The organism is Acetobacterium sp. (assembly GCF_039830195.1).
Taxonomy (GTDB): Bacteria; Bacillota; Clostridia; order Eubacteriales; family Eubacteriaceae; genus Acetobacterium.
Genome location: NZ_JBDODG010000045.1, coordinates 1 through 57,671, shown reverse-complemented (window position 1 = coordinate 57,671; position 57,671 = coordinate 1). Strand labels below are relative to the sequence as shown.

At 45.7% G+C, this 57,671-nt stretch carries 43 protein-coding genes; 10 read left to right on the top strand and 33 right to left on the bottom strand.

The features are described 5' to 3' along the window. The first annotated feature begins 156 nt into the window (after positions 1–156). From ABGU93_RS14505 to ABGU93_RS14485, 5 genes are all read left to right on the top strand, one after another. On the top strand, positions 157–948 hold the full coding sequence (locus ABGU93_RS14505; protein ID WP_347414134.1) for an ABC transporter substrate-binding protein: 792 nt from the start codon (positions 157–159) through the stop codon (positions 946–948). A gap of 187 nt (positions 949–1,135) precedes the next feature. Further along, a complete protein-coding gene (locus tag ABGU93_RS14500; RefSeq protein ID WP_035355263.1) occupies positions 1,136–1,816 on the top strand; it encodes an amino acid ABC transporter permease in 681 nt (226 codons plus the stop codon). 9 nt (positions 1,817–1,825) lie between these two features. Next, complete coding sequence (locus ABGU93_RS14495) at positions 1,826–2,545, top strand: amino acid ABC transporter ATP-binding protein (RefSeq protein ID WP_347414143.1); 720 nt, start codon at positions 1,826–1,828, stop codon at positions 2,543–2,545. Positions 2,546–2,668: 123 nt separating this feature from the next. Further along, positions 2,669–3,022 (top strand): P-II family nitrogen regulator, encoded by a 354-nt coding sequence (locus tag ABGU93_RS14490; protein WP_347414133.1) that lies wholly within the window; start codon positions 2,669–2,671, stop codon positions 3,020–3,022. Beyond that, entirely contained in the window at positions 3,012–4,226 is a 1,215-nt protein-coding gene (locus ABGU93_RS14485; RefSeq protein ID WP_347414132.1) for a cation:proton antiporter, read from the top strand. The genes ABGU93_RS14490 and ABGU93_RS14485 overlap by 11 nt, the downstream gene beginning before the upstream one ends. A gap of 93 nt (positions 4,227–4,319) precedes the next feature. On the opposite strand, the gene ABGU93_RS14480 is transcribed toward ABGU93_RS14485, so the two are convergent. From ABGU93_RS14480 to ABGU93_RS14465, 4 genes are read right to left on the bottom strand one after another with little or no spacing between them, the layout of a single operon-like run. Further along, positions 4,320–5,264, bottom strand: coding sequence for an ABC transporter ATP-binding protein (locus tag ABGU93_RS14480; RefSeq protein WP_347414131.1), 945 nt, complete (start codon positions 5,262–5,264; stop codon positions 4,320–4,322). A 4-nt stretch (positions 5,265–5,268) separates the two neighbouring features. Next, the gene (locus ABGU93_RS14475; protein WP_347414130.1) at positions 5,269–6,153 is read right to left on the bottom strand and encodes a glycine betaine ABC transporter substrate-binding protein; all 885 of its coding nucleotides are present in this window, start codon (positions 6,151–6,153) and stop codon (positions 5,269–5,271) included. Continuing rightward, on the bottom strand, positions 6,150–6,812 hold the full coding sequence (locus ABGU93_RS14470) for an ABC transporter permease (protein WP_347414129.1): 663 nt from the start codon (positions 6,810–6,812) through the stop codon (positions 6,150–6,152). Before ABGU93_RS14470 ends, ABGU93_RS14475 begins: the two co-directional genes overlap by 4 nt. Positions 6,813–6,871: 59 nt before the next feature. After that, positions 6,872–8,737, bottom strand: coding sequence for a glutamate synthase-related protein (locus tag ABGU93_RS14465; protein ID WP_347414128.1), 1,866 nt, complete (start codon positions 8,735–8,737; stop codon positions 6,872–6,874). Positions 8,738–8,957: 220 nt separating this feature from the next. Between ABGU93_RS14465 and ABGU93_RS14460 the strand changes: the two genes are divergently transcribed. Both ABGU93_RS14460 and ABGU93_RS14455 read left to right on the top strand, forming a co-directional pair. After that, positions 8,958–9,461 carry a flavodoxin family protein gene (locus ABGU93_RS14460; RefSeq protein WP_347414127.1) on the top strand — a complete coding sequence of 168 codons (504 nt, stop codon included), beginning with the start codon at positions 8,958–8,960 and terminating at the stop codon, positions 9,459–9,461. Continuing rightward, positions 9,458–10,090, top strand: coding sequence for a hypothetical protein (locus ABGU93_RS14455; protein WP_347414126.1), 633 nt, complete (start codon positions 9,458–9,460; stop codon positions 10,088–10,090). The genes ABGU93_RS14460 and ABGU93_RS14455 overlap by 4 nt, the downstream gene beginning before the upstream one ends. A 300-nt stretch (positions 10,091–10,390) precedes the next feature. On the opposite strand, the gene ABGU93_RS14450 is transcribed toward ABGU93_RS14455, so the two are convergent. The 5 genes from ABGU93_RS14450 to ABGU93_RS14430 form a co-directional block, all read right to left on the bottom strand. After that, positions 10,391–12,493, bottom strand: a complete 2,103-nt coding sequence (locus tag ABGU93_RS14450; RefSeq protein WP_347414125.1) for an EAL domain-containing protein — start codon at positions 12,491–12,493, stop codon at positions 10,391–10,393. A gap of 33 nt (positions 12,494–12,526) precedes the next feature. Then, a complete protein-coding gene (locus tag ABGU93_RS14445; RefSeq protein WP_347414124.1) occupies positions 12,527–13,474 on the bottom strand; it encodes a histidine kinase N-terminal 7TM domain-containing protein in 948 nt (315 codons plus the stop codon). A 252-nt stretch (positions 13,475–13,726) separates the two neighbouring features. After that, on the bottom strand, positions 13,727–14,731 hold the full coding sequence (gene pdxA, locus ABGU93_RS14440; protein WP_347414123.1) for a 4-hydroxythreonine-4-phosphate dehydrogenase PdxA: 1,005 nt from the start codon (positions 14,729–14,731) through the stop codon (positions 13,727–13,729). A 98-nt stretch (positions 14,732–14,829) separates the two neighbouring features. Continuing rightward, positions 14,830–17,178, bottom strand: a complete 2,349-nt coding sequence (locus ABGU93_RS14435; RefSeq protein ID WP_347414122.1) for an EAL domain-containing protein — start codon at positions 17,176–17,178, stop codon at positions 14,830–14,832. Between the two features lie 3 nt (positions 17,179–17,181). Beyond that, complete coding sequence (locus tag ABGU93_RS14430; protein ID WP_347414121.1) at positions 17,182–18,306, bottom strand: ABC transporter substrate-binding protein; 1,125 nt, start codon at positions 18,304–18,306, stop codon at positions 17,182–17,184. Between the two features lie 558 nt (positions 18,307–18,864). Here ABGU93_RS14430 and ABGU93_RS14425 point away from each other — a divergent pair. Continuing rightward, a complete protein-coding gene (locus tag ABGU93_RS14425; RefSeq protein ID WP_347414120.1) occupies positions 18,865–22,020 on the top strand; it encodes a methyl-accepting chemotaxis protein in 3,156 nt (1,051 codons plus the stop codon). Between the two features lie 262 nt (positions 22,021–22,282). Then, positions 22,283–25,453, top strand: coding sequence for a methyl-accepting chemotaxis protein (locus tag ABGU93_RS14420; RefSeq protein WP_347414119.1), 3,171 nt, complete (start codon positions 22,283–22,285; stop codon positions 25,451–25,453). Positions 25,454–25,527: 74 nt separating this feature from the next. Here ABGU93_RS14420 and ABGU93_RS14415 read toward each other — a convergent pair whose 3' ends face one another. The 22 genes from ABGU93_RS14415 to ABGU93_RS14310 all read right to left on the bottom strand — a co-directional run bounded on the left by ABGU93_RS14415 (position 25,528) and on the right by ABGU93_RS14310 (position 52,909). Further along, positions 25,528–26,820, bottom strand: coding sequence for a hypothetical protein (locus tag ABGU93_RS14415; RefSeq protein WP_347414118.1), 1,293 nt, complete (start codon positions 26,818–26,820; stop codon positions 25,528–25,530). A gap of 36 nt (positions 26,821–26,856) precedes the next feature. Next, positions 26,857–27,243 (bottom strand): hypothetical protein, encoded by a 387-nt coding sequence (locus ABGU93_RS14410; protein ID WP_347414117.1) that lies wholly within the window; start codon positions 27,241–27,243, stop codon positions 26,857–26,859. Positions 27,244–27,245: 2 nt separating this feature from the next. Next, positions 27,246–27,806: an RNA polymerase sigma factor gene (locus ABGU93_RS14405; RefSeq protein ID WP_347414116.1), complete on the bottom strand. Its 561-nt coding sequence runs from the start codon at positions 27,804–27,806 to the stop codon at positions 27,246–27,248. Positions 27,807–27,964: 158 nt separating this feature from the next. Beyond that, on the bottom strand, positions 27,965–28,090 hold the full coding sequence (locus tag ABGU93_RS14400) for a hypothetical protein (protein WP_347414115.1): 126 nt from the start codon (positions 28,088–28,090) through the stop codon (positions 27,965–27,967). 87 nt (positions 28,091–28,177) lie between these two features. Continuing rightward, entirely contained in the window at positions 28,178–28,789 is a 612-nt protein-coding gene (locus ABGU93_RS14395) for a hypothetical protein (RefSeq protein WP_347414114.1), read from the bottom strand. A 180-nt stretch (positions 28,790–28,969) separates the two neighbouring features. Next, a complete protein-coding gene (locus ABGU93_RS14390; RefSeq protein WP_347414113.1) occupies positions 28,970–29,641 on the bottom strand; it encodes a hypothetical protein in 672 nt (223 codons plus the stop codon). Between the two features lie 9 nt (positions 29,642–29,650). After that, a complete protein-coding gene (locus tag ABGU93_RS14385; RefSeq protein WP_347414112.1) occupies positions 29,651–32,818 on the bottom strand; it encodes a hypothetical protein in 3,168 nt (1,055 codons plus the stop codon). Then, entirely contained in the window at positions 32,815–35,844 is a 3,030-nt protein-coding gene (locus ABGU93_RS14380) for a glycosyltransferase (protein ID WP_347414111.1), read from the bottom strand. The genes ABGU93_RS14385 and ABGU93_RS14380 overlap by 4 nt, the downstream gene beginning before the upstream one ends. Further along, on the bottom strand, positions 35,841–37,865 hold the full coding sequence (locus ABGU93_RS14375; protein ID WP_347414110.1) for a response regulator: 2,025 nt from the start codon (positions 37,863–37,865) through the stop codon (positions 35,841–35,843). The genes ABGU93_RS14380 and ABGU93_RS14375 overlap by 4 nt, the downstream gene beginning before the upstream one ends. 9 nt (positions 37,866–37,874) lie before the next feature. After that, positions 37,875–38,456 (bottom strand): glycoside hydrolase family 16 protein, encoded by a 582-nt coding sequence (locus ABGU93_RS14370; RefSeq protein WP_347414109.1) that lies wholly within the window; start codon positions 38,454–38,456, stop codon positions 37,875–37,877. A gap of 540 nt (positions 38,457–38,996) precedes the next feature. Further along, positions 38,997–39,407, bottom strand: a complete 411-nt coding sequence (locus tag ABGU93_RS14365; protein ID WP_347414108.1) for a VOC family protein — start codon at positions 39,405–39,407, stop codon at positions 38,997–38,999. Between the two features lie 159 nt (positions 39,408–39,566). After that, a complete protein-coding gene (locus ABGU93_RS14360; RefSeq protein WP_347414107.1) occupies positions 39,567–42,212 on the bottom strand; it encodes a cation-translocating P-type ATPase in 2,646 nt (881 codons plus the stop codon). A 233-nt stretch (positions 42,213–42,445) separates the two neighbouring features. Next, entirely contained in the window at positions 42,446–44,347 is a 1,902-nt protein-coding gene (locus ABGU93_RS14355; RefSeq protein WP_347414106.1) for a lectin like domain-containing protein, read from the bottom strand. A gap of 43 nt (positions 44,348–44,390) precedes the next feature. Continuing rightward, positions 44,391–44,618: a hypothetical protein gene (locus ABGU93_RS14350; RefSeq protein ID WP_347414105.1), complete on the bottom strand. Its 228-nt coding sequence runs from the start codon at positions 44,616–44,618 to the stop codon at positions 44,391–44,393. Between the two features lie 208 nt (positions 44,619–44,826). Then, positions 44,827–46,725 carry a phosphate/phosphite/phosphonate ABC transporter substrate-binding protein gene (gene phnD / locus ABGU93_RS14345; RefSeq protein WP_347414104.1) on the bottom strand — a complete coding sequence of 633 codons (1,899 nt, stop codon included), beginning with the start codon at positions 46,723–46,725 and terminating at the stop codon, positions 44,827–44,829. A 36-nt stretch (positions 46,726–46,761) separates the two neighbouring features. Continuing rightward, positions 46,762–47,991 (bottom strand): aminopeptidase, encoded by a 1,230-nt coding sequence (locus ABGU93_RS14340; RefSeq protein WP_347414103.1) that lies wholly within the window; start codon positions 47,989–47,991, stop codon positions 46,762–46,764. A 213-nt stretch (positions 47,992–48,204) separates the two neighbouring features. Continuing rightward, entirely contained in the window at positions 48,205–48,492 is a 288-nt protein-coding gene (locus ABGU93_RS14335) for a TfoX/Sxy family protein (protein ID WP_347414102.1), read from the bottom strand. Between the two features lie 21 nt (positions 48,493–48,513). Continuing rightward, complete coding sequence (gene buk, locus ABGU93_RS14330; protein WP_347414101.1) at positions 48,514–49,593, bottom strand: butyrate kinase; 1,080 nt, start codon at positions 49,591–49,593, stop codon at positions 48,514–48,516. A 71-nt stretch (positions 49,594–49,664) separates the two neighbouring features. After that, positions 49,665–50,825, bottom strand: coding sequence for an ArsA family ATPase (locus ABGU93_RS14325; RefSeq protein WP_347414100.1), 1,161 nt, complete (start codon positions 50,823–50,825; stop codon positions 49,665–49,667). 37 nt (positions 50,826–50,862) lie between these two features. Then, positions 50,863–51,108, bottom strand: coding sequence for a hypothetical protein (locus tag ABGU93_RS14320; RefSeq protein WP_347414099.1), 246 nt, complete (start codon positions 51,106–51,108; stop codon positions 50,863–50,865). A 44-nt stretch (positions 51,109–51,152) separates the two neighbouring features. Continuing rightward, positions 51,153–52,319: an ArsA family ATPase gene (locus tag ABGU93_RS14315; RefSeq protein ID WP_347414098.1), complete on the bottom strand. Its 1,167-nt coding sequence runs from the start codon at positions 52,317–52,319 to the stop codon at positions 51,153–51,155. Positions 52,320–52,411: 92 nt separating this feature from the next. Beyond that, on the bottom strand, positions 52,412–52,909 hold the full coding sequence (locus tag ABGU93_RS14310) for a MarR family transcriptional regulator (protein WP_347414097.1): 498 nt from the start codon (positions 52,907–52,909) through the stop codon (positions 52,412–52,414). A 278-nt stretch (positions 52,910–53,187) separates the two neighbouring features. On the opposite strand from ABGU93_RS14310, the gene ABGU93_RS14305 reads away from it, so the two are divergent. Further along, positions 53,188–54,015: a metallophosphoesterase gene (locus tag ABGU93_RS14305; RefSeq protein WP_347414096.1), complete on the top strand. Its 828-nt coding sequence runs from the start codon at positions 53,188–53,190 to the stop codon at positions 54,013–54,015. 22 nt (positions 54,016–54,037) lie between these two features. Here the strand turns inward: ABGU93_RS14305 and ABGU93_RS14300 are convergent, their stop codons facing one another. Next, the gene (locus ABGU93_RS14300) at positions 54,038–56,695 is read right to left on the bottom strand and encodes a DEAD/DEAH box helicase (protein WP_347414095.1); all 2,658 of its coding nucleotides are present in this window, start codon (positions 56,693–56,695) and stop codon (positions 54,038–54,040) included. Positions 56,696–56,751: 56 nt separating this feature from the next. Then, the gene (locus ABGU93_RS14295) at positions 56,752–57,066 is read right to left on the bottom strand and encodes a hypothetical protein (RefSeq protein WP_347414094.1); all 315 of its coding nucleotides are present in this window, start codon (positions 57,064–57,066) and stop codon (positions 56,752–56,754) included. Positions 57,067–57,671: the final 605 nt, after the last annotated feature.

Below are 57,671 nucleotides of genomic sequence, written 5' to 3'. Positions count from 1 at the left end.
AGTTGGAGTGCCCTTTTTTTATAGATTTTTCCTTTAAGATTTTGGATTTCTCTACGAACTCGGTATACATTGCTTTTCCTTGATTTTAATCACTCCATCGAGAAAGGATAAAAATCAAGTTAATATAAATTTGCTACTTACATTCAGGAGGAAAAAATGAAAAAGAAAAAATTAGTGATAATGGTTTTAGGCGTGTTGCTGGCCGGTATTTTAAGTGGTTGTTCCGGAGCATCCGCTGACGAAACCACCTATTCAAAGATTATGGAAAAGGGTGAGATGACCTTTGCGATGACTGGTGCCTATCCCCCCTTTAACTACATCGATGAAAATGGTGCTCTGGCCGGATTTGATATTGAAATCGCAAATGCCATCGCCGCAAAAATGGGGGTTACGGCCAAACCCATCACCGTCGAATGGGACGGCATCATCGGCGGCCTGACCGGAAATCGCTTTGATATGATTATCGGCAGTATGGCGGTGACTGATGAACGCCTGAAACAGGTTAGCTTTAGCGATCCTTACTACTATGACGGGGCGCAGTTTTTTGCCAAAGCCGGTTCCGGTTTAAACAACATTAGCGAACTGGAAAATGGCAAGGTCGGCGTTGTTACCGGTACCACCTTCCATGAATATTTGGACGGGATGACAAACATTGCCGAAATTCTTCAATTCCAGAGTGACGTCGATAACTTTAAAAGTGTGGACCAGGGCCGTTCCGATGGGCTGGTTACCAGCAAGGTCGTTGGCGCCCGCGCTCCGATCGATTATGGGGTCGCCATCGAGCCCGTCGGTGATCTGCTTTATACTGAAAATATCGCCATCGCGATCCGTCAGGATGATAAGGAGCTGCTGGAAGCCGTTAACAAGGCCCTGGCCGCCATCATTGCCGATGGAACCTATGCCGAAATCAGCAATCGCTGGTTTGGCATGAACATTCTTGAAAAATAACAGTGATGCATTCAGGCAGTCCGGATCTTAACCGAACTGCCTGAACCCATTTGAATCGGATCCGGGTGGATCTGAATGAAACCAAATCTAAAACTGTGACATCCGTGTCTTTTTATAGAGACGACACGGATGTCATCATTTTATGGTTATTTTAATTACTACTTATTCAAAAAACAGGAGGTATCCAATGGATGCTATCATCAATAATAGTATCGAATTTTTTAAAACCGTGGTGGAATTTGCGCCGAAGTTTATTCCCGGCGTTATATTAACCCTGCAACTGGCGTTCTTTTCAATCATTCTAGGGATGATTATCGGTCTGGTGGTGGCCGTTTTAAAACTGACCAAATACAAGTGGCTTAAAAAAATCATGGACGTCTATATCACCATCGTCCGGGGAACCCCGCTATTACTCCAATTGTATTTTATCTTTTATGGGCTCCCCAGCCTGGGCATTATGATTGACTCATTCCCCTCGGCGATCATTGCTCTGGCCCTACATAACGGCGCCTACATCAGCGAAATCTTCCGGGGTTCCATCGAATCCATCGACTATGGCCAGCGTGAAGCTGCCCGGTCGCTGGGTATGACCAAATGGCAGGCGATGAAACGAGTGGTGCTGCCCCAGGCGTTTAAGCGCTCTGTTCCGGCTTTAGGTAATCAGTTTATCATTGCCGTCAAGGACTCTTCCCTGGCCAGTGTGATTACCATCACCGAAACAATGCTGCTGGCCCGCCAGTTTGGCGCCGCCACCTTTAATGTCTTCCCGATTTATTTCACCGCCGGGGTATATTACCTGATTATTACCATGGGGTTGACAAAAGTTCTCAGCATCGTTGAACAAAAGTTAAAAGTAAATGAGAGGTAAACAATGAGCATGATCGAAATAAAAAATTTACATAAATATTTTGGCGAACTGGAAGTGTTACGCGGCATCGATTTAACCGTTGACGAAAGTGAGGTCGTCTGTCTGATTGGTTCCAGTGGATCGGGAAAAAGCACCCTGCTGCGCTGTATCAATTTCCTGGAAGAGAAAAACGAGGGTGAAATCTATATTGATGGGCAATTGGTGACGACCAAAGACATCAATCAAATCCGCCAGAAGGTCGGTATGGTTTTTCAGCGCTTTAATCTTTTTCCCCATATGACGGTTATTCAAAATGTGATGGAAGGTCCCATCACCGTTAAAAAAATGGATAAGCAAAAAGCCCGGGAGCTGGCCATGGAGCTACTTGAAAAGGTCAACCTGCTGGACAAAGCTGACGAATACCCGGCCATGCTTTCTGGTGGGCAGCAGCAGCGGGTAGCGATTGCCCGTTCTTTAGCGATGGAGCCCAAGGTGATTTTATTTGATGAGCCGACCTCGGCCCTGGATCCGGAACTGGTTGGCGAAGTCCTGGGGGTCATGAATGACCTCGCTAAAGAAGGCCGAACGATGATTATTGTAACCCACGAAATGGGCTTTGCCAAAGAGGTAGCCGACCGGGTCATCTTTATCCATGAAGGTCAAATTGCTGAAGAAGGCACTCCGGAAGATATTTTTGATCGCCCGGAAAATGAACGACTGCAGAACTTTCTGGGGCAAATTTTAGTCTAGGTTCCCTTTTTACCAGTGTGCATCGGTCAAGTCTTCAAACCAATCTTTTTTGAACTTCCTGATATTAAGTGCTATACTGATAGTAACAGTAATTTATATCACCATCAAAAGAGGAGGAAATCAATGAAGTTACTTGTTTATGTCTTAAGCCAGCCGGACAAACTGGATGCACTGCTGGCAGCCTTGGCGACCAAACGAATATGCGGAGCCACAGTTCTGGAAAGCCGGGGCATGGCCCGACACCTCAGTCATCTCCACGATGCTGATGAAATCCCCATTCTCAGTTCATTAAGGTCGTTTCTCAATCCGGAAGTGGCTCAAGGTAATGTTATTTTTGTCATTCTCGAAGATGAAAAAATAGGCCAGGTCGTCGAAGTGATTGAGTCCACAGTCGCCCATCTGGATGAACCAGATTCGGGCATTGTCTTCACCATCCCCGTCGATTTCGCGAAAGGTCTGTGTTCAATTGGAAGCTAAACTTATCATTGAAATAGCGATTATGTTGTTAGCCGGAATCCTGCTGGGACGAGTGGCCAAACAATTCAAAATGCCCAATGTCACCGGATACCTGTTTGCCGGACTTATTTTGGGACCTTCGTTTCTCAATCTCATCTCGATTGATATGGTCAACGGTTTTGTGGTGATCTCAGATATTGCCCTGGGTTTCATCGCCTTTTCCATCGGCAGTCAATTTGACCTCAACTATTTCCGAAAGGTCGGTATCGCTCCGATTGTGATTGCCACGGCAGAAGCCCTAATGGCGGTGATTCTAGTTACTCTGGTGCTGATGCTTTTCGGTTTTGATCCCAAACTTGCGATCATGCTAGGCGCGATTGCCGCCGCCACCGCTCCGGCTCAAACCATTATGGTAATCAAGCAATATGATGCCAAAGGCCCCCTGACCTCGATGCTGATGAGCGTCGTCGCGATTGATGACGCGATTGCTCTGATCGCCTTTGGTTTTGCTGCAACCATCGTCAATGCCATGAATTCAACCGTCGAAACAAGCCTGATCCTCTCGATTCTGGCCCCTTTTTATGAGGTCATTATTTCGTTTGTGCTGGGCGCTGCGGCGGGAATCCTGATGAAACTGTTTTTTCGTTTTTTCAAGAAACCCTCCAATCAAATCTGCATCGTCATTGCCTTTATTTTACTGACCTACTGGGTCGCTGATTTGCTTCATGGTTCCCCATTACTGGCCTGTATGGCACTGGGCGGTGTCCTCGTCAATATTTACCGCGACCATATCGATGCCTTGATGAAGACCACCGATGCCTTTACCCCACCAATTTTCATGGTCTTTTTTGTCATCTCCGGGGCCGGATTTCAAGTTTCCGCCCTGCCAGCGATTGGGCTGATCGGGATCATCTATGTGGTTGTCCGGGTTATTGGCAAAATGGCCGGGGCCTGGTTTGGTGGTAAAATCAGCCATCAGAACGAAAATATTTGCAAATATCTGGGACCAACCCTGATGCCCCAGGCCGGCGTCGCGCTAGGGCTGGTGGTCGTTGCTGCTAAAATAGTTCCCCTCTACGCTGAACAGATCCAGGTCGTAATTTTGTGTTCCACCTTTATCTATTCGGTGGTCGGTCCGATTGCCGCCAAGTATGCTCTGGTTAAAGCTGGAGAAATCACACTGCCCGAGACCAGACCGATATACCCTAAAAAAATTCATTCCTAAAACAGCAATGGCGATGCTTCCTTCTAAATAGGAAGTATCGCCATTGTTAATTTATTTCCAGTACCAACGTGTTACTTAAACCTGACAGCCTTTTTAAAACTTCAATCGTGATAAACAGCTCAAATCAAAGGCACCCACGACTTGGCCGACCGCATCCCGGACGCCAACCTGATTGACGCCGTTTTCCAGACAGATCCGGATCCCCACAATCAGCGGATCAGCGGCGCTGACCCACAGCGTTATCGCCTTTTCGGAGACATTGCCGTTAAAGGGACAAACCACCTGTTCGATTTTGACAATATTCAAATAGGATAGAAAACCCTTGTTGCCGATAAAGTCATCAGCAAAATGACTCTTGCTGTGAAAAACAATGGCATCCCGGGAGCCCATTTCCATGATTTCACCCTGGTTCATCACCACAATTTTGGTCCCCAGCTTGATGGCTTCCTCAATGTCGTGGGTGACAAAGACGATGGTTTTATTCAGGGTTTGATAAATCCGGATGATTTCATCCTGGAGCACCCCCCGATTAATCTGATCCACCGCCCCCAGGGGCTCGTCCATTAAAATAATCTCCGGATCGGCCGCCAGCGCCCGGGCAATGCCAACCCGCTGCTTCTGGCCGCCGCTTAATTCGTTGGGGTATTTAGGCAGATAGTTTTCTTCCAGACCGACCAGCTGAATCAGTTCCCGGGCTCGTTCCTTTTTCAGGGTTTCGCTGGCTTTTTGAATATCCAGAGCATAGGCAATATTTTTTTCAATGGTCAGGTGGGGAAACAGCCCCACCTGCTGAATGACGTAACCGATATTGCGTTTTAAGGTAATCGGATCCCAGTCTTTGAGCTCTTTTCCCTTAATCCGGATTTCCCCGCTGTCCGGCTTGATCAGGCCGTTCATCATTTTTAACAGGGTCGTTTTGCCGCAGCCGGAAGGACCAATCAGCACGACAAACTCACCCTGTGAAACGGTCAGGCTCAAATGCCGGATAATCGGTTTCTCGGCTTGATACTGCTGGCTGACATCATGAAACTCGATCATCGGCTTATAATAAGCCCTTGGCTTTCAGGAATTCAGCGGCAACGTCGCCGGCATCGCGGTTTTCTTTTTCCACATAATAATTCATCTGCTGCATTTCCTCGTCACTGATCTGTCCCGCCAGCTGGTTCAGAATCCCTTCCAGTTCCGGATATTTGTCCAGGGTTTCCTGACGGATGACGGTGGCTGCTTCATAGGCCGGGAAGAAGCCCTTATCGTCTTTTAGCACCTTTAAGTCATATTCGGCCAGCAGTCCGTCGGTGGAAAAGTTGTTGATGACATCCACCTGACCCTCGCCGATGGCCTTGTATTTCAGACCGATATCCAGCTCTTTGGTTTCTTTGAAATTAAAACCGTAGGCCGTAACCAGTCCGGGATAGCCGTCTTCACGTTCGTAAAAATCATACTCCGCTCCCAGGCTCAGGTTATTGCTCTGGGCCGCCAGATCCGAGAAGGTATTAATCCCCATGCTATCAGCTTTGGTTTTATCAATCGCCAGGGCGTAGGTGTCATTAAAGCCGTAGCGATCCAGCCAGGCAAAATTATATTTTTCCTGATACTGGCTCTTAACCCCTTCATACAGGGCTTCCGGATCGGTCACCAGCTCATTTTTCAGCACAAACAGCCAGCCGGTACCGGTATATTCCGGGTACATATCGATTTCGCCGGCTTCCATGGCCGGCTGAATATTCGAGGTTCCGCCGCCAATACCCATCTTATACTCCACTTTAATATCGGAGTTGGCTTCAATCAGCTGACCCATCATTTCGGCAATAATATAGCTTTCCGCCATCGGTTTTGAGGCGATGACCACCTTCTTTTCCTCGGCTTGACAACCGGCTGCTAACAATACCAGCACGACAATCAGTGCTAAACTCATCCACTTTTTCATTTTGTCCTCCTTAATAATCTTTTTTCTACAATTCCCAACAATCCATCAGCCACAAAGGCCAGTAAGGCTACCAGCAAGCTGCCGGCTACCGTCATTTCATCAAAATTCGTGGTGATCCCCCGCCAGATCGCCACCCCCAGGCCGCCGGCGCCAATAAAGGACGCAATCCCGGCCAGGGCAATCGTCATCACCACCATGTTGCGGATCCCGGCGATGATCACCGGTAAGGCCAGGGGAAACTGAATCTTTGAAAGTAACTGCCAGGGGGTGCTGCCCATCCCCACCGCCGCCTCGAGAATCTGATCATCCACCTCGGTGAGGCCGACATAGGTATTGCGGATTACCGGCAGCAGCCCGTAAATCACCAGGGCAATGATCGCCGTGGTATTGCCGATCCCGGTGATCGAGACAAAAAAACCGAACATCGCAATCGAGGGAATGGTATAAAGCACGTTGGTCAGGCCAATCACCACGCTGGCGGCTTTTTGTGATTTGGCAATCAGAACCCCGGTGGTCACCCCCACCACCGTAATAATCACAATCGCAATCAGACTCAGCATCAGATGCTGTAGCAGCAGTTCAATAAAAAAGTCGCTGCGGGCCTGCAGCAATTTGCCTAAACTTATAATGAATTCCATCGGCATTTCCGTCTCTTTCATCGTGTTTTAAATTATTTTGACCCCATCGTCAACAACCGTAATAAGTCCGACCGGATCTTTTAAACATGCTCAATATCGGTGTATTGAGCCACCTCATGACTGATCGTCATCAAATCGCCGACATCCAGCTGGTGAATATCATCCCGGCCGTTGGTCCGGGCAAAAACCCGCAGCTCGTCGGCGGTGGCATTATAAAAGTTCTCAAATTGGCGCAGCACTTTTTCTTCATTAAAGAGGCTCCGCAATACTTCATCCTGAGTGGCAATCCCGGCCGGACATTTTCCGGTATGACAGATCCGTGACTGCAGGCAGCCAATGGCAATCAGCGAGGCCGTCGCCAGGGCAATGGCATCAGCGCCCAGTGCCAACCCCTTGGCAATGTCCGCACTGTCACGAAACCCACCGGTGGCACAAAGGGTCACCTCACTGCCTAACTGATCCAAAAATCGCCGGGCCCGCCGAATGGCGAAAATGGCTGGAATCCCCACATTATCTTTGAGAAATCTGGGAGATGAACCGGTGGCGCCGCCCCGGCAGTCAATGGTGATAAAATCCGGTTCAGCCATCAGCGCCATTGCCAGATCTGCTTCCAGATGACTGGTGGCAATTTTGATGCCAATCGGAACGCCGCCGGTTATTTCCCGGATTCGGGCAACTCGATCAACCAGATCCCGGATCTCATCGACCCCGGCCAGCCGACCGGGCGCTATCGCCGCTTCGCCGACCTTGAGTTTTCTGATCTGAGCAATTTCGGCGGTGATCTTTTCCTCGGGCAAATGCCCCCCCAAACCGGGCTTGACGCCCTGGCCGATTTTTATTTCGACTGCATCGGCCTGTTTCATAATCGCTTCATCATAGCTAAACGCCGCTGTCCCCTGCTCGTAAATGTAATGCCGGGCGGCCTGACGGGATTCCGGGAGCATCCCCCCTTCACCGGAGCACATCGCCGTGTCCACCAGACTGCTGCCCTTGGCCAGGGCCACCTTGGCTTCCTTCGATATGGCGCCATAAGACATATGCGACACATAAAAGGGCAGCGCCAGGGTCAACGGCTTTTTGGCGTTTTTTCCGATGACGGTTTTGAGACTGACCGCCACTTCTTCATTTAAGGGCATCCGCTGCAATTGGGTACCTTTAAAAAGCAGAGTCTTAAAATCCGGGAAGGTCTCCAGCGTTCGCATCGCCGAGTTTTCACTTTTGCCGGTTTCGGCCAGCTTTTTAATGATGGCATATTTATTATTAAACGGGTCACCCTCTTGATCCTGGTTCTTCAATTCACCAACCATCCCCGGATCAACAAATTTTACGTACCAGTGCTGACCGCTGCAAAAGGGTTTATTTTTTGACTGACCGCAACGGCATAAACTGCAATGCTCTTTGGATTCGGGCTGCTCGGACGCTGGCGTATCACCCAGCTCCAAAGAAATCCCGCCGCGGACATGGTAGGGTCCGTCTTCATCCAGCTGAATGGCTTCGACATCGGTAAAGGCATCGACCCGCACCCCATCAATCGAATAACTCAGCGCCCCGGAAGGACATTTTTTAATGGTTTCAATGATCCGCTCTTTGGCTTCTGCATCAGGATCAATCCAGGGTTCCTCAGTCATCCGAAAGACTTTAGGCAAGCCATCGGTACAAAACCCGGCATGGGAACAGATCCCCCGGTCATCATGGATTGTAATTTCCCGGCCCTCATAGGTATCCAGTTGCCGGGGCACCCGATCCGGGCTTTTTTCGCCTGAAAAAACAATTTTCCCATGGGTGCCGTCACAAAACGGCTTGGTTTTTGACGCCCCGCAGCGGCACAAGGCCACCGCCGCCTCCGTCACCAATACATTTCGGGTGGTGGATTCCTGAATCTCCGACAAACCGGTCACCACATAGGGCCCATCTCTCGATACCCGGATCAGTGTTTTTTTAGCCATCTGCGTCATCCCCTTTCATTTTTCCTTATGGTTTGGTTTATACCCAAAATTTTGAGGTTCACACAGTGGTTCTCAGCGTCATCGTCATTATCTGAATTGTCGGAAAATATAAAAAACTTCTTCTGATAATTCTTTCTATTTTTTATTGAAGTGTGAATATTCTTCATTTATTTGGGTAGGCATCTAATAGGATTAAGATTCACACCCGAAAGGAGAACCAATGAAACTAATCATTCATGACTTGAACCCAAGTGAAGCTGATCGTTTATTCGGACAACATCCTGACGACGCAATCTTAATTGGAAAAGATCAGGAAATTCACCAATGTGTTGGCTGTTTTGGCTGCTGGATTGAAACACCAGGACTTTGTAAAATAAAAGATGACTTCAGCGATATTGGCAAACGGATGGCTCAGAGTGATGAGGTCGAAATCATCAGTCACTGCCTTTATGGTGGTTTCAGTCCGTTTGTCAAAAACGTACTGGATCGTACCCTGCCCTATCATCAACCCTATTTCACAGTCAGAGATGGTGAAATGCATCAGAAAGACCGATATAAAAACCATGTGAATCTATCCGTTCGGTTTTATGGTGAAGATATCACCCTACCGGAAAAAGCGACTGCCGAAAGGTTTGTGGAGTATAACGGGGTCGACCTCCATGCCCTTTCCCACACGGTAAGCTTTTATAAAAATCTGGAAGAAATGGAGGCTCACCGACAATGAAAATTGGATTAATTAACGGCAGCCCCAAAGCCATGGGCAGTACCTCGGAAGTATTGCTTGACGAACTGAAGACACTGATCCCGCCAGATCATGATCTGGTCAGTTTCGGCATCCACCATGCGATGCTCGGAGTCAACCAGTTAGAAGACATTGCCAGCTGCGACGTGCTAGTTTTTGCCGTGCCAATGTATATGGGTGGCATTCCTTCTCATCTGTTGCATTGTTTAATTCAACTGGAAAAATCATTGATTGAATCGCCCCATGACATAACCGTTTATACCATCGTCAACAATGGTCACTACGAAGGCATTCAGAATGAGACCACCATTGCAATGATGAAAAACTGGACCCACCGGGCTCATCTCAAATGGGGTCAGGGCCTTGGCATCGGGTCAGGTGTTATGATTGCCCTGTCTAAAGATGTCCCCCTGGGACATGGATCAAAGAAAAACCTGGCCCAACCCTACAGTGTCTTTGTCAATAATCTGCTTGACCGGGAATCCGGCGATAACCTCTACGTCAATCCCACCTATCCCCGTTTCGCATTAATACAGGGCGCCAATCACGACTGGACCAAACAGGGCAAGGCCCACGGCTTACGAAAAAAAGATTTAACCATTGCTCCCTAAGCAAAAGGCCTCCACGGATGTGGAGGCCTGAGTTTGTCGCTAAACTACCGTACCGACCAATTGTTAATCTGTTGTTCGCCGCGGCCAATACGAAATCCGCTTTGCTCCTTTCGCATTAGTCGCGGTCAGTCGCCAACTACAAGCAAGCTTGTGATTGGCTCGTTGCCTTCGCGAAAATCGGACAGGCTCTGCCGTGTCCGCTCCGATGCGTACAACATGATGTAACAATTGTCGGTACTAGGTTATTTTTGACAGTCTGATAGCTCCACGCAAGTGGAGGCCTTTTGCACTGATGCCCATTTAGTAGTTATTTATCACTTCAAAGTCGACGACGCTCACTGGTCGGCCGCAATAATAGCCCTGGACTTCATCACAGCCCTTTTTCTTAAGAAAATTGAGCTGCGCTTCCGTCTCCACCCCTTCAGCAACTACCCGCAGGCCCAGCTTTTGGGCCAGATGAATCATCACTGAAATGATTGATTCGTCCCGGGGATTCTCTCCGATTCCCCAGATAAACTGGCGGTCGATTTTTATACGGTCCACTGGCAGATCTTTGAGCCGGCTCATCGAAGAAAAAGCGGTGCCAAAGTCATCAATACTGATGTCTACCCCCAGTCTTTTTAAAGCATACAGCTGCCGGATTACATATTGCGAGGTTTTCATAGCAATGCCTTCAGTAATTTCCAGTTCCAGATACTGGGGTTCCAGCCCGGATACTTCCAGACAGGTATGAATAATCCGCTCCAGATTGGAACTGCGAAACTGCTCCACCGACAGATTCACAGCCATCCGCACCGGTTTGTATCCCTGCTTTTGCCAGGCCTTGTTCTGGGCACAGGCGGTCTTCAGCACCCATTCGCCAATTGTACTGATCAGTCCACTTTGTTCAGCCAGGGGAATAAATACTTCTGGAGAAATAATCCCCCGTTCCGGATGGTTCCACCGCAGCAGAGCTTCAAAGCCGGTAATCTCATGGGTAATCGCTGAAACCTGGGGTTGGTAGTGGAGAAACAGTTCCTGACGCTCTAAGGCCCGATGAAGACGGTTGGTCAGGGTCACCTTTTCTTGAACAGCCTCTTTCATATCCCCTGAACAGTAAGCCATCCGGCCTTTTCCACTTTTTTTGGCAGCATACATCGCCAGATCGGCATTTTTTATCAGGGTCGTGACATTTTCTCCATCGCTGGGATAAACGGCAATTCCACCACTGCCTGAAATGTGCAATTCCTGTTCGGCCACCAGCAAGGGACGATGAAATATTGACATCACCTTCTCGGCAATTATTTCCAGCTCGTGGTTGTGAGAAAACTGAGGAACCATAATCAGAAACTCGTCGCCACCAAACCGACCCACCAAACCCGCTTCACCAAGACAATCGGTCAGCCGTTTCCCAATCTGATTAAGCAGCTGGTCGCCCCAGTCATGACCCAAGGTATCATTTACTTCCTTAAAACCATCCAGATCAATAAAAATCACTGCCAAATTTTTAGCGGTTTGCCCGACCAGATCAATAGCCCGCTCCAATCGCCGGTAAAACAAAGCCCGATTGGGCATCCCCGTAAGAGGATCATAGTAAGCTAAATAATTCATATCTTGTTCGGTTTCCACCTTGGCGATGGCATCCGCCAGAATATTGGCTAACACTCGCAACCAGTCCTGGTCGATTCCTCGTAAAGACTTACCACTACGAATCTCATCAAATCCGATCAGACCGATAATGCCGTGATTACTCTGAATAGGAACGAGTATCTGAGACCGGACTTTGCCCTTTTTAAGCTGTAGACGTTCGGCTTCGGCTGTCATGGGAAGCTGATCAGGACTGGGAATATAAACTATCTCATTCTTTAAAATCTGCCCGACACTCCAGGAAAGCGTGGTAATCCCGACACTATTTATTTCTTCCATCCAGGATGTGATTCCTTCGTTCACCCATTCATGGGTACAAAACAATATTTTTTTATCTTCGGAAAAGCGGCAGACATATACCCGATCAATGCCGGTAAAATCTCCGCTTCTTTTTAGTAATTGATTGACCTTTTCTTCAAAATTACTCCGGTTCATGGTTACAAAATCAGCTGATAGTTCTGAAATCATTTTTTGAAAAGCATCCTGTTTGCTGTTTTCCTGTAGCCGCAAAATATAAATCCGGGTGATGATGGTGGTCAGCCCAATCCCGATGATATAGAACAACAGCCTATAAAAATAGAACCGTTCGTCCACCATCATCCATAAATCGGGTAATAGTATCCAGAAAATCACTTCCAGAAGCAGACTTAAGATTCCCAGTCCCAGAAAGATGTTCTTATTGTTAAAAATAACAGTCAGCATCATAAAAAATATCGGCACCGACCAGATGATGTTACTGAACTCCGTGTTAAAATGGACGAGCATCACTACCGGCATCAAAACTCCCAAAAAAAGACCCAGTGCATTCTCCTAGGATTTAATTGACTTGAAGAGATAAGGAATGCACATAACAAAGGTTCCCATCAGCACCAGAATAAAACTTAAGAACACCCCAGTAATGCGGGTATCATTATTGTTGACGCGGCCATAGAAATTAAGAATACTCCCGACAATCATCACGATGCTGATGTATTTAAAAAGTCTGATCCGGCTGATGGTGCTGAGGATTATTCCTTCCGGTTGTGATTCATTCTTGTTTTGCGGCGATGATACCATGCCATATTTATAGATAATGAAAAAGATGCAAGCCACCGGTATCAGCACCTCTACCGGTGCCATGGATGGAATCCGCCCGTTAGGTAGACTGGCCACCACAAAATCGGTAACGGTTCCGAGAAAAAACGCCGCTCCAAAGGACATCATCAGCAACATTGCCTTGGACCGATCAGGGGTATTATTTATTTTTTTATACCACCGAACTAACAGCATCATCGATATATAAGCAAAACTTAAATAATAGGCAAGAAACAGTAGACTAAACCAAAGTTCATTGGTCTCTGAAATCCATCCAGAATCGGTAAGTATCATCTGAATGTGGCCTTTTTCCGGCATGCTGAAAATAAAGAAGACAATAATATTTGCCAATGCCGGCAGATAGAGTACAGTTAAAAGCAGCTTTTTATTATGTGCCTCACTCCAGGGGGCATTTCGAAGAATAATAATAACGTGAAGAAGAAGGCTGTAAGCAACTCCCCAGCCCAACACTGAAAACCGACGCCAAAAAAGGGCTTCCGTAGCAGTCGCTGATGAGTTGGTAGCGGCCACGACAAAACTCCAGATGGCAAAACAAAAACACAATCCGGCAAATACCCGGTTCAGTCTGACATCCTTATTGAGGGTTAAACTATGGGTTCCAAAAATAGCATAGACGACAAATGTCAGATAGAGTGTCATTGATATGAAATTTTGAAGTGTCATTTGCCCTCCTCGAAAATAATTGGTCAACACGAATATTTAGTATTATACTATTTTGCGTCGGGATAATCAATTGGATATTCAGTGCTTGCTGGAACCGGCAAATATATATACGCCTTCGGATTTAAAGTAATTAAATCGGTTAAATATAATCGTTCAGACAGAATAATGGCCTCCCTGAGTAAGGAGGCCATTTCAATTAATTCATATGCTGCTTATTTCTGGTAAATAACAGCAGTTCTGCAAAACCTGTAATTAGTGATCCTGATTAAAAAATGGCGCATACTCCGCCCCCAACCGGATCGCTTCAATCAAACTCACCGGGCTGGCAATACCCTTCCCGGCAATGTCCAGAGCCGTCCCATGATCCACTGAAGTTCTTAATATTGGCATGCCGATGGTAATGGATATGGTCTTTTCAAAATCAACCATTTTGGTAGCGATATGACCCTGATCATGATAAAGCGATAAAACTGCATCGTATTTACCTTTTAAGGCAAAGTGAAAAACACTGTCAGCGCCAATCGGCCCATCAACGTTAACGCCACGCTGCCGAGCCGCTGCCACGGCTGGCATAACGGCATCCACCTCTTCCCGACCGAACAGGCCGTGCTCGCCGCTATGGGGATTCAGACCGGCAACGGCTATATGAGGATTTTTGACCCCCAGAATTTTCAACGCCGATACACTCTGATCAATAAAAGCTAACAGATTGTTCTTTGTAACCAGTTCACAGGCCTGCCGTAGCGAAACATGGCGGCTGAGGAAGAACACCCTGAGGTTATGAACCTGAAACATGGTCAGGGGATTTTGGGTCCGGGTTAATGCCCCGACAATTTCGGTATGGCCAATAAAGGGGACTTTTGCGGCTTTCAGTGATTCCTTGTTAATCGCCGTGGTCGTTAACACGTCAGCTTTTTTATCAAGGCAGAGCCGGGTCGCCACTTCTATATATTCGTAGGCGGCCTTTCCGGTCATAGCTTGAACCGCTCCCATTTTCAGTTTATCCATTTCAATATTATCCAGGTCAATGAGATTAACAACTCCAGACGTGTAGTTTCCATCCCGGGGATCATCGATACAATTGATGCTCAGATCCACGTTTGAAAATTCCATGGCTTTTTGCAGCACCATCCGATCCCCCACCACCACCATTCGGGCTATCTCCTGAACGGCATTGTCAGCCAGGGCTTTTACCGTTATTTCAGGTCCGATGCCGGCTGCATCACCCATCGGAATTGCCAGTATTGGTTTATACATGTTGTTCTCCTTGCCGCCAGTCTTCATCGTCGTTCCCGGCGTTTTCTGTTTAAACTTGTCTATTTTTATTACTTCACTTTTTTTTCGTTGTTTAGTGATTAATCTTTAGTCAACTTGCTGAGCAACTCTTCCAGATGGGATTCATCGATGGGACGGCTGAAATAATATCCCTGGACATGGTCACAGTGATAGGCTTTTAAACAATCCAGCTGTTCCAATTCTTCGACTCCTTCCGCAATCACATCCATATGAAGGGTATGGGCCATCATTATAATGGATTCCATTAAATGCTCATTGGATTTCTTGAGCAACAGATCCCGGGTAAAAGCCTGATCGATTTTCAAGGTGTCAATGGGCAGATTTTTTAAATAAGCCAGAGACGAGTAGCCAGTACCAAAATCATCCAGCGACATGCGGATACCAATTGTCTTAAGGCGATCAAAAATTCTAATCGCCTCTTCAAAGGAATGGATAAACAGATTTTCGGTAATCTCCAGTTCCAGCAAATTCGATGCAAGGCCGCATCGCTTCAAGGTTTCTTCCACCATTTCCGGAAAATGTTCATGACTTAGTTGAACCGGCGAAACATTGACTGAAATCATCAGGTCGGTGCCCATTTTCCGATTAATCGCAACGATTTGTCGGCAGGCGGTTTCCAACACCCAGGCCCCAATCGGAACAATCAGTCCGGTGGATTCGGCAAGATGGATAAAATCCAGTGGGGAAACCATCCCCAGCTGGGGATGATCCCAGCGGATCAACGCTTCGAAACCACGGATTTTTTTATTTTTAACATCGATTTGCGGTTGATAGTGAAGCAAAAACTCATTGTTTTCCAGAGCCGGTCGGAGGGAATTCTCCAGCCTCATATTTCTCAGCAGATTCTGTTTCATCTTATTTTCAAAGTAGGCATACTGGGATCGCCCTCGCTGTTTTGCCATCTCTGCTGCCGTATTGGCATATTGCAGCAATTCTTCGACATTTTTGGCATCATCAGGATAGAGTGCGATGCCCACAAGAAAACGTAGATATACATTGTTTTCATTCAAACTCATCGCCTGATTAAAAACCGCCCGCAACTTTTCAATCTCTGCCAGCGCATCATCGGGTTTCTCGAGATCCGTCAGTACCCGGACAAAATTAGAACCATTAATTCGGGCTACAAATCCATGGGAGCATTGAAGTGCCAGTAACCGGGCACCCATCATCTCCAGGATCTTGTCCCCAAAGGATGGTCCAAAGGTATCATTGATCCGCTTGAAATTATGAATATCAAAACAAATCACGGCAATTTTTCCGTGATTATCGAGGATCAATTGATTTAGAGTCTCCAAAAAATAAGCCGCATTGGGTAAATTGGTCTGGGAGTCGTAATAAGCCAGAACCTTCAAGGCTTCATCCCGTTCCTTGACACAGGCGACCATCCCATTAAAATTATCGGTAAGCTGATCAAATTCGTCAAAACGATTGTCAGTAATAATGGGGTGATAATCCCCGGCAGCAATTTCCTTTGTCTGCCGGTTCAGTTCGCCAAAAGAATGATTAATATCTTTAAACACCAGTCGGGCAACAAACCGGGAAAATAAGACCAATAAAAAGGTGAACAATAGCATAACCGCTAAAAAAGGCCTTAAAGCTGCATAAATAGAGTCATAGGATTCATAAACAAAGACATGCCAGCCAGCTTTCTCGACATCAGCGTGACTGACCATGGCTGTTTTTCCATCATAAGTAAACGCATTAATCTGATCTTCTGTTTCTATGTCAGGATGGATCGCCTGATAATTAGCTTCAACCTCCCGCTGATAGACCTTATTGATATCCTTATTGGAAATAAAGACACCATTGCCGTCGGTGATGGCGACAGTCACCGTATCGCCAAAGGTTTTGATGTGATTTAGCGAAAGCATGCTGATTTCTTCCAGATTTAAATAGGCTACCAGTACCCCATCGCCATGGGGTATGGCAATGGTGATGGTGGGTTGACCGGTTTGCTGCGAAATAAAAGAAGACGATACAAAAGGTTTACGGGTGGACCTGGTCTCTGTAAAAAAAGGTTGACTGGCGCGATTTGCACCTTGAATATTAACATTTTTTGGGGCAATAATTTTTACCATTCCGTTAGCATCTAGAAATTCAAATCCCTCAACCGAGTCTGAATTTTTAAGGATTGCATCCAAGTAACTCTGGATGGCGACGTCATCTTTTAGCGTGCCATCATCAAGCAAATGATTTATCTGATAAAGCACCTGGTACGATTCCTCAATAAAATCAGACATCCGCTGGGCAATCGTTGCGGCGATCATGGTGTTCTTTTGATGCATATCTTTAATCAGATAATTATAAATTAGCGGCGTCACTAAAAGACCCACGAGGATCAGTGGAATGACGATAGAAAGCATATTATTGATCAAAATGAAATCTCGCAGCTTTTTTATTCGCTTCATAGTCTATTCCGCCTTTTTAAATTGACCGTCCTTCACAACGTATTGGTAGATGGTTCGGCTGGCATCCCCGTACTCATTGATGTTTATTTCGCTTTGGAGTCCCTGATAGGTGCCTTTTTTAATGATTGTCTTCTTGATCGTTTCGGGATCATCGCTGTTGGATTCCGCCATGGCATTAAATAAAACCATCGCCGCTTCATATGTGTAAACTGCGGCAAATGTGGGTTCGGAACCGTATTTTCTCAGGTATTTCTCCCGGAACGAGGTATAAGCGGGGATCTGGGAATCTGAATCAATCAGGCTTGTAATCTCGACATCTTCGACTGATTGGCCCCCCTGCAAAAGCAGGTCATTGTTCATCGACCAGGCGGCCAGATAAACAGGCGTTTGGTTATTCTGTTTATAAAATTGCTGGCAGAACATGGCTGCATCAAATGATGAGGCTAAAATCACAATGCTGTCTGGTTTTGAATTCAAAACCCGTTGGGAAATGTCCAGGTAATTTGGGTTTGCTCCGGATAAAAAAGCTTCTTCATAGATAAACTGACCGCCAAGTGGTTCTATTTCTTTAGCAAGACAATCTTTAACCGTCCCGGTATAAGCCAAATTCTGAGATTCGTAAATCACGGCTACTTTTTTCCCGCCGCCGTTTTTCACCATGCTTTCTTTAATGATCACCGCCTGATCACTGTTGGGAGATACGACCCCAATCAAGTGATCATCCTGATTAAACAGGGTGGTGGCACTCATAGTCGGGCTGATCATTAACATGTCTTTACTGTTGACAAAGGGGATGCTCAAGGCGGCCATATTGCTGGTCATGTGACCGATGATAAAGGAAATGCCATCTTCGTAAAGTTCCTGATCAACAGCCAACCCGGTTTGTGGATCGTTTTTGTCATCTTTGACAACCACTTCCACCGATCTGCCATTAATACCGCCAGTGGCATTAATTTCTTCTATGGCCATCATCAGACCATTGCGACCATTAACGCCCAGCTCTGATGTACTTCCGGTGAGGCTGGCCACAAAACCAATCGTGACCGGTTCCTGTTGACCACAGGAAGTGAGGGTCAAAATTATTCCGATCATCAGAACCAGTTTTGCAAATACTTTCCATCGATTCATAGCCAACGCCCCCTTTTGATGGTGAGTGTTTGAGATAAACACTATTTCAAGTTGATTCATAAATTCTTATATATCAGTATACCCTAATTTAAAGTCCACAAACCCGGTTCGATGTTAGGCTGCTAAATCTTTTTTTGTTCAACCCGAAGTGAAAGAGCGATCACTCCCACATCTACCGCTATTTCAACCGATGATGATTCTGATTATTTGATGATGATTCTGATTATTTATAGACCATCTTATTCATTTTGAAAAAGAAACACAATAGCTAACATCCCGTTTTAATGAATTTTACAGTCAATATCTGATTGCCATTTTGCTTCTCAAATTTTAGATTATTTATATTTATTTTTGAGTATCCGTTACTTTGTTTATTTTTAAAATTACAGGGTAATAATTTCGTGTATAAAACAGAATAAAACGCTTGCTCCAATTCCCGGTTTCCGCTACACTGATGCTACTTCAGTACGACCCTATCCAACGATCAAATTTATCATCAATTATGATGAACCAAAGGAGAAATGAAATGAATAGTAGAAAAAAGGATTACTTTTCAAAATGCTACTGTCCATTGGATTGCCGGTCGCCATTATTTTTGCGATTGTCGCAGGAATATCCCTCTACGTTGTCAACCAGGCCATTACCAAGATTACCATCAATGAGCTGTCAGCCCGGTCACAATCGGTATCCAACGAAATTGACAGCTATTTTACAAAGTATCTGGAAGCTGCCAACCAGCTGTCTGCCAATCCCGAGATTCGCAGTTATTTCGAACAGGTCACTCCGGGAATTAACATCAACTCAACCGTCAATTTTCCAGAAATTAAGCAAACCCTGGATAATGTAGCTGCTACTGATCCGGAAAATATCCGGGTTGCCTGGGTAGCTGACGTCGACTCCAGTCAGTTTACCCAATCTGACGGTTCATCGTCTGATGGCACCTATGATATTAATGCCCGTCCCTGGTACCAGGAATTAGTAGCCAAAAAAGAAGTATTTATTTCTGAACCTTATTTAGACGTTGTCACCAATCAAATTATTGTCAGCGTCGTCGCACCAGTTTTTAAATCCGGTACTCAAGACTTAATCGGGGCAACCTGTGTGGACGTATCCATCGATCGGATTAAAGAAATCATTGCCGAAAATAAAATTGGCGAAACCGGATTTTTCGTGGTTTCAACCAACAGTGGTATTGTCTTTGATCATCCCAATCCGGACTTTAACAATGGTCCCCTAAGTGATACCGATCTCTCTGAAAATATCATCGCAGCCCTGACCGATAAAACTTCTGGTCCGATTTCCTATTCATCTGGCAGTACCGAAAGCCAGGGTTATGTCACCGAGATCGGTGATACCGGCTGGGTTCTGGCCACCGGATTGCCAATGGCAGAATTCAACCAGTCATTCGCCACCATTCAGACGATGATGCTGGTGATCTTTGGCCTGGGCCTTTTGGTTATCATCGGACTTATCGTTATTTCCACCCGCAGCTTTATCCGACCGATTACCAAACTGGCTGAAGCTGCTGATCATCTGGCCCTGGGTGCGGTTGATATCGACTATGCCATGGCCGATGACGCCAAACCGGATGAAATTGGAGAACTGACCAAATCCTTTGTCAATATGGCCGAAAACATTCGCGATCAGGCTGAAGCTGCCCAAAATATGGCGCTGGGGGATTTATCCACGGATATCCAGCCCAAGTCAGAAAATGATGTCCTTGGTAACAGTATGGTTTCGATTAAGAATGCCATTGGCAGCCTGGTTTCCGATACCATCATGCTTTCCGATTCAGCTATTCGCGGCGATTTCACTAAGCGAGCTGAGGTCAGCAAACATGCCGGCGAATATGCCAAGGTAATTTCCGGGGTTAACCAGACCCTGGATACCGTCGTGGACAATATGTTCTGGTACGAAGCCATTATCGATGGCATCCCCTTCCCGGTTCACGTTACCGATATGGATATGAAATGGACCTTTATGAACCGCGCTTTTGAAGATCTGATGATCAAAAATGGCGTTATCGAAGATCGGGTTTCCGCCTGCGGCATGGATTGCTACAATGCCGGAGCCAACATTTGTCAGACCGAAGGCTGCGGCATCCGCCGACTGGTTGATCAGGGTCTGGCCGATTCTTACTTTGAATGGGTTGGCCGTAATAACAAACAGGATACCGCCTACCTCAAGAATAAAAAAGGCGAAAATATTGGCTTTGTCGAAATCGTCACCGATTTAACCCCGATTATCCGGGTCAGCGATTATACCCATGCCGAAGTAACCAGATTAGCTGATAACTTGAATCGACTATCAGAAGGAAACCTTGACTTTGATATGAATATCAGTGAAGCTGATGAATACACCCGCGATGTCAGCGTTCAGTTCAATGAAATCAGCCATAGCCTGACTGCCGTTAAAGCATCGATTGGCGAAATGATTGATGGTGCCTCAATGATCACCAATGCGGTGATTGATGGTAACCTTCAAACCCGGGCCGACGCCAGCAAATTCCAGGGCGCTTGGTCGGAACTAGTCGGTGGCATGAATGCCATTCTGGACGAAATCAACAAACCGATCGGTGAGGTCATGGTGGTAATGGATGCCATTTCGAACGGTAATCTCAGTGAACGTATCACTGGTGAATATAAAGGCGATGTGGATGCGCTCAAAAAAACAGTTAACACGACTGCTGATATGTTAGATTCTGTTGTCAGTGAAATTACTGAAAAAATCGAACAATTGTCCCAGGGTAATCTGGATATCGATCATGCCCGGGCCTTCCAGGGTGATTTAATCACCATCTCCAATGCTATTAACGTGATCATTGATTCCCTAAACGATGTTATGGGCGACATCAATGTGGCCTCCGATCAGGTTGCCTCCGGCTCTGGCCAGGTATCCGCCGGAAGTCAATCCCTGGCTCAGGGCTCCACCGAACAAGCCAGCTCAGTTCAGGAACTAACCGCCTCGATTGCCGAAATTGCTGATCAAACCAAAAACAATGCGGTAGATGCAAATAAAGCCAGGGAATTAGCTGATACCGTCAAAGATCACGCTGCTAAAGGTAATGCCCAAATGTCACAAATGCAGAATTCGATGGTAGCTATCAACCAGTCATCGGAAGATATTTCAAAAATCATCAAGGTCATTGATGACATTGCCTTCCAGACCAATATTCTGGCTCTTAATGCTGCCGTCGAAGCAGCCCGGGCCGGTCAGCATGGCAAAGGCTTTGCCGTCGTCGCTGAAGAAGTCCGTAGCCTGGCAGCCCGGAGTGCCGATGCCGCCAAGGAAACAACAGTTTTGATTGAGGGCTCTATCGACAAGGTTCAGGAAGGAACTAAAATTGCCGATGATACCGCCGCCGCTTTAGACGACATTGTTGCCGGTATCGAGAAGGTCACCACCCTGATCGGAAATATCGCCGTGGCTTCCAATGAACAGGCTTCCGGCATTGCCCAGATTGATACTGGCGTTGAGCAAGTTGCCCATGTGGTCCAACAAAACTCCGCCACCGCCGAAGAAAGTGCCGCCGCCAGCGAAGAACTTTCCGGACAGGCTGAATTGCTAAAACAACTGGTTGACACCTTTAAGCTTAGAAACAAGAGTAAATCAAGTGTAACGTCAGCAGCACCGATAAAAAAGTCCCAAGATAACAGGCAACCAGCCCCTGAACCAAGCATTGATCTCGGCGATATGGACATGGATAAATACTAAACAACCAATCAGCACTTCAATCAACAGGCGTCTTAACAGGCGCCTGTTTGCATTTATATGATATCTATTCGAAGATAAATGCTTACCGTTCAGTCTGGTTCTCTAAAGTTATATGTGAATATTTCGATATAATAATATGAATACAATCAATTATTGTTATACTGTTATACTCTCAGACTCAGATTATTTGCGACTTATTGGTATAACGATTAGTCTGCTTATAGTAATACATTAAATGTGCCACATAGAAAGGAGCCTTATCATGAAAGACAAACAAAAAAAAGGAAGTGATCAGACCTTGGTTAAGTCCCGATTATCAACCAAATTAATGGTTTTTACCACTCTGATCCTGGCCGCTGCGGTACTCATTCTGGGATTGATTGCCATCAATTTAGGAGCAGATGCCCTAACCCAGGAGTCCAAAATTCAAGAAGAAGCCTTCGTGGCTGAAAGTGCCAGTCATATTGGCGCTATCATTACTGGTAATCTGGGAAAGCTGGATGAAATTGCTTTACGGGCACGAACGACAACGATGGACTGGAATACCCAGGTCACCTCCATATCCGGTGATGTCGAACGGCTCGGATATCAAGATATCGCCGTCATGGATGTCAATGGTCATGCCAAATATATTATTGGTGGTGGTGAATTTGATTCCTGGGGTGAATTCTGGTATGAAGAGGGATTCAAAGGGAACCTTTCAATTTCTGATGTCTCCATCAGCAAGGTTACCAACGAACCGGTGGTTTTTGACGTTGCACCTATTAAAAACAATGGCCAGGTGGTAGGATTGTTGGTTGGACGGCGAGATCCGACTTTTTTGAAAAAAGTCACCAGTACCATGGGTGATGGGGTTAGAAAATACGGTTTCGTGATTAACGAAAATGGCGGCTTTATGGCCCATCCCAACGATAAACTGATTTTAGAGCAGTCAAACCTTTTTGACGCCATTGAGAATGATGGACCTACCAAAGGGTTTGCCCTGGCCATCCAAGCCCTTGGCATTGGCAATGCCGGAAGTGTAAATTATAACTATGAAGGTGTTCAGAAACTAGCTTATGCAGCACCGATACCCAGCACAAAATGGACCCTCGTGGTCACTAAATTTGAAGAAGATGTCCTGGCACCCATTAACAATCTAAGAAACGTCATCTTGATTGCTTCCGTCCTGATTTTGTTGGTCGGTGGTGTGGCCACCTTTATTCTGGCCCGAAGAATTTCAAAACCGATTGTCGCGTTAAACGAGATGATCAAAGAAATGACCCAGGGTCATCTGGGCGTCCGACTGGAAAGACAATCCAGCGACGAGGTTGGTGAAATGACCGCTTCTATGAACCAGCTGGCAGATGATCTCCAAAATGTCGTCATCGGTACCATGGATCAGATTTCCAATGGCGATGTGTCTGCCAATATTGAAATTCGTGATCCTCAGGACGAAATTGCGCCTGCTCTGAAGCGCACCATTGAAACTATCCGGGGACTGATCAATGAAGCCACCATGCTTTCCCAGGCTGCCATAAAGGGCCAATGGGAAACCCGGGGTGATGCAGATGCATTCAAAGGCGGATTTAAAGAAATTGTTGAAGGGGTCAACGCTACCCTGGATACGGTGGTTGATAAAATGGTCTGGTACGAAGCCATCATCGATGCCGTTCCCTTCCCCATTCATGTCACGGATAATGACATGAAGTGGACCTTTATGAACAAGCCTTTTGAAGATATGATGATTAACAACAAGGTTATCACCGACCGTGAATGCGGTTATGGGATGGACTGTTACAATGCCGGTGCTAATATCTGTCAGACCGAAGGCTGCGGAATCCGTCGCTTGGTGGATCAGGGCTTAGGCGACAGCTACTTTGAATGGTATGGCCGCAACTACAAACAAGATACAGCTTATCTCAAAGACTCTAAAGGCGAGAATGTCGGCTTCGTGGAAGTCGTCACTGATTTAACCCCAATGATCAGGGTCAGCGACTACACAAAAAATGAGGTCACCCGACTGGGTGCTAATCTGACCCGCTTATCTCAGGGGGATCTGTCCTTTGATATGGACATCAGCCAGGCTGATGAATACACCACTGAAGTTTCTGCTCAATTCACTGAAATCCGAAACAGTCTGGAAATGGTTCAAACATCCATCGACAACCTGATCAGCGATGCAAATATGCTGGCCCAGGCTGGTATTGACGGGAATTTGAATACCCGGGCCGATGCCAGCAAACACCAGGGCGACTTTGCTAAAATTGTTACCGGCGTTAACGCCACTTTAGATGCCGTGGTTGAACCGGTCCAGGAAGCCTCGGCTACCCTTAATGAGTTGGCCAAAGGCAATCTAAACACGGGGATGGTCGGAAACTACAATGGTGATTATACGTTAATCAAAGACTCAATGAACCAGACCATCACCTTCCTAAAACGCTATGTGGATGAAATTACCTATACCCTGGAAGAAATGGGCAATGGTAACCTGGATCTGGAAATCACTGCCGACTATCTGGGCGATTTCCAGGCGATTAAATCCGCCCTTAATGGGATTGGCGCCACCCTCAGCGAAACCATGGCCGAAATCAATGAAGCCGCCGGACAGGTTGAAGCCGGCGCCCGGCAGATTTCTGATGGCGGGCAGGCGCTATCCCAGGGCACCACCGAACAGGCCAGTGCTATCCAGCAACTTAACGCTTCCATTGAAAAAGTGGCCGGTGAAACAAAGAAAAATGCTACCAACGCCAATGAAGCCAATGAAAGAGCCTTAGAGGTCCGCAGCAATGCTGAAGTTGGTAATGAACAGATGACTAAAATGGTCACTGCGATGATCGATATTAATGAATCCTCGAAAAATATTTCAAAAATTATCAAGGTCATCGATGACATTGCCTTCCAGACGAATATCCTGGCCCTTAACGCCGCCGTTGAAGCCGCCCGGGCCGGCCAGCACGGTAAAGGCTTTGCCGTTGTTGCCGAAGAAGTCCGCTCTCTGGCGGCCCGCAGTGCCGAAGCTGCCAAAGAAACCACCGGCTTAATTGAAGGCTCCATTGACAAGGTCGAAGCCGGCACCAAAATCGCCGATGAAACCGCCTCCAGTTTAGTTGAAATTCTCAACGAAATTGAAAAAGTAACCGGTCTGGTTGGTAACATTGCCCGGGCGTCCAATGATCAGGCTACTGAAATCGCCCAGATCACCCAGGGCATTGAACAGGTTTCCACCGTTGTTCAGACCAACTCTGCTACCGCTGAAGAAAGTGCTGCTGCCAGCGAAGAGCTGTCCGGTCAGGCCGAAATGCTCAAACAGATGGTCGGTGCTTTTAAAATCAGGAAAAAAAGTTCTGCCCACCATACCACCTCCAACTCCCCGGTTGAAAAACCATTGAATCCGGAAGCACCAACGCCACCCCGAATTGTCCTCGATGATCTCGAGATGGATAAGTACTAGCCCCAGTATTTGAGTCACATAAAGAAAAAAAACAGGCATCCGTATTGGAGCCTGTTTTTTTTGTTGCAAACTATTTATTTTGTAATGTCTTCGTCATCCAGTTTGATTGCTTCGGCTGACTTTTCAATAAGTGTCGTGCCTTCTTCCATATCAATGATTTCGTCAATCATTAGAATTTCGTCGTCGCCTTGATTTCGTTCTTCCTTGAGTTTTTTATTGGTGAACAACACATTGTAACAAATGAAGCCCACACCAACAACATCCAGGAACAGAAATACGACAAAGTTAATAAATGGAATGTAGCCTAAAATAATCGCTGCTGCTGCGACGATTAAGATCGAAACAAACGAGCTGAGTAGCGGTTTCATATTGTCTTCAAAGAAGCGGATCAGCAGTTTTGACAAGACCACTGCGGCCACCGGCATTCCCAAAATGGCCAGGGCGATGATCCCACAGGTCATGGCAAAACCAAATGGTGCATAGATAATGAAGGAAACAATCAGCAACAGTGGTGTGACGAAGAAAAATCCAGCCCCTATTCCCAATGAAGCCAATATGTGTTTTTTTGCCATTATCGTGGTATTGGCATTAAATTCTTTGGTCATAAAGGTAACCAGTACCCAGATTACCAGAATAAAGGCCAGTTTGGTGATAATCGATAACAGAATGGAGCCAACGGTTGGTCCCTGAGCTTCTTCAACGGTTTGTTCGTTAGATACCTTCTCCCAGCTAACTTCTGGAGCAGTGGCGCCTGGGGCGACGACCGCCTGATTGGCACTACGGTTATTGATTGGTCCCGTGATGTTTGCCCCATCATTAATGCTCAATTGATCCACGTCTGTTTCCACAAAGCCGTTGATGGTCCCATTAATCGAGACATTACCAGCGCCGGCTCGGAGATTTCGACCCACAGTTCCATCAATATTTACATTGGCAGCGGCAAGATAGGTATCCCGGTTGATGTTGGCAGATTTGCTGATGGTCAGATCGGAACAGGCGGCAAAGACATCCCGGGTCACCTCGCCATTGATAATCACCTGGTTGGCCCCGGTGTAGAGATTCCCGTTAATTTTACCGTTAACCGTTACCGTATTTGCCGCTGCAAACACGTCGCCGTTATATTCCCCGTCCAGGGTGATGGCATTGCCGGCAAAAAAGGTGGTAGTATCAAATACTGAATTGGCAGTGATATTTGAACCGGCAAAGGCAAATTCCGCATTGGGAACCGATGCACCCTCAATATTTACATTTCCCGCTGAATCTTCGTAAGGGCTGGTATCGCTATTGGTAGCCCCGAAAGCCGTAGTAACAGTGATAAGCAATACCATCACTATCATTAAAACTGACACACTAAATTTTTTAAACATTTTTTATTCTCCTTCAAATTTTTTTATTTATTAAGTCTAACAGAAATGCTGCTCATTTTTAAAATGATTAATCAACACTCCTGTACCGACACAAATAACGACCGAAATTAAAAATGACATCGCATTGAAACTATTTTGCAGCTGTTGGGAATAGTGGATAACGATGCTGGTAAAAACAGTTATGACGGTTGAATCTCCGGTTTGCGCAAATACAATAAAGCGCATTAACATGACTGAAAAGGCAATGGACAAAATATAAAACAAAGCAAACAAATCTGAATTTCTAGTTTTTTCCAGACTGGCCTGATTAATCCGATTGATGATATCAAGCTTTCGGCTGGTAAAAGGAATCGTATCGCCATAATTTTTCACGTTAGTTTCATTAAAGCCCAGACAGGACATCATTTTATCTAATTCGCTCATTGTCACATTCCTCCTTCATATAGGTTTTTAAGTTTTTTACAGGCCCGGTTCAGCCGGGAAGATAGGGTACCCATGGGGATATTTAAAAATTCGCAAATCTTTTTATAATCCCAGTCATAATAATACCGCAGAATCACTGCCCCTTTCAGTTCGTGGGGTAATTGATCCAGAGATTTTTGAAGTTCGCCAAAATCCATGGAATCGATATTGTCATAGCTCAAAGCCTCATCAGCAAATAGACTATCGCCATTTTCCTGATCGTCCAGATACACCATGGTCTTATTTTTTCGCAATAGATCCAGGCTGTTATTATGAACAATTTTCAGAAACCAATTTTTAAAACTGCTATCCAGCCGATACTGTCTGATTTTTGTAAATGCCTTTAAAAAACTTTCCGCCACCACATCCTGAGCGTCAAATTCGTTTTTAAGAAGAGAATAGGCATAGACGTAGGCATATCGTTCGTACCGTTCGACGAGGGGCTCGAAATATCCGGAATTCCCTGTCGTGATATACTTCTTGATCAACGCATCATCAGCATCCTCTTCTCGATGTTCTTTCAACAAATTTCACCTCCGTTTTTTCTGCACATCTATATAACGGATGTACCCCGGGTTTTCTTCCCAAAAAAAATAAAATAATTCAAGAAATTTAAAAATTAATTTCAAATCCGCAAAAAAGCACTGATTCATGACAACCAGTGCTTTTTTTTGTGAACTAGCTATTTCCAAAATTTAACGCTCTTGACGGTTCCCTGATGACCTAAAAAAGTCATATAGTATCCAGTTTGATCATCATTAAACCAGATCATCAGCAAGATCAGACGAACTAATTTCTTATCTTTCATTGACTACCCCTTTTTTTCATCACTGGTTCTGGCCATAAGATTTAACAAGCCGGTAACCTCTTCAGATCAACCCAATAATTGGTGCAACTATAATAAACGGTCTCGGAATTCGGCTGCCAGGACCGTATCGGTATCCGCATCAAAGGTCACAACCAGGATCGAACCGTCGGTATTGATCCAGGCCAGGGCGTAAGCCTCTTTGTCGGCATAACTGGGATTAACCATTCTCAGCATCTCCACCCCTACTCCCGTCAGGGCTTTCTTGACATTGCTGCGGGTCATCCCCTTGGTAATTTTTGCCCCCTGTTCTTTTGTAACACTGGCATTGCTGAGTTCAATCAGTTCCCGGGCGCCGGTGGTCGGAACAAGCAGCTTCAGAGTAACCAAATCCTTGCTATCAAAAAATACATTGACCGCATATCCGGTGTCCGGATCCAGATAAATATAGGACCCTTCTGGTGAGGTATTCCCGGTGGCTCCCAGGACTTTCTCGATTTCAGCTTTTTTGTCATTGATTTGAATCTGGTTGTAGAGATCAAAAATCGCATTGCCGGATACTTCCTGTTCTGCTCCATTGCCCGACGTATTTTTTGATTCTGTGGCTTGATCCCCGCCTGATGAACAACCTGCCGCTGACACCAGCATCGCTAATATCAATCCCACCACTAACAACAGCCGTCGTTTCGCTTTTTTATCCATTAAGTTCCTCCCCTTCACAAACCGCAACTCCGCTCGGTATTATTTCGTCACACTGTCTTTTGATAATAATTTTTTACCCGCTATTCTCAATTTAAAACGCTGCTGATCCGGAGTTTACAAAACAGGCAGCGATAAATAACAATTCAACGCTGCCTGTTTTGATCAAAGCCCTTTGGTTATTTATTTTTTATTCAAAAATTCAAATACCTGATCCAGCAAATCCTCAACTGTCTGCAGCACATTATCTTCATCCTGGTTAGTGATCACGGCAAATAATTTTTCAATATCGACATCGCCGTAGTTATCCTTTAAACGTTTATTTAAGTAAGCGTTCATAAAACCATCAACGACAGCTCTGAGTATTTGCACATTTTTCTCAAGGGTTTTAATCAGATTGGCGGTTTCTCCATGATTAATCAAAAAATCGAGCTGCATGATATTTATCGTGTAGGGTGAACTGTGAAAGGTCAACCAATCTCTGACCTGCTGGTTGAAGCCTTGCTGATCTTCAATTATCTGCGAAAGCTTGTCATGGGTCAAATCTTTAAACTCGATATTATCGAGTAGTAATAATTTGAAATCAATGGTCAGTTTTCTGGCATTGTTCCAGATCTCCGCAATCAATCGTCTTCTCTCAGTAGCGTATCCCACCACTGCAACGATGAAGCTGACCAGCGAACCGGTGAAAATGCCAAATAGAAAGGCGTTGTAATTGTCCAAATTATCAAGGATATGGTCTTTCAACGGACCGCTGATCATACCTGGAATCACATCGTCAATGGCGAAAATGGCCAAGGCGGACACCACCGTTAAAATCAGGGTGACAATGGTACTATACTTAAATGTTTTCATCTGCTACTCCTAATTGGTTTCCAGCTCCTTAAAATACTCACTGATAATCGCATAGCTATCTTTGAGCCGTTCTTTGTAGGTGGGGACATCCCAGTTTTCCCAGTTAAAGACCTTCTGATTGTTTAGGCCAATACTGGCAATCGTCTGGTTGTTGTCCCGTTTTACCAGGACGCCACTGGCCAGAATACCTTCGGTTATCACCGTCTGGAGCTCGTTGGTGGTAGGATTCGGGATGATCCGGGGATCATCGACCACCCGCATCGTCGAGGGATCGGTGACGTTAATCCGGGTCCAGGGAATTCGGATCGAGATGGTTTTGCCTGAAATCTGGACCTGATGATGAGAATTGTTCTCCAGGCTGCCAAACGATAACTGGCTTAAATCCTGAATCACGGCTGGAATTGTGGTGCCGTCTTTGGTGATGATTTCTTTATTGGTCAGCATTGACATGGTGAAAAATAAGCCGGTTTGTGAAGCGACAGAGCTGTGATTGCCGGTGCTGTTGTTATATCCCGGCTGTACCTGTAAAAAGCCTTCATTGCTGCCATTGATTTCAATGATATACTCCAGGCCGGAAGCGGCCGTAGTAGCGATATCTGTCCCGTATTTCATGTTGCCCCGGCTGCGGTCGTAGGTATCCAGACCGATGATCAGTTGTTCCTGGGAAAAATCAACCAGCCGTTTCAGATCCAGATCAATATACAGATAAGTTTCGTCTGCTGCCAGCGCCATTTTTGAGATAACACCGTCATCCTCAATAACATAGGGTAATGATCGCGGTCCGTCTGATTCCATGGCATAAATACCGTAGTTCTGTTCCGGATCCACAGCGTTATGCCACAGCGGATTGCGATCATAAGGGATGATATAGGGTTCGGTGATCCAAGTCTTCTTGGCCCATTCGTCGGTCCATTCAAAGATGATCCCACCGGCATACCCCTCTTGCTCAATGGCCTTCATCATCCGGACGATGCCAGTTCCCTGGGCTTCTTCGGTCAGTCCACCATGGTGATAGCCATCAGGATTTTCATGGGCGTTACCGGAGCCGGTGGCCAGCCCAAATTCGGCCACAATGGCCGGATATTTCTGATGACCGGCGATGAACTCCTGCAGGTAGCCACCATAGCGGAAGCTGCCCGCATCATCGGTGTATGCGGCATAGCTCGTCTCATTGTTCATAAAATCCGGATAGTTGGGATAAATATGATAGGCGCCGAAGAACCCGGACTGGAGTTTTTCCCGGGTCGAAATATGGTTGATATCGACGGAGACCTTGTCGTTGTACTGCTTGCTTTTATCCCCGGTTTCGTTCCATTCGGAATTGTGCTCAGTTGGATCCAGAGTTGGCCAGCTAACAATCCCCACCGGATGCTGCCACTTGTAGGTATCTTCTTCGTATTGCAGCACGTAATCACAACTCATCGCCAGCCAGGCCTCAGTGGGGCTGGCGTTGGCTTCAGTGTAAAGGTAATTGCCATTAAAGACAAAACCGGGATTCTTTTCATTGGTACTGATCACCTCTTCCGGTTCCATTTCCCGGCCCACCAGATAGCCGACAATATAAGGCGAAACATCGGCGGTATAGTAGCCATAAGCCCGCCCCTGGCGCGGGGCAATATTAGCCCGGCCATGGATGGCATCGATGTCCATTTTTATTTCGGCTTGATAGGTGGTATTGTAATCCACGCCCAGGTAATTATGATCGGCCGGATTTTCTTCCGGCCATATTTCCTGATAGAGCCAGAGTTTATCTTCGGGATGCTGCTGATTGTAAAACACCAGCGCCGAGTAAAACTGCGGTGGCAACAGCGTATAAACCCGGATGGTATTGGCATTCATCGCACCGATATGTTCAAACCATTTCAGGTAGAGGGCTTCATCATAGGAGAATTCAGTAAACCATTTCCCCGGAACAGAGGAACCGATATTGACTCCTTTGGCATAAAAATCTTCCCAGATGCCATTGACTAAAACCTGAAAACCGGTGCCAGATGTGCGGGCCTCCATCTGGGTACCTGCGGTCACCTGCTCGGCCGCTGAAATTCCCGGCTTCATTTTTATCTCATTGATAATCTGCTGCATCAGCGGTACATAGCAGCCCCAATAAAATTTAGTGTCGGCATTGGGGTTGGCCACCGAAAATAATTGCTTAATCTTAGCAAAGCCAGCATAATTCCATAGTGTTCCCGAAAAATCCATCTGGGCAAAATCCCCAGCAAAATAATAGGCCGTGTATTGGGAATTAATTGACCGGGTCATCGCGGCATAATCGGTGCCCAGACCAAACTCGGCCAGCGCTGTTTTTCCCGCTTCACTGACATCCAGATGCAGTGTTGCCAAGGTTTCGGATGAGGCGTCAGGTTTGACCAGGTCAAACCACTGTTCAAAAGGAAACTCGCCATTGATCCCGAATTCATCTTGATAGGCCCCATCAAAAGACAGACTGATCCCGTTTTTATTCAGCGCTTCTTTATCTTTTAACACCAGCACCTGATCCTGATTTGACACCAGCACTAAACCGCCACCCCGGTATTCCCAGACTTGACCAGTCTGTTTTTCATAATTGTTGACAATAATTTCGGGAATTTCAACGTCCTTTTTCAGATCGGCAAAATACTTCCCGCTCCAACCGGTAAAGGAAACCCGGAAAACATCCTGAAGTCCCTGCTGACTGTCGGCATCCCAGATATCAAACTCGCCGATGATGGTGTTGCCCCCACCTAGATTGTTTTTTATACTGTTCAGCTCCGCTTCACTGAGATCGCCCACCAGCGGTTTCTGGGCAATGCCAGCGTAAATGACGTCACTAGCGAGGCCATTAAAATCGCTGGGATAAACCCCATCGGTATCAGCCAGATAAATAAGTTCCGGCATTTCTTGAGTTTGGGGAATTTCCCGGACCTGATAATCTTGATCCGATTTTGGGAAAACCCCATAATAATCACTATCATAGCGGAAGGGGTTTCCGGTGCTTTCTAGAACGACTTTTTCACTATTTAAAGCCCACATCAGCCCCATATGTTCCTTGTAAGTGGTATCCGGCACGGTTTTGTCCACCACCCAGATATTCAAAGGTGTTGATTCCTGATTGTCCCAGATTAAAAAAGGCAACACAAAAATACCAAATAACACCACCACAGTCCCAATACTCCCGATAACCACCGATTTAATCTTCATGATGCCACCTCATCCGGTTTTCCGGAAAATCCTTTGCGGTCGGCCTTCTGCCAGCCCACCGGTTTTCTGAACATGTTGACGTAACCACCAAAGCGCCAGAGGCTGAAATATTGCCGTATCCCAAAGTTCTCAATGATGGCATAAAATACCAGAATCCACAATTCTTTCCGGGAAAAATTTTTACCATTTTTTTCGGAAATCAGCAAGGAAGACACCGAAACGAGGATGCCCATCAGGACCATCGAAATGAATAGGATAATCGCAATTTCAACATTAAAAATGCCCAGAACAACAGATAAAATCACCATCAAGTATCCCTGGATTTCGAATAGCGGACCCAACATTTCAAAAATATAAAAGTAAGGGATGGCAACAGTGCCAATTTCTCCGTAACTAGGGTTAAACATCATTTTACGATGAAAAGTCAGAATCTCAATCAGCCCTCGGTGCCAGCGGTAGCGCTGTTTTTTTAGGGTTTTGATGTCCTCGGGAACCTCCGTCCAGCAATTGGCATTATAGGCATAGAGAATCCGAAAAGGGCGTTTGGCTTCTTTCATCTGCCGGCTGATCCGCACCACCAGTTCCATATCTTCACCGACCGTGTCGGTTTTGTATTTACCGCTGCTGGTAAGGTAGCCACCCACATTGATAAGCCGTTCTTTGCGAAAAAGGCCAAAGGCGCCGGATATAATCAGCAAACAATTAAAATATGACCAGCCCAACCGCCCTGACATAAAGGAACGAATGTATTCGATGGTCTGAAACCGCGCCAGCTTGCTCTCAGCCAGTCCTTTTTGGGCAATCTGGCCACGATCAATGGTACAGCCGTTGATGGGCAGAACATTCCCACCCAGGGCCGGGGTTTCGGTTTCTTCGTCCAGGGTCAAGGACGCCAGCTTGATCAGAGCATCATCTTCCAGCAGTGAATCCGCATCGATACCGCAAACGTATTCCTTTTTGGCGATATTGATGCCCATATTTAGGGAGTCCGCTTTGCCGCCATTAATTTTATCCACGACAATCAGTTGGGGACGGGATCGGTTCAGATAGACGCCCCGCACTGGTTTAGTATTGAGATGGCTGTCGTAAAGATAATCGACCCGCTTTAAATCATAGTAGCGAATCAGGGTATTCAGGGTCTGATCTTTAGAACCATCATTGACAATGATCAGTTCATACTCCGGATACTTAAGGTTCAGGAGCGAATTGGCACTTTCGATGATGGTTTTTTCTTCGTTATATGCCGGGGCGATAATTGAAATTGACGGTAGCATCCGTTTTTTGAAAAGCAGGGACATATCCTTAATATTCCATAACCGTTCCTGCCTCACCACACTGATATATGAAAACAGCAGCAGCACCAGGTAGATTAGATTGACCGCCATGGCATAATAGGCAATATAGTAATTAAAATCCATGACAAAAAGCTCCAGTTGATCAATAAAGGGCATCACCAAAAGAATACTCCAATGACGAATGCAGTAAATAATGGGGACAATCAGGCAGCTTGCCAATAACAAAAAAAACAACCGCCGGGTCAGTTTATCATCTCGCTTAGGCGGTTCGCTGGCGGCTGACTCAGTAACTTGAATGAGACCGCACTTTTTCGACAATCGCTCATTTAAATACCGGGCAAAGTCGTTTTCCAGCTCCCCGGACTGGGATATCGTTGCTTTTATAATGGCAATGAGTTCATTTTCAATATTGATATCTCTATTTTTGTTGAGAAAGTCAATAATTTCACTGGTTTTTCCCAGGCGAATGAATTCACTGATGATTTTTTTGGCATCCTCATTTTTTTTCCGGGTCAGTTTCATAATAAAATACTCAATCCGCAGGGCCAGGATGGTGGCCAGATCTTTCTTGACCCGAAGATCGTCTTCCTCAAAAAAAGCGGTGACGACCTGATTAAAATATATCCGGTTTTTTTCAATCATTGTTGCAATCCCATTGATGGCACCTCTGGCGGTGTCTTCCTGCCTGAGAAAGCCCAGCAGTTTAACCATTTTTTCAGGCGATTTAAAATTTGCCAGAGCTCGCATGGCTGCATTTCTGATTTCTAGTTCCTCAGCATAAAGATATTGATCCTGATCAAGGGCCTTTGGGTAATATTCGGCAACAATATCGCAGGCTTTAATGACCAGCTGGTGATGGGCTGCCCCGCTGTTCACACTCACCGGCAGCAGTTCATAGCGCCGGCAGAAAAAATCGGCCGCCACATCACCCTCGTAACGACAATTCACGCGGCTGCCCTCCAGCAAGGGACTGCTGTTGACACAGTTGATACATTGACGAGCATCAGCTTTACCGTACAGATTTTCCAAGTGTTCAATGGTTTCTTTCCGGGTATCAATCAGCTGAATCAGGTAGTTTCTTAACGCTTCAGAAAAATAAACCGAAGCAAAGTCCACAATCAGTTCCTGGAATTCGATCCGCTGACTGGTGATGATTTCGGGCAAAAAATGGTGAAAGTCTTCACCAAAATCCGCAATCAGCATATTCACCTTATTACGGTAAAAACGGCTCTCACTTAAAAGTGAATTGGTGAGTACGGGCAGGGATTCTTTATTACCGATATCTGTCAAACCATTGGCAATATAAAGTTTTAAGGTGCTGTTGGTTTCTTTTGTTAAGGATTCCTCCAGCGCCAACCGCGCTTTTTTAGTACCGAGTACGCCTAAATACAAGGCGGCTTCAGATTTTTTGGTGATGTTTCGATATTTTAACCCCTTCATCGCTTTTTTTTCAAAGCGTTCGATATCGATGGAACTGGCAATGTTCTCTTTGAGCTGCTGATCGTATCGCATTGATTGGCTGACCTGGTAATAGTTGGCAATCTCCAAAGGCTCATGGGCGTCTGCTTGATTTCCGGTGGCCGCATGCACCAGTTCTTCTTTTTGATGTCCGGCAAATATCAGACTCTTATCACTTTCACCTCTGCCCCTGACCAGGCGCACAATAATTACCAGATCGGCGATCAGAATCAAAATCCCAATGATGATCCAGATTTCAAAGATTTCTATCATCGAAGCGACTCTCCCTTAATTTTATTCTGAATGACCCCCAATAATTCCGAAAGCATAAACGGTTTTTTAAAATAATGCTCCACCCCCAAACTAGATGCCCGCAAAACCGACTCATCATTTTTAAGATAGGATAAAAAAACAAACGGAATTTTGCTGGTGTTGGAATCAGACAACATTTCTTCCCGGAACAAAAATCCATCCATTTTCGGAATCATCACCTCAGAGATAATCAACAGCGGATTATCATCCTTTGCGATTTGCACTGCCGTCTGACCGTCACTAACACTAACCACCAGATAATTAATGTTTTCCAGTGCGGTTTTTAAGACATCCACCGTAATTTCATCCGAATCCACAATCAGGATTTTCCCGATATTATCCTGGTACTCTGTCATTGAGGACTGACTGCAGACAATATTTCTGCCCATATTTCTGGCCAGCTTAACGCGCATGGCCGCAACATTATAGAATGCTTCATCCAGTTTCCCATTGTATTCAGCGGTCTCTCTGATCTCTCCCAGCCAGGTCAGACCGATCGAAGCTGTTATTTTTTCAATGAATTTTTCCGATCCGGCAATGGCATTTCTGATTTTTTCAGCAAAGACCCTAACAGCTTCTTTTGAGGTCTGAGGAATATAAAAGGCAAAATTAACCCCCTGGAGTTTGAATAACATCTCATTTCCTTCCTTTAATTCCTCCAAAATAAACGCCACATTCCGCTGCACTTCTTCCACCTCATCATGGCCATAAAGATATTCGATTTTTTCAAGGTTATCCAGACCGATGATTACCAGACCCGGATTCTGTTCAGAATGGTCGCCGAGAATACTGTTGATTTCACTGACCAGATAATTCTTAAAAAAGCTGAAATTATACAAGCCAGTGATCGCGCAACGGATCAATTTGTTCTGAGACTCCAAAATACTGGACTCCAACCGGGTATTGGTTTCCTTTAACAGGCGATTTTGCTCATTGAGGCTGGAAGCTTCCTCTTCGACTTTTTTGAGATGACTTTCAAATACTTCCGGCATGGGAATATCATACTCTTTGGACAGGGTTTCGGTTAACAGCTCAATGACCATCAACCAGGTTGTCCCTTTTCTGGCCAGAATCCGTTCAAATATCATATTCCATAACACATTGCCGGTAACATTGTAGTCCGTGATATTGAGGTCTTCGTCCAAAGTCAGTTCCATATCTGTGACCAGCTCCCGGACGGATTCCTGATTGAAAATCGACCCCAAGCGTTTCAAAACGGCCGAACAGATACCCATATATCCCCCAGATTTGGCCAGATCCCGCTTGATCGGGTTGAGCAGGGTACCACATTCCAGATCTCTTAATACTTTTATATGGGCTACGATATTTTCCTTAATAATCGATCCATGCTGGGGAGCAATCATCGCGATATCCATCCCCAGAAACAGTTCCATCACTGGTCGGATGATGCTGTTGGAGGGCATGTAATGTTCATGAAATGTTTTCATTTTTTCGATATAGTCAGCTTTGGCGTAGAGACTCCATTCGTAGGAAAAAGCGCCGAATAGATCGCTGGAAAAGAGGATTTTTGTCTGATAATCATAAGTGGTGAAAGCACCGGGGAAATGAAGATAGGGCGTCAGAACGAAACCCAAAATCCGTCCGGATGCCAGGGTAAGTTTGAACTCATTTTCATTGATGATATAATACTCCGATTTGATGCCATAATATTTAACCAATGTCTGAGTCCGCCAATGAGTGATAATTTCAAAATTAGCCCCGGCTTTTTCAAAGAGTGGCACAGCCGAACATAAGTCCGGATCCTGATGATGAAGAATCACATATTTGATCTTCTCCAGAGGAATGATGCTGCAGACATTCTCATAAACGTCTTCAAAATCCAGCACCGAACCCGGATCAATGAGTATTCCTTCATCTCCATCAACAATCAGATAGGGATTACAATGAAGTCCCCCATCCTGGGCACGTCCACCGACCCAATATATTCCCGTTGCTATTTCTGCTATTCGTGATGTAACCATATCTTCCTCCTAATATCTAATCCAATCGACCAGGAGAACCTGATCTGATGATGCCGGGGTGCCTTCCAGCCAGTTAGGAAACCAGGTGTTAACCATCAGCTGCATCGGTTGCTGATCCGGAAATCCCTCATCCCATTCCAGAATAAACTTGCTGTCCACATAAAAGGCGATCCGATCGACAGTATAGTCAAAGCGGTAATTGTGAAAGTCAGCGGTGGGATCAAAGCCCAGCTTTCCCACATATTCGTTTTGCACCGCTCCATCAGCATAGGTGGTCAATAAGAGCTTTCCTTCTCTGGAATTGTATATTTCAATGTCAATTTCATAAAAATAATCCGGTGGTGCATAGAGAAAAAAACCAGTGATGGATGAAGGCGCTTCCGGCAGTTTCATGAGGGTTTCATAGCTGCCATAGGTCACCGCTTGCTGTTTAACGAGTTCCCCACCCTGCAGGGTATTGGCAGGTATGCTGATGTTAAGATATCCATCCTTGACCTCAACATTTTCAGAACTCAGCAACGTTCGTCCGAGGTTTTTGTCGGAGACAGACCAAATGCTCTCATCGAGAACATCAAATTCCTCCTGATGCATAGCATTGTTTTTTTCAGGGTTGTTGTTCGGAGATGACTGGTTTACCCGAAAGATATATATCATCATACCAATAAGCGAGCATCCCAAAACAATCATGAGGATGATCAACGACCTCTTCATACCAATGTTTCCTTTCTCTGCAAATATCAATTTTCCGGCTTATCTAGTCACTATTAAATGGCTTTCATATAAATATTATTTCTATTCTATCAGTGTTCTTTCCATTTCTCTATGCTTATTTTTGAATAATTAAATAATTCGTTATAAGTATGCTTAACCGCTTAAATTTTATGGTCTGATAGTCCCCAGAAGAGATAGTAATTATTATTGGGAGAAATAATTTCAAAAAACTGAAGACATTCTAAAATTGTAGGTGTCTTCGGTTTGCTGGATTTGCCTTCATTTTCACATGAATAAGGTTTAATCTTTCATAAGCAACTCCAAATCCTTCTTCCAGTCCTAAAAAATCAGAAGCCCACGCCTCGGTTCCTTTAGACTTTGGCTAATGTTTGATTTAATTCTTTACACGATCAAAAGTGATTATTCAGCCGATATTTGCCAGCCAATGCCGAACTTATCAGTTAAAGAACCATAAGCCTTACTCCAGAAGGTTTCCTGCAGCTGCATCTCAACTGAGCCTTCTTCGCTTAATCTGTTAAAAAGTCGTTTGATTTCTTCCAAATCATCATCAGTAATGACAAGGGTAATATTATTACCTCCGGTAAAAGGCATGCCCGGCGGTACATCAGAAAGCATAATCGTGTTACCATTAATATTCAGTTGGGCATTCGCCACAAGAGCCTTAACGCTATCCGGCATTAAATAACTTGGATCTGCTGGCATTTCGCCGAAGGTCATGATCTGAGGTTCCTCTGTTCTAAATACTTCCTTGTAAAACATCACCGCTTCCAGGCAATTACCGGGAAAATTAATGTAAGGACCAATCTTCATTTGTTCTCTCCTTTATTTATAATCGGCTCTGAATTTCTGATTCTAAACTTTTTATACCCAACAGCAATGGCTTTAAAGACGCTCTTAAATATTTATAAGAAAAAAGGCATCTGTGCAATAATGCCCAGATGCCAACAGACCTAATTAGCAGATCGCGAATTATTTAACTTCATATTTTCTTTGAAAGAATTTTACGATTTCAACAATTGGAATCACGACCACAGCAAGACCCATGGCGGCAAAGTACTCAGCCAGACTGATTGGTTCAAATTCAAATGCTGCGGCAATCGGTGGGATAAAAATAACCGCTGTTGTCAGAACCAAAGAAACCGCCATCGCCAAGAACAAAAATTTGTTCTGGTGCTGCATTTTAAAGATGGACTGACGTCTGCTGCGCATATTCAGTGAATGGAACATTTCGGCCATCGATAAGGTTAAAAATGCCATGGTCATGCCATCAGCACTTTCGGCAATTTCCCATACTCCAGCTTCCATATAGTGACCCACGAAGTAGGCGACAATAGTGACCAGCGCCACCATAAGGCCCTGCCAGATCACATCGACCCCCAGCCCACGGGAGAAAATACCCTCATTTGCTTCACGAGGCGGATTTTTCATCGTATCGGCTTCCTCACCTTCCATTCCTAAGGCAATGGCCGGGAAAGAGTCGGTGATCAGGTTGATCCACAGTAAATGGACCGGTTTCAGGATCGTGAACCCTAAAAGGGTGGCCACGAAGATGGCGATAACTTCCGACAAATTAGAAGATAGCAGGAACTGGATGGCCTTGCGAATATTGTCGTAAATACGACGGCCTTCCTCCACAGCATTGACAATTGTGGCAAAATTATCATCTGCCAGTACCATATCAGCAACATTTTTTGTGACATCTGTACCAGTGATCCCCATTCCGACTCCAATGTCGGCGGTTTTAATGGACGGCGCATCGTTGACGCCGTCGCCGGTCATCGCTACGATCATGCCGTGATTCTGCCAGGCTTTAACAATTCGAACCTTATGTTCCGGCTGAACCCGGGCATACACCGAATAGTTGCCAATATCCAGTTTCAATTGCTCTTCGCTGATGTCATCGAGTTGGGCTCCCGTGATCGCTTCTTTGGGATCGCAAATGATCCCCAATTGTTTGGCAATGGCAATGGCGGTATCCCGGTGGTCTCCGGTGATCATTACCGGTCGGATACCGGCTGACTTACACTGGGTAATGGCACCCTTGACCTCCGGCCGGATCGGATCAATCATGCCGGTTAAGCCAACGAAACACAGCTCATGCTCCAGAAAATCCGGTGACTGATCTTCCGGCATGCTATCCCAGTTGCGGAAGGCGCTGGCCAGCACCCGAAGCGCCTGATCTGCCAAACTTTTATTAGCCTGTCTGATTTCTTCACAGATATCATCTGTGATCGGTAGCTGGGCATTGCCGTCCCAGTAGGTGCTACAGCGGGCGATCAGCACATCCGGGGCCCCTTTAACATACTGGGTAAAGCTTCCGTCTGCCATTTTGTGAATGGTACTCATCAGCTTTCGGCCGGAATCAAAGGGTGCTTCCCCAACCCGCGGGGTTTGCGCTTCCATGTCATACTTTTTCAAACCCAGCGAAAAACCGTAATTAACCAGGGCGGCCTCGGTGGGCTCCCCTTCGGCCTTGTTTTCTTCATTTAAACGGGCATCATTACAGAGAGTCATGGTTCGGCCTAACAAATGTTCATCAAAACCGAAGTGATCCACAACGGTCATCTTGTTTTGAGTCAGGGTTCCGGTTTTATCAGAACAGATCACCTGGGTACAACCCAGGGTTTCAACGGCGGTTAGTTTACGAATCACTGCTTTTTCTTTGGCCATGTTGGTCACACCGATGGAAAGAACAATGGTAACCACCGCCGCCAGACCTTCAGGAATGGCGGCGACCGCCAGCGATACCGCCACCATAAAGGTATTTAAGACCCCGATACCGGTAATGCCTTCACCCAGATGTAAACGCACCAGGCTCAGGGCAAAAATGAAAATACAGATGCCCAGAACCAGCCAGCTCAATACCTTGCTTAACTGATTAAGCTTGATCTGCAGCGGAGTCGCATGTTCTTTGGCCTGGGTAATGGCTTCGGCAATCTTACCCATTTCGGTTTGCATGCCAGTCGCTACAACCGTTGCCGAACCGCGGCCGTAAACCACGGCACTGCCCATGTAGACCATGTTCTTGCGATCGCCCAGCGAAATATCTTTTTGATCTCCCAGATTTAAAGCACAGATCACCTTGCCGACCGGGACACTTTCTCCGGTCAGGGCCGCTTCTTCAATTTTCAGGCTGGCACTCTCCAGCAGCCTGGCGTCCGCCGGAACTGAATCTCCAGCTTCAAGTAGGATCACATCGCCCACGACCAGGTCTTCGGTTTTGACTTCCAGGATCTTACCGTCCCGCTTGACCCGGGAGGTGGCCGCCGAAATGGCCTGGAGGGCTTCGATGGCTTTTTCGGCCTTGCTTTCCTGATAGACGCCCAACACTGAATTGATAATGACCACTGCCATAATGATGATCACATCCGCAAAGGATTCGCCTGAATAAGCCGCGGTGATACCTGAAATAATCGCGGCGGCGATCAGAATCACAATCATCGGATCTTTTAATTGATTGAGCAGCCGCACCGCTATTGAATCTTTTTTGGCTTCGTTGAGCTTGTTTTTCCCGTTTTGTTCAAGCCTCTTGCTGGCCTCAGTCTGGGAAAGCCCCTCTCTCCCGGAGTTTAACTCCTTTAGTACTTCTTCCGAAGTCTGCAAATACGTCTTCATCCAATCCTCCTTCAAGAATAATTTTCGGCATAAAAAAACCAGATGCCTCTGCACCTGGAAAAAATAACCCAAGTACAGAAAAACTGTACATGAGTCTCACTCATTAAGATAAGCCAGGTATTTCTACCATGCATGTTGACTTATCACGCGAATCGCGCAAATTACTCCCTCATAACTTTTTTATTTTACCCCGGAGCATTATCTTTGTCAAGATAATGCTCCGGATTTTTTTGTTAAATGTTTTCAAGAAATGGTTGCGCGGTGGGGCCAGGTGCCGGGGAGCCTTGCGGCAGCACCTGAATCTCAATCGCTTCCAATCGGTAACCAAATCCGGCGGTGCCGGCTTCATCACCATTCATTGCCCAGTCCATCCAGCCGATGTTTTCAGCATGGACCCGGTAATACACATCGAACTGGCCAGCATCAGCACCAGTTAACTGGATTTTAATGGCTTCCAGCCGGAGCGATTTTCCGGATGTTCCGCTCATCACACCGTTGTTCTCAAAACCCTGCCAGCCCTGATTTTGTACATGGGTACAGTATTCCATGCCCAGATCATAACCACGGGTATCCATTTTTATCTCAATTCCTTCCAGACGCAGGGCTTGACCGGAGGTACCGCTGACCCCGCCGTTGGTTTGCCAATTCTGCCAGCCCACATCCTGGACATGGGTGCGATAGAGACAATTGGCAAAAGTGTCCCGACTTTCGGTAAAAGCTTTGATACAGACATTGCTGAACATCTTTTTCGAAGTATCGTACCATCCGCCCGTTCCCGTATTGCTGGTAAAACTTTCTCCCGGATTGGCACTCACGGCACTGCTATAGTTTTCAAAACGACTTTCGACCGGTACTGAATCATTGGTTCCCGGGGTCCTGAATTTGATAACGACTGCAAACTTCTGTCCGGCCACCAGTGCCACCGGATTGTCCAGATCGATGGTATAATAACCGCCCCGCGGGAAGGTTGCCGTCTGGGTGGTCCTCAAGGTACCGCTACTTGGCTTGCCATCATTGACATCGGTATACACCTTAATCTCAACTGTCGTGCCAGGAGTTAATGCATAGGTACTCACCGCAGTCAGATTATCACTGGCAGCCGCCGTAAAGATATTGGCTCCCCATGCTGTTTGATCATCATCCGTGTAGCCCATGGCCGAGATATTACCCAAGGGGTCATACTGATAAATCTGGCTGTAATTATCGGTGGCTTGGGCATTGTGAAAGGCTGTCACATTGCTCCCGGCATAGCTATCATAATAGGACAAATAGAAATAACCGCCGTCACCCCAGTCAGCTCCCCAACTGTTACGGATAATCCAGGCACCATCACCTTCTGGTGTTTTATTAAAATTATTGCGGCTGTAATTATCATCCCAGCCAACAATCACCACATCATGATCGGGTTTTTCATCGCCATCATAATAAAAAGCGGCATTATCACTATTATAATAATCGTTACTCTCAAATAAACCCGAATACATCGAAGTATAAAGCGCCCCACCATCCATCAGGGCCTGCTTAATCGCCGACGGCAAGTTGGGAATCGATTCTACTTCCTGAACATGATAGACCGGCGCTAATCCGGTCTTTTTCGGGGTGTCATAGGGATCACTGCTTTCACTGACCGGGCCACTCCACCGCGCCAGGTAGGCAGTGGCCATGGTATAGTTTCCCCCCTCATCCGGGGTGATATCAAAACCGCTGTTCCACATCAGGTTGTTTTCTGATAAATCTACCGTTGTATCTTTTTTGAGATAGGATTCCAAAGATGCCAGACTGGCAAAGGCCCAGCAGCTGCCATAATCCCCCTGGCTACGGATGTCCGTAATACGTCTGCTATCCCGGAGATCGTAGGCGGTCGGAAACGTTGCCGCCGCGGTTATTGCGGTCTCAGACGGACCCTCATAACGCTGCAGTGGTGGGGGGATATAACCCCGGGAATGGCCGTCAATGGCTGAGGTATTAAGGGTTCCCGAATTGAGTTCATCCAGGTATTGAACAAAAGCCGGATTTAAAGGTGCTGCTGTTGGCTCTGTGGCATCTTCTAAAGCCCAGGCACTGGCCGGAACTAAAACAGTCAGTATTAAACTGACCAGCAGCAATGACAGTGATTTCTTTAAATTTTTTTTCATTCTCGCTCCTTTTTTCTCTTTATTGGCCTTATCTTTAATCTGTTTACTCCGCTGATTCTCCCGTTACCGGATCCTTTCCGGATTCGATCTGATCAAGCAAATCGTTAAATTTTTCGGTGAGGGTGTCAACATTGGTTTTCAATTCGTCATCTCCCGGGGTACAGTTCCCGGGGAAGCCATAGATCCGACCACTCCCCACTTCTTTCAACAAAAAAAGAATTTCCGATATTTCCCGGGCAAATTTATTTCTGACATCTGTTACTTTATCCATTATTTCCTCCGATAATTAGCCTAAGTGTTATTCAGGTACTACTGAACAATGATTTTAGCCGCTCTGATCAAAAAAATAACCGCCGGATTTAACGGCGGTCATCATTTTCTGATCGAGAACTAGTGTTTTAATAATCAATACGATCATGATAAACCTCCCATAATTCTATTCTAGGAAATTATACCCCATAATCCATTTTTTTAACACCCTACATTACTTCCCGGATCACATCATATTTGGCATCGTCGCTTTCCACAAATCCTTCTACCGGTGATTTGATATTGGGAGCCTTCACGTATTCCACAAAAGCCTGTCTTAACAGCGCCGTGAATTCTTTTGGTAGATTCGGATTAGCGGCAATGGCATCCTTCGGGATGTCCGGGGTTTTAGCAATGATTCTGAATTCATCCAAATTTATGCCGCTTTTTTCCGCCCCTTCCATGGCCTCGTTATAGGTAGCTCCGGCATCATATTCCCGGGACAACACCGCTTTGATAACACTGTCGTGACTGCCCAGATAGGATGTCTTACTGAAGACAGTCTTGGGATTCATGCCTTCGGATTTGATAATATGCTGAGCATAGAGATAGCCCGAAGCACTGCCCTCATCCACATAGGCAAAACTGCGGCCTCTTAATCCACTTAGGCTGCTGATGCCGCTGTCTTTGCGGGTGATGATGTAGCCGTTGTACGATACCTTGCCGTTGACTCGGGGTGATACCAGGGGCTCGATACCAATTTTTTCATGGGCGTTGACATAGGCAAAAGGCGAGAACCAGGCCACGTCAATGATACCTTCCTTCATGCCTTCGCTGAGAGCATCATAATCCTTAACAATCATGGTCCGAACCTTATAACCGATTTTTTTGAAGACCCCATTTAAGATCGGAACATACATGGTTTTGATATTTTCTGGTGAGGTAAAGGGATTAACCCCAAAGATAATTTCATTTTTATTTTTATTTTTGGCGGTGAGCTTCTGAACATTGCTGGCCATTTCCGATAGCTTGGTACAATAATCCAGTAGTTCAATATTTTTAGCCTTTTGCGTCACAATTGTGCTGATGGTATTAGTGGTTACCCGATGGGTCGTGTCCACCGCGTCGGATACCATACCGATGGAGGACTGGATGCCATGAGAGGTATCCACCTGAAGGCTGGAAATCTCTTTGATTTGATTCATGGAGTTGTTTAACTCAATCAACACTTTTTGAATTTCTTCGATAACATCGCCGGATTTCTGGGCGGCATTTTCAATGTCTCTGGTCCGGGTGGTACACCGTTCAATGGCGGTATTGGATCGATCCACTTCCACTATCACCTGATTAACAATCTGTTCGATTTCGGTCGCAAAGGTAGCGGTGCTGTCAGACAGCCGTTTGATTTCTTCCGCTACCACCGAAAACCCCTTACCGGCAGCACCGGCCCGGGCCGCCTCAATGCTGGCATTCAGGGCCAGCAGATTGGTTTGCCGGGAAATATCCTTGATATAGTCCACAAACTTACTGATCTGTTTGGACGAGCCATCGAGTTCATCATTAATCCCCGAGGCTTGCTTAACACCATCAATGAGATCCAGTAACAGATCGGATATACTTTCGATGGTGGATCTATTTTCGTTGAGCATGTCAACCGACTGGCTGGAATTTTCTTCGATTCGGACAATATTCCCCTGAAGCTTGTTGGATACTTCAGTAAAACGATTGATTTCCGAGTTAATTTCATAGGTACTGGCGGCATTTTCTTCGCTTAGTTTGGAAATTTCTTCGGCCTGGGCCACGATGGTGTTAAAGACTTTTACGTTTTCTTCAGAAAACCAGCTTAACTTTTTGATGTCAAAGTCCATGGTTTCCAGCAGTGAAAAAAGCTCGCTGTTGACATTGTCCTTTTCTTCATCTTCCACAGGTTGGTCCTTTTCTGCCATGGCCGTGAGCAGGTTTAAAATACTATTCATGGTGGCTTTGTTTTCATTTAATATTTCCACGGACTGGGCCGAGCTTTCTTCCAGAGTCATTATATTTTGTTTCAGCTCGTCCGATGTTTGCGCAATGGTCTTGACCTCTTCGTGAATATTTTCCAAATTGATTTCATTTTTTATCTCATCCATGATCTGTATCTCCGTTCTCAAATTTGTGATGTCATTTTACGCCCAGTTTCCGTTTTTAAAAATGCTGATTTCATGTCCTTCTTTGGTAATCCCGGTAATCTCCAAATCTTTGGTACCGATCATAAAATCCACATGGGTATCCGACTGATTGCCACCGGCGGCAAGCAGTTCTTCTTTGGTCATCTTGCCCCCATCCTGAATATTAGTGGGATAGCATTCCCCCAGCGCAAAATGACAGGCGGCATTTTCATCAAACAGGGTATCATAGAAAAGAATTCCCATATTCGAAATCGGTGAATCATAGGGAACCAGTGCCACTTCTCCCAACCGCCTTGATCCCTCGTCGGTTTCAATCAGGATCTTGAGGTATTCTGCCCCTTTTTCTGCCTGGAAGTCAGTCACCTTGCCATCAACAAAGGTCAGACTGAAATTCTCAATCAGGTTTCCTTGATAAGAAAGTGGTAGTGATGAAACCAGGGTCCCTTCGGCCCGATAACAATCCGGGGCGGTAAAAATCTCTTCGGTGGGCATGTTGGCAAAAAAGTAGACTTGATCCGGGGTAAACTCGCCGCCTCCTTCCCAGATATGATCTTTCTGTAAACCCACGGTAAAATCGGTGCCGATACTGTTTTTATATCGAAGCGCGTCAAAATGAGCATCATTAAGGATCCGGCATTTTTCGGCCAGTATGGCTTTATGGTCATTCCAGGCTTTGACGGCGTCACCTTCGCCAATGCGCACGGCATCAAAAATGGCATCCCAGAGCTTGGCAATCGCTTCCTGTTCATAAAGCTCTGGAAAGACCTTCATTGCCCATTTGGCCTCAGGGACAGCCGCCACACACCACTGGAATTCACTGTTCATCATCTTTTTATAATAGGGCTCAAATGCTTTGGCTGAGGCCTTGCTGCTGGTTTTCAGTTTTTCGCTGTCCACCCCTTTATAAGCCTCCGGATCGTTGCCAACAATGGAAATCACCGCCGCTTTCTGTTCGCCATAATAGTTCCGGGATTCGGCCAGCCAATTAGGGATGTTCCGCAAAACCTCGAGACCCACGTTATCAAAACGAAGTCGACTGGTTTTGACATCGTTCCAGAAGACGATTACATCTCTGGCTCCGGCTTTGTATGCCTCGCTGACAATCATCCGTCCAAATTCAAAATTTTCTACCGAACAATTTACCACCGTTAACTGGTCCTTCTGTACATTTGCCCCAGTTCGGACTACAAGTCGGGCATATTCCCTTAGTTTTTCCATATGGTCCATTTGTGTTTCCTCTTTTTCTTTTGTATCGTTGCAAAATATGAAGCCAGTTTTTTCAGATAAACATACGCTGCACAGAATCTGCTTTTTTTGTAAAATTATTACTTTTTATTTTTTTGCGTACTTATGTTAAAAATTATATCACTTTCATCAAATAAAGAAACAAGAAAAATTTGTAAAAAGCACTAAATCAAAATTTCAACTGGGAACAATTTGTCAGTGATTGGCCTCGTAAAATGCTTTGAGTTCAATTTTAACCGTTTCATCCAGATGATGCCAACGGATTCCCCGGATCGCGCCTTCCAGGCCACAGAGGCGATTATAGCAGGCTGAAGGATCGACCGCCCGGATCTTAAGCCAGGCTTCTCTGCTGCCAATGGCGGCCAGATCATCTGGGGTTTGGATGCCTACCGCCAATAATTGTTTTTTCATTTCTTTACCAATATTGGGCAGACTGGTGAGATCAGGGTTATCAGTTTCACAGTTCAGTTTATTTTTATTCATATCGTATGGTCTCCATTCTTATTACTTAAAATCACTACTGAATATATGGGCTTCTTCTTCGCCCCTTAACAGTCTTAATCCGCCCAGCGCCAGGGCTTCCATTTCGTTCTCCCCGGGCAGACATTTAACCGGGGCCAGAAAGGCGATGTATGCTGTAATCATGTTGGTCAGTTTTTCCGAATAGGCCATGCCACCGGTAAGGATAATCCCGTCGATTTCGCCTTTTAACACCGCCGCCATTTCACCGATGCCTTTGGCGATCTGATAAGCCTGGGCCTCATAAATCTGCTTTGCCTTCTTATCTCCGGATATTATCCACTTTTCGATTTCCCGGATATCCGCGGTGCCCAGATGGGCTTTTAAGCCGCCCTGGCCGCGGATTTTTTTAAGCAGCTCATTTTTCTGATATTGCTTACTATAAATCAGATCGACCAGGGCCAATAAGGGGACGCCGCCGGAGCGTTCCGGCGAAAAAGGGCCGGTATCATCGGCAATCACATCGATGATCCGTCCCTTTTTATGGGCACTGATGGAAATTCCGCCTCCGAGATGGGCAATCACCAGATCCATCTCGGTATAGGTTTTTCCCATTTCATTAGCATATTTTCTGCCCATGGCCTTGCTGTTTAAAACATGGCAAAGGCTCTTTCTGTGAATCTCGGGAAAGCCGGTAATTCGGGCGACATCCTCCATTTCATCTGATGAAACCGCATCATAGATAAAGGCGGGGATTCCCAGCGGCCCGGCAATGGCATCCGCCAGCAGGGCCCCCAGATTGGCGGCATGGGGTGAAAGACAGCCTGCCAGAATCAGGTCTTTGATGGCCTGATTGACGGCATAACCGCCCGCATCGATGGGCGGCAGCAAGCCGCCTCGACCCACCACAGCCGCTAGTTTATTAAGCTCGAACTGGCGGGCAGTCAGAATTTTCAGGACTGTCTTTTTCCTGAATTCAAACTGATCATTAACAGTTTGAAAGGCCTCAAGGCAGGCACTATCATGCTCAACCGACTGGCTGAACAGCTCCCTTTCATTTTCAAAAACGGCAATTTTTGTGGAGGTTGAGCCGGGATTGATGGTTAAAATAAAATACGTCTTCAACGACCGTCTTCCTCTCATTTCCATTGATTTCGACAGATTTCTTCGATACCATTGTAAACCCAATTCTGACTTTATGCAAATTTTATATGCAACTGCCCCTCTTCATATCTGGCCTTTTGAACCGTTTTATTGCGGAGTATATCCGGCAGGGTGAAGCAGCGTTTTTCATTCTTGATCTGGATCATCAATTCACTGCCTTTTTGACCCATATCCATGTCGGCCTTATCGGCAAAGGGGATATTTAAAATAAAGTCGTAACCGTCTTCTTCCTTTTTCACCTCAAAGATTTTATCCTTAAATAAAACAGCCGCGGGATCGGTTGCGCCGAAAATCTGCTTTGCGGCTTCCAGCAAAATTGATTCGGTGGCTAGTTCCTTATTAAGCAGCATCAGGGTGAATACCGGCACCTCGGAAAAACTCTCGCGAATTTCCTTCAGCCCTTCTTCCTGCAAATTGATCCATTTGCAGAAATAGCCATCCAGGGCTTTGGGTGGATAGACCTTATTGACAATCACCGCATCGATGTTGTAGTTGTACAAGTGCAGATAGGTGAAATTTCGCTTGGCCTCTTTGATGACAATCCGCTCCGGGGTGGTGACAATCCGGATGCTGAGAATTTCTTTGTTGGTCATGATCGCCTGCAGCTGATAGAGTTTTTCATTTAATTGTTCCACATCATCAAAGACATTGTCCTCAGGCATGGGGATTTTCATGACTTTCTCGACCATCGGGCCAGCCACCTTAACCGCCTTCTTTTTCACCGGCAATACCGTTTTGATCATGTTACCAAACATTTCCGGAAATTTTAACAGCGACAGGGTCTCCCCGGTGGGAGCGCAGTCGACAATCAACACATCGTACTGGTTTTGCTCATAAATATCGGTGATTTTAAATAGCGAAAACAATTCTTCCAGTCCCGGAAAGACCAACAGTTCTTCGGCTTCAATGCCCCCTTCGGCTCTGGCCGTCAGCAATTCCTTCATATAGTTTTTCATATTACCCCATGCGCGTTCGCCTTCCAGGATGGCATCAATTTCCAGACCCCAGAGCTTGTCGCTAATCTTAACGGGGGTGTTTGCCAGCTTTACGCCAAAGGAATCTGATAGACTATGAGCCTGGTCGGTACTCATAATTAAAACCTTTTTTCCGTCTTTGGCCAGTTTTACAGCCGTTGCGGCGGCCACACTGGTTTTACCGACGCCGCCTTTACCAGTATATAAAATGATTCGCATTGTCTTCTCCCTTTTTATTTGATCTTTTTTTATGCAATTAATCAATGGTGACTTTTTGGACTTTTATCTCGCTGTCCAGCCCATCCGTTTTTTCTTTTTCAGCGGCGTTTACCGCACTGCTTACATCAACAGCCCATTCCTTAGCGATATCAAAGATCATCCCTTTAACTTCTTTTTCAATCACCTGGGCATGTTGGGCGATACTCGGCGATAACAGCGCTAAAAAAGCATCACGTTCATATTGCTTAGCCAGGATCATGTTTTTAATAAATTCACGGTTCATTATTTAGGCCTCCCTTATTTTCCTTAATCATTTTTGCGAAATTTCTACTGAAACGCAATGACCAGGGTATTTTGATCAAATTTCGCCGATGTCACGACCATCCCTCTGAGGGTATTGGGCATCGGAATATTACGCTTGTAATTGCCGATTTTAACAATCACATCCGATCCAGACAGATTAACCGCCACCTCATCCTTGGTAATATTCGGTAAAAAAAGTTTCAGATCATAACCGCTTTCGGTCTGCTCGTATTTCTCCCCTTCAATATCCGCCTTGATCTCAAATAAATCAATTCTTTCAGCGAAGACATCATCACAGATCCGATTGATGGCATCCAAACCCAGCAAATCGGTGTCGTACCAGGGAATATAATATTTGGGAATCTGGTTAAAACAGGCCTCAATTTCGCCGATGTATTTTTTTTGGATGGTGATCCACTCCTCAAAAAAAGGGTTGCCAATTTCGCGAGGCAGGATGCGGTTGATAAAGATGCCGTCGACATTGTAGTTATAAAGTTTCATGTACATATAGTTCCGTTTGGTTTCTTCCACCACCATTTTCTCAGGAATGGTCACCAACCGCACTGAAGACACTTCCTTGTTTTTCAACAGTTCCTGAAGTTCAATCAGTTTAACATAGAGAGTTTCGATATCACTCATAGCATGGCGGTCAGGCAATTGAATCTTAAATAATGATTTTGAAACCGGCGACAAAATTCGCACCGCCACCTTCCCAATCGGAAAAAACTTATCCATATACCAGCACATCAGCTCCGGAAATTTAAGCAGCGACAGGGTTTCCCCGGTCGGGGCACAGTCCACAATAATCCGTTCATAGTCGCTGTTGTTATACAATTCCTGGATTTTAAGCAATGCAAAGAGTTCATCCATCCCCGGCATCATCGTAAATTCATCCATTTCAGCGCCTTCCGGATTAATTGAGCCAATCATATTGCTAAAAGCCCGCATCAAATTTTTAAAATCTTTTTCCATCACATAGTTGGGATCAATTTCCAGGGCATAAAGATTGTCGGCTACCACAACCTCTTCTTTTCCAATTGAAACATTAAACAGATCCCCCAAATTGTGGGCCATGTCAGTACTGACAATTAAGGTTTTTTTACCTTCCTGCGACGATTTAAGAGCATGGGCAGCCGCCACGCTGGTTTTGCCCACCCCACCTTTGCCGGTAAAGATCAAAATTCGTTTCATTTAATTTCCTCCTCAAATCTTATAATTCTTTTGTCGAATAGTTCGCAACTCGAAGTATATCTTCTAAAATATGCTGCCTGGGGGCAGCGGTTTTATTCAATCATGATCTTTCTGATTTTGGGTTCGCTTTGTTTGGCTTCGGTTTTACTGGCATCGCGGCTGAGGGTGTCCATAACCTTATCTACCAATTTGAAGATTAGTTTAACTTCCTCGGTCGTAAAACTGTCCATCATCAGTTGGCCATAGCGGATCATCTCGCTAAGGATGTCCCGAATCGCTGCGCTGCCGCCGTCGGTGAGTTTGATGGTGACCACCCGTTTATCTTCTGAGCTTCTTTCCCGGACTAACAAGTCCCGCTTTTCCATCCGGGCGACTATGCCGGTGGCAGTGTTCAGAGGAACGCTCAGATAATCGGCAATCTGGGTCATGTTCACATCACTTCGACGATATAAGAGCAATAGCACGAACACTTCATTCTTCGAACAATTGAAAAGTTCATTGCCCCAGATCTCCGGGGACAACAAATATTTTATTTTATCGATATATTCAAAAATCATTGTTTCAAGATTGCCATTAAAGCTATTATCCATTGTTTTTCCTTATCCGCTATTCGCTAATTACTTCGCCATTCGAATTAATTTAATTCTATACCCGAAGTATTAATTTGTCAACTGTTTTATCATTTTTTATTCTGATCCACGGGCTGATCCGGTGGCATTTCTCCCCCACCCAATCTGCAGGCTTTTACTTTTTAAAGAGCCCTTAAAGATTGCGGGTTATAATGCCAATTAAGTGATTTCACAACTGATCGCAACATTCTTGAAGTCTCACAATTATCTAATCATATTAATAACCGAAAGGAGAGCCCGTGAAATTAGGAAAATTTTTACTGATCACAACCTTCACGTTAGCAACACTTGTTGCGGGATGTTATTCTTATGCCCGCTATGTTGAACCCAATCTCTTAATGATGAATCGGGAAAAACTTCAAAGTAACAGACTTGAGGCTCCACTTAAAATTGTCTTTTTTGGCGATACCCACTTGGGCGAATTTAACAATAGTAACCAACTCGATCGAATTGTTACTAAAATAAATGCTGAAAATGCTGATCTGGTTGTCTTTACCGGAGACCTGATTGGTTCCAGCGGCGATTTCACCGTCAATCCTGAAGCGATCGCCCAAAGCCTGGCCCAGATCCAGGCTACCTATGGCAAGGTTGCGGTGACGGGGAATCATGAGTATGCCTTATTAGACGAATACAATTATGAGGATCTGATGAATACTGCCGGGTTTGAGGTTTTGGTCGACAACTGGCTGGACCTTTCGGAAATCAACGTTCGGTTGCTGGGCCAGGACGACGCCTATTTGGGCAACCCGGATATGGATCTGACCACTGAGGCTCTTGATGGCGCCTACAATATTCTGCTGACCCATGAGCCGGATATTGTTGATGACATGAACATTGATGCAATCCAGCTGGTATTAGCCGGCCATACTCATGGCGGCCAGATTTCACTCCCTTACTTAACCCAAAGGATTCTGCCAGCGAATGGAAGAAAATATGTGAAAGGTCTGTTTAGCATGGGTAGCGAGGGTCAAACAAACCTGTTCGTCACCAAAGGTACTGGAATGACAAAACTACCTTTTCGCTTTATGAACGTGCCCGAAATCGTCGCTATTGAGGTCAGCCCTTAGCTTTTCTTTTTAGACAAAACAATCAGATTCCACCTAAACTTAATAATTTCAGTAGCTGTTCATTGTCCAGCTCGGTGATCCAGCCCTCACCGGAAGCCTGGATAATATCTCCGGCAAGCTGATTTTTTTCTTCAATCATGGTGTCTATTTTTTCTTCAATGGTGCCGACGGTAATAAACTTATGCACCATCACGTCCCGGGTTTGCCCGATGCGAAAGGCCCGGTCGGTGGCCTGGTTTTCCACCGCCGGGTTCCACCAGCGGTCAAAATGAATGACATTGTTGGCACCGGTCAAGTTCAGACCAACCCCACCGGCTTTGAGTGACAGCACCATAAAGGGAATGTAGTCTTCGCCATTAAAGGCTTCCACCAGTTCGGTTCGTTTGGACACCGGGGTACCGCCGTGGAGCACCAGACCGGGGCGATGAAAGATTTCTTCCAGAAATTGAGCCAATGGCTCGGTCAATTCTTTAAACTGGGTGAACACCAGCACCCGTTCCCGTTTCTCGTAAATCGTTTCACAAATACTTGCCAGCATTTCAAACTTGCCGCTGTGATCCTGCTTGTAAAGATCCTGACCCAAATACTGGTCGGGATGATTACAGATCTGCTTGAGTTTGATGATGCTGGATAAAACCAGGCCTTTACGGGCAATCCCGTCGTTCTCCGCCAGTTTTTTCGTCAGCTCCTTGACCAGGTTCTGGTAGAGTACCATCTGTTTTTTTGAAAGCACTGGATATTCTTTGATTTCGATCTTATCCGGCAGATCCGAAATAATGGCTGCATCGGTTTTTAAGCGGCGCAGGATAAAGGGATTTACCAGACTTCGCAGTTTGGTATAGCCGGTGGGATCCTTTTTTAAGCCCTTTGTAAACCCGGTGAATTCTTTGGCACTTCCCAGCAGCCCGCCATCCAGAAAATCGAAAAGCGACCATAAATCCGACAGGTGATTTTCAATCGGGGTTCCCGTCATGGCAATTCGGGTTTTGGCTTTGAGCGCCTTGATGGTTTTGGTTCGTTTGGTGCCCGGATTTTTAATGGCTTGAGCCTCGTCCAGGATAATCAGATCCCAGCGGATTTCCATCAATGCTTGAACCCGAACGGCCATACCATAGGTGGTAATGGTTAAAAAGATGGAATCCGCTAAAAATGTTTCCGGATCTTTGGCCGCCGCCATCCCATGCAACACACAGACCGGCATCTCCGGGGCAAATTTCTTAATTTCCTTTTCCCAGTTACCAATCAGGGATGCCGGTAAAATAAGCAGCACCCGATCCTCCCGATGACTGCGCAAGTGTTCCAGCAGAGCAATAATCTGAACGGTTTTACCCAGCCCCATATCATCGGCCAGACAGGCCCCCAGGCGCAGGTCGACCATGTATTTAAGCCAGTCATAACCGATTTGCTGGTAGGGTCGTAGTTCCCCGTTAAAACCAACTTCCGGTTGCTGGCCTTGCAAAGTCTGGGGATTGGCCATGGTTTCCTTCACCTGACGAAGCCAGTCTCCTGTCGATACATGGATCTCCATCCCCGTTGTCGGGATCCCCATCAGTTCTTCCGAGCCGAGTTCCAGTCGCATGGCCTGAGCCAGGGTCAGTTCTTGTTGATCTGCCAGCGCCTCGGCTTTTGACAAAGCCGCCAAAGCCGCTTGCAGCTGGTCGTGATTGATTTCCACCCATTTTCCTTTGATCAGAGCCAGTCCCTGGGTTTCTGCCAGAAGCGCCTGGACTTCTGCTTTGGAAATAGCGGAATCTCCGAACAAGAGGTTAGCTTTAAAGGACAAAATAGCATCCATCCCTACCTTTGCCGGTTCCTTTTCCCCCACAGTCAGGTTGAGCCTTAACTGATTGGTTTGCTTGCGCCACCAGTTGGGGATTCGACACATGATCCCGGCTTCTTCGTAAAGGGGGATCTCCGTTAAGAAGACAGTGGCATCCCGGGCGGTCAGTTTCAGTGGCAAAAACAGTTCTCCACTTTCCATCAGGTCTGAAATAAACCCACTGACACCGGCCACCCGACTGACGGTAGAGAGTAATTGAATGAGCATTTCGGGCTGATTTTGATATTCCCGCAAGGCGTTTTTCAGGGGCGTATGCACCGCTTTTTTACCATCCTCGGGTTTAGTGGAATAAGTGGCCAGAAAAGCAAAGGGATAGCGTTCGTCTTCGCTATTTTCGACCAGATGAAAAAAGATCCGCCCAGCCACATTAATTCCGGCATGGTGCTCGGTTAAAAACGCCGCCACAGTGCCCGGATAGGCTTTAATCGCTTCCCCGTAGACATGAGTGAGGCGCTCCCAGATACCGATGATCCAGCCTTCATTAACATGTGCCATCCCGTTTCCAAAGGGGATTATTTTGCGAATATCTTCGATTTCGTCCGAGGTCAGGCTTAACTCCACATTTTCCCGGGAAAACTCCAGGTCAGGCTGTTTGGCGATTTTCTGTAAAAATTCCACACTGATCCGATGAATAAAGGCCATCGTTGGCGAAAGAAAATCCAGATTGCTGAGAAATCCAAAATAAAAAAGAGTCTGATCCTTGTTCGCTCTGAATTGGGCTTGCCATGCCTGCTCAAACTGTCGTTTGTCTTCGGTAAACCCTTTTTTTACCACCGCTTCATAGTCTAAGATAAAGTCATTCTTGGTGAAGCTGGCAATTAGTTCAATGTAGTCAGTCATTGTCGTTATCCTTTTTATTTCGCCTTTGTTCCACGGCGTTTCTGAATTTTTAATGATTATTTCTTTTGGGCATGAAGATGTCTGCGGATCTGTTCGACGATCTGCTCGATGGTGTAGTATTCGACCTCAATAACGTTAATGGTTGTTTCATAACCGTCCTCTTTGATAGTCTGAGGTGTAAAAATCAATCTGACTTTATTGCCTTCTTCATCATTCCAGTCGGCAGTTGTCATTTCTTGTCTCAAACTTCTGAAGTACAATTCTATCTGCTTATCATTCCAGGGTAGATAAAACCCTTCGCGGTTCAATAAAACATTGATATCTCTGACTCGTTTTCCGACTCCTTTGATGTTTTTAATTCGTTTTATCATCGCTACTCCTGCTCTTCTGTTATTCTTTTATGATCGGCTGCATCGTTAACTTAAATCGACTTCATCACGGTGTTTTCCTTATTAACCGAATGTTACTGGAGCCGTTTAACAATCAACCGGTTCGACACCTTCTGACACTAACTGAGATATAAGGGTTTCCAGGTTTCTTGCTTCTGAAGTTCGGGTATTTAATTGAAAACTGATTTTTATCGGACAAGATTCTTCTGATCCGTTCTTTCACCACACTATTAGAATCAACAAGAACCACTACTGGTAAACTTTCCATATTCTTTGTACCCCTATTTCTCTTGTCACCCAACGTCAAATCGGGTTTTGTTTTATTATATCTTTTCCAGTTCTATCCGGCAACTTAATAAACTTTAAGATGTTTTTGTGAAAGAAGATCATTTGAGTGCGAGACGTTCAGGTGTTATCTTGACTCTCTGCCAGTCACTGCAACTAAAAAACACTCTTAACGAGTGTTTTTGCGAACATGTTGCGAGTTATTTATAATAAAGAGTAACCAACACGGTTTCCTGTTTCGTCCTGCTGTTAATTGTCAAATTATAAGTGTCAAAACAGTCCTGATTTAATCAAATTATTCC

Bases quoted from the DNA above. Each gene is read 5' to 3' on its own strand.
- ABGU93_RS14320 (WP_347414099.1), bottom strand. From the start codon at position 51,108: ATGAACCGTGAATTTATTAAAAACATGATCCTGGCTAAGCAATATGAA.
- ABGU93_RS14365 (WP_347414108.1), bottom strand. From the start codon at position 39,407: ATGAAGATTGGTCCTTACATTAATTTTCCCGGTAATTGCCTGGAAGCG.
- ABGU93_RS14310 (WP_347414097.1), bottom strand. From the start codon at position 52,909: ATGGATAATAGCTTTAATGGCAATCTTGAAACAATGATTTTTGAATAT.
- ABGU93_RS14435 (WP_347414122.1), bottom strand. From the start codon at position 17,178: ATGAAGCGAATAAAAAAGCTGCGAGATTTCATTTTGATCAATAATATG.
- ABGU93_RS14475 (WP_347414130.1), bottom strand. From the start codon at position 6,153: ATGAAAAAGTGGATGAGTTTAGCACTGATTGTCGTGCTGGTATTGTTA.
- ABGU93_RS14370 (WP_347414109.1), bottom strand. From the start codon at position 38,456: ATGCATCAGGAGGAATTTGATGTTCTCGATGAGAGCATTTGGTCTGTC.
- ABGU93_RS14360 (WP_347414107.1), bottom strand. From the start codon at position 42,212: ATGAAGACGTATTTGCAGACTTCGGAAGAAGTACTAAAGGAGTTAAAC.
- ABGU93_RS14420 (WP_347414119.1), top strand. From the start codon at position 22,283: ATGAAAGACAAACAAAAAAAAGGAAGTGATCAGACCTTGGTTAAGTCC.
- ABGU93_RS14500 (WP_035355263.1), top strand. From the start codon at position 1,136: ATGGATGCTATCATCAATAATAGTATCGAATTTTTTAAAACCGTGGTG.
- ABGU93_RS14380 (WP_347414111.1), bottom strand. From the start codon at position 35,844: ATGATAGAAATCTTTGAAATCTGGATCATCATTGGGATTTTGATTCTG.
- ABGU93_RS14350 (WP_347414105.1), bottom strand. From the start codon at position 44,618: ATGGATAAAGTAACAGATGTCAGAAATAAATTTGCCCGGGAAATATCG.
- ABGU93_RS14410 (WP_347414117.1), bottom strand. From the start codon at position 27,243: ATGAGCGAATTAGATAAAATGATGTCCTGTCTGGGCTTTAATGAAACT.
- ABGU93_RS14450 (WP_347414125.1), bottom strand. From the start codon at position 12,493: ATGCCGGTAGTGATGCTCGTCCATTTTAACACGGAGTTCAGTAACATC.
- ABGU93_RS14460 (WP_347414127.1), top strand. From the start codon at position 8,958: ATGAAACTAATCATTCATGACTTGAACCCAAGTGAAGCTGATCGTTTA.
- ABGU93_RS14455 (WP_347414126.1), top strand. From the start codon at position 9,458: ATGAAAATTGGATTAATTAACGGCAGCCCCAAAGCCATGGGCAGTACC.
- pdxA (WP_347414123.1), bottom strand. From the start codon at position 14,731: ATGTATAAACCAATACTGGCAATTCCGATGGGTGATGCAGCCGGCATC.
- ABGU93_RS14390 (WP_347414113.1), bottom strand. From the start codon at position 29,641: ATGAAAACATTTAAGTATAGTACCATTGTCACCCTGATTTTAACGGTG.
- ABGU93_RS14385 (WP_347414112.1), bottom strand. From the start codon at position 32,818: ATGAAGATTAAATCGGTGGTTATCGGGAGTATTGGGACTGTGGTGGTG.
- ABGU93_RS14315 (WP_347414098.1), bottom strand. From the start codon at position 52,319: ATGAAACGAATTTTGATCTTTACCGGCAAAGGTGGGGTGGGCAAAACC.
- ABGU93_RS14445 (WP_347414124.1), bottom strand. From the start codon at position 13,474: ATGACACTTCAAAATTTCATATCAATGACACTCTATCTGACATTTGTC.
- ABGU93_RS14295 (WP_347414094.1), bottom strand. From the start codon at position 57,066: ATGATAAAACGAATTAAAAACATCAAAGGAGTCGGAAAACGAGTCAGA.
- ABGU93_RS14325 (WP_347414100.1), bottom strand. From the start codon at position 50,825: ATGCGAATCATTTTATATACTGGTAAAGGCGGCGTCGGTAAAACCAGT.
- phnD (WP_347414104.1), bottom strand. From the start codon at position 46,725: ATGGATGAGATAAAAAATGAAATCAATTTGGAAAATATTCACGAAGAG.
- ABGU93_RS14505 (WP_347414134.1), top strand. From the start codon at position 157: ATGAAAAAGAAAAAATTAGTGATAATGGTTTTAGGCGTGTTGCTGGCC.
- ABGU93_RS14355 (WP_347414106.1), bottom strand. From the start codon at position 44,347: ATGAAAAAAAATTTAAAGAAATCACTGTCATTGCTGCTGGTCAGTTTA.
- ABGU93_RS14335 (WP_347414102.1), bottom strand. From the start codon at position 48,492: ATGAATAAAAATAAACTGAACTGTGAAACTGATAACCCTGATCTCACC.
- ABGU93_RS14465 (WP_347414128.1), bottom strand. From the start codon at position 8,737: ATGGCTAAAAAAACACTGATCCGGGTATCGAGAGATGGGCCCTATGTG.
- ABGU93_RS14425 (WP_347414120.1), top strand. From the start codon at position 18,865: ATGCTACTGTCCATTGGATTGCCGGTCGCCATTATTTTTGCGATTGTC.
- ABGU93_RS14300 (WP_347414095.1), bottom strand. From the start codon at position 56,695: ATGACTGACTACATTGAACTAATTGCCAGCTTCACCAAGAATGACTTT.
- ABGU93_RS14400 (WP_347414115.1), bottom strand. From the start codon at position 28,090: ATGAAAGATAAGAAATTAGTTCGTCTGATCTTGCTGATGATCTGGTTT.
- ABGU93_RS14495 (WP_347414143.1), top strand. From the start codon at position 1,826: ATGATCGAAATAAAAAATTTACATAAATATTTTGGCGAACTGGAAGTG.
- ABGU93_RS14415 (WP_347414118.1), bottom strand. From the start codon at position 26,820: ATGTTTAAAAAATTTAGTGTGTCAGTTTTAATGATAGTGATGGTATTG.
- ABGU93_RS14375 (WP_347414110.1), bottom strand. From the start codon at position 37,865: ATGGTTACATCACGAATAGCAGAAATAGCAACGGGAATATATTGGGTC.
- ABGU93_RS14430 (WP_347414121.1), bottom strand. From the start codon at position 18,306: ATGAATCGATGGAAAGTATTTGCAAAACTGGTTCTGATGATCGGAATA.
- ABGU93_RS14480 (WP_347414131.1), bottom strand. From the start codon at position 5,264: ATGATCGAGTTTCATGATGTCAGCCAGCAGTATCAAGCCGAGAAACCG.
- ABGU93_RS14490 (WP_347414133.1), top strand. From the start codon at position 2,669: ATGAAGTTACTTGTTTATGTCTTAAGCCAGCCGGACAAACTGGATGCA.
- ABGU93_RS14340 (WP_347414103.1), bottom strand. From the start codon at position 47,991: ATGGACCATATGGAAAAACTAAGGGAATATGCCCGACTTGTAGTCCGA.
- ABGU93_RS14395 (WP_347414114.1), bottom strand. From the start codon at position 28,789: ATGGATAAAAAAGCGAAACGACGGCTGTTGTTAGTGGTGGGATTGATA.
- ABGU93_RS14470 (WP_347414129.1), bottom strand. From the start codon at position 6,812: ATGAAAGAGACGGAAATGCCGATGGAATTCATTATAAGTTTAGGCAAA.